This is a genomic window from Pseudomonas sp. EMN2 (assembly GCF_009650555.1).
GTDB classification, from domain to species: Bacteria; Pseudomonadota; Gammaproteobacteria; order Pseudomonadales; family Pseudomonadaceae; genus Aquipseudomonas; species Aquipseudomonas sichuanensis.
Window position 1 is genome coordinate 168313 of record NZ_VZZR01000034.1, and the last position, 48772, is coordinate 217084.

Genomic DNA, 48772 nt, shown 5'->3' on the forward strand with positions numbered 1-48772 from the left:
CACCGAATGTTCGAGCTCGTGTTTATCCACACCGCTGCCCATGGTGGCGTTGCCCTGCGGATCGAGGTCGATCAGCAGCACGCGGCGCTTGGTCGCGGCCAGCGATGCGGCGAGATTGATACAGGTGGTGGTCTTGCCCACACCACCTTTCTGGTTCGCGATTGCGAATACCTTAGCCATTGTTGCGTGTGTTCCCAGTCATGCCTTGCGGCGCAGTATCAGCAGATGGCGCTGGCCCTGGCAACCTGGAACGGTCAGGGCCTGCTCGCTTTCCACTGTGAAGTCTGCGGGCAATGCTACCAGTTCATCGGCAGGATGCAGCCCTTTCATTGCAAGCCATTGCGTGCGGGCGTCACCCAGGTGGCGGGTCCAGTTGGTGAAATTTTCCATGCTGCTGAAAGCGCGCGAGATGATCCCGCAGAACGGCTGCTCGGGCTGAACCTCTTCGACCCGGCTGTGGATAACCGTGAGGTTGTCCAGCTTCAGCTCCATTTTCACCTGGGTCAGGAAGCGGGTCTTCTTGCCGTTGCTGTCGAGCACCGTCACTTGCTTGTGCGGATGCAGGATAGCCAACGGGATGCCGGGCATGCCGCCACCGCTGCCGACATCCAGCCAACGCTGGGTGTCATTGTGGATAAACGGCATGACGCTGAGGCTGTCGAGCAGGTGGCGCGACACCATCTCGTCCGGGTTACGCACAGCGGTGAGGTTGTAGGCCTTGTTCCATTTGATCAACAGGGCCAGGTAACCCAGCAGCAGTTCGTGCTGCTGCGCGTTCAGCTCGACACCGAGCTGGCGCGCACCTGTGGACAACTCTTCGGCGTGTTGCGGGGTGACCAGGGAACTCAAGCGCTTTGCTCCAATTCGCGGCCTGCGCCGCGTTTTTTCAAGTGAATCAGCAACAGGGAAATCGCCGCAGGCGTGACACCCGGGATACGCGAAGCCTGGCCAAGCGTCTCTGGACGGGTTTCGCCGAGCTTGCCCTGGATCTCCTTGGACAGGCCGGAAATCGAGGTGTAGTCGATATCCACAGGCAGGCGGGTGTCTTCGCTGGCACGTAGCCGGGCGATCTCGTCCTGCTGACGGTCGATGTAGCCGGCGTACTTGGTCTTGATCTCGACCTGCTCGGCGACCTGCGGATCGATCACGTCGCCACCGGTGGCTTCGATCAGGCCAGCGTAGTCGACTTCCGGGCGAGCCAGCAGGTTGAGCAGGCTGTATTCATGGTTCAGCGGGGTCGCGAACTTATCCACAATGGCCTGGCCTTGTGGCGTGCCCGGGCGTACCCAGGTGCTTTTCAGCCGCTGCTCCTCGCGCTCGATGCCTTCGCGCTTGGCGCTGAAAGCGGCCCAGCGCTCGTCGTCGATCAACCCCAGCTCGCGGCCTTTTTCGGTCAGGCGCAGGTCGGCGTTGTCTTCGCGCAGGATCAGCCGGTATTCGGCGCGCGAGGTGAACATGCGGTAGGGCTCTTGCGTACCCAGGGTGATCAGGTCGTCTACCAGCACACCGATGTAGGCCTCGTCACGGCGCGGGCACCAGCTTTCGCGGCCCTGCGCGCGCAGCGCGGCGTTGGTCCCAGCCAGCAGGCCCTGGGCGCCGGCCTCTTCGTAACCGGTGGTGCCGTTGATCTGGCCGGCGAAGAACAGGCCGCCGATGACCTTGGTCTCGAGGCTGTACTTGAGGTCGCGCGGGTCGAAGTAGTCGTACTCGATGGCGTAACCCGGGCGAACGATGTGGGCGTTTTCCATGCCGCGGATCGAGCGAACCAGCTCCAGCTGCACGTCGAACGGCAGCGAAGTCGAGATACCGTTGGGGTACAGCTCATGGGTGGTCAGGCCTTCCGGCTCGATGAACACCTGGTGGCTTTCCTTGTCGGCAAAGCGGTGGATCTTGTCTTCGATCGACGGGCAATAGCGCGGACCGATGCCTTCGATCACACCCGAGTACATCGGCGAACGGTCAAGGTTCGAGGCAATGATCTCGTGGGTGCGCGCATTGGTGTGGGTAATCCAGCAGCTGACCTGGCGCGGGTGCATCTGGGCATTGCCCATGAACGACATCACCGGGATCGGCGTGTCGCCGGGCTGCTCGGTCATTACCGAGAAATCCACGGAGCGGCCATCGATGCGCGGCGGTGTGCCGGTTTTCAGCCGGCCGACGCGCAGCGGCAGTTCACGCATGCGGTGGGCCAGGGCAATCGAAGGCGGGTCGCCGGCGCGACCGCCGGAGTGGTTCTGCAGGCCGATGTGGATAAGTCCACCGAGGAAGGTGCCAGTGGTCAGTACCACGCTCTCGGCGAAGAAACGCAGGCCCATCTGCGTGACCACCCCTTTCACCTGGTCCTGCTCGACGATCAGGTCATCGCAGGACTGCTGGAATATCCACAGGTTCGGCTGGTTTTCCAGGATTTCGCGCACCACCGCCTTGTAGATGGCGCGGTCGGCCTGTGCCCGGGTTGCACGTACGGCCGGGCCCTTGCGGTTGTTCAGGATGCGGAACTGGATGCCGCTCTTGTCGGTGGCCAGCGCCATGGCGCCGCCAAGCGCATCGATCTCTTTGACCAGATGGCTTTTGCCGATGCCACCGATGGCCGGGTTGCAGCTCATGTGACCGAGGGTTTCCACGTTATGGGTCAACAGCAGGGTTTTCACACCCATGCGTGCAGACGCAAGCGCAGCCTCGGTACCGGCATGGCCGCCGCCGATGACGATCACTTCAAAACGGGAAGGGAAATCCACCACGCACCTCGTGCCTGTTTTTACGAATAGAGAAGGTAAGCGGACAAGTATAGGGACTTACCCCCCTTCAAAGAAACCGTCTGAGCAAATTTTGATCAGCCTGTGGATGAATGGCAGGCAATAGAAATCAAAGAAGAAAAATTTATAAAAGCTTTGTTTTTATGTTTATGTTTAGGGCCCTGCCTGCCTGTTGATAACTGTATTTAGGCCTTTAGCTACGGGACTTACAGCAATTCATAACCCTGGGTCTAAGTAGCCCTGTGGGGTCTGGACAAGATTGTTTAACCTGTGGATGAAAGTAGCTGTTACCCACAGGCCGCATTTTCCTCAACAAAAAAGCGTGGTTATCAACGGAGCTGAAGGCGAGTTTTCCACAGAGCACAGGCGGAGCGCTCGCCTGCCTGTTGATGAAAATATCAGGCGACGAACGGTCGTATAGCGAAGGATCAGGGGGGGGAGTTACCGCATGGTCCCCCGCAACAAGCGCCAGGCAGCGCTTGCAGGGGGAGCCGAGAAGGGATTACTTGCCGATGCAGAAGCTGGAGAAGATTCGCCCCAGCAGATCGTCCGAGCTGAATGCCCCGGTGATTTCACCCAGGGCTTGCTGAGCCTGGCGCAGGTCTTCGGCCAGCAACTCACCCGCGCCGGCAAGGGTCAGCTGAGCACGGCCATGTTCAAGATGGCTGCTGGCCTGGCGCAGCGCTTCCAGGTGGCGACGGCGCGCGCTGAAGCTGCTTTCCGCGGTCTGTTCATAGCCCATGCAGGCCTTGAGATGATCACGCAGCAAGTCCAGGCCCATGTCGCTGTCATTGGCACTCAGGGTGATGGTTGCATGCCCGTCGTCACTCAGCTCCAGGCCAACCTGCTCGCCACTGAGGTCGGCCTTGTTGCGGATCAGCGTGACCTTGGCCGGATCCGGGCGCTGATCGAGGAATTCTGGCCACAGGGCAAAAGGATCGCTGGCTTCAGGCGCCGTGGAGTCGACCACCAACAGCACCCGATCGGCCTCGTTGATGGCCTTCAACGCCCGCTCTACGCCGATCTTTTCCACATGGTCATCGGTATCGCGCAGTCCTGCGGTATCGACCACGTGCAGCGGCATGCCGTCGATGTGGATATGTTCACGCAGGATGTCCCGGGTAGTGCCGGCGATATCGGTGACGATCGCCGCTTCACGGCCTGCCAGCTGGTTGAGCAGGCTGGACTTGCCGGCATTCGGCCGGCCAGCGATGACCACGGTCATGCCATCGCGCAGCAAGGCGCCCTGCCCGGCTTCGCGCTGCACTGTGGACAACTCGGTGCGCACATCATCGAGCATGCGCAACACATGGCCATCGGCGAGAAAGTCGATTTCCTCCTCCGGGAAGTCGATGGCGGCTTCGACATAGATACGCAAGGCAATCAGCGCCTCGGTCAGCCCATGCACACGCTTGGAGAACGCCCCCTGCAGCGAGCGCAACGCATTGCGCGCGGCCTGGGTAGAGCTCGCCTCGATCAGGTCGGCAATGGCCTCGGCCTGGGCCAGGTCGAGCTTGTCATTGAGGAACGCACGCTCGCTGAACTCGCCCGGCCGCGCCAGACGGCAGCCCAGTTGCAGGCAACGCTGCAGCAGCATGTCCATCACCACGGGGCCGCCATGGCCCTGCAGCTCCAGCACATCCTCGCCGGTGAAAGAATTCGGCCCGGGGAAGAACAGCGCGATGCCCTCGTCCAGCACCAGGCCATCGGCATCGCGGAACGGGCCATAGTGGGCGTGGCGCGGGGTCAGGCTGCGGCCGGTGATGGTCTGCCCGGCCTGGCTGGCCAGTGGGCCGGACAAGCGGACGATACCGACACCGCCGCGGCCCTGGGCAGTGGCAATGGCGGCGATGGTTTCACGCACAGTATTCATGCTCGAAGCCTCTACAACGAATTCGAAAGACAGATAGCAAAAACGCCCCACGAGGGGGCGTTTTTATTCACAGGCTAGCGTAGCGGCCTGTCAAGCGGCTGCGCTTTTGGTCGCGGCCTCGATACGGCGAGTGATGTACCACTGCTGGCTGATCGACAGGCAGTTGTTCACAACCCAGTACAGCACCAGGCCAGCCGGGAACCACAGGAAGAAGAAGGTGAAGATGATCGGCATCATTTTCATCACCTTGGCCTGCATCGGATCCGGCGGCGTCGGGTTCAGGCGCTGCTGGATGAACATGGTCGCGCCCATGATGATCGGCAGGATGAAGAACGGATCCTTGATCGACAGGTCGGTGATCCACAGCAGCCATGGGGCCTGGCGCATCTCGACGCTTTCCAGCAGTACCCAGTACAGGGCCAGGAACACCGGCATCTGCACCAGGATCGGCAGGCAGCCGCCCAGCGGGTTGATCTTCTCTTTCTTGTACAGCTCCATCATCGCCTGGGACATCTTCTGGCGATCGTCACCGAAGCGTTCCTTCAGTGCAGCAAGCTTCGGCGCCACGGCACGCATGCGCGCCATCGAGCGATAGCTGGCAGCCGACAGCGGGAAGAACAGGCCCTTGATGAGCATGGTCAGGACGATGATCGACCAGCCCCAGTTACCCAGCAGGCTGTGGATATGTTGCAGCAGCCAGAAAATCGGCTGGGCAATGAACCACAGGAAGCCATAGTCGACGGTCAGTTCCAGGCCTGGGGACAACTCTTTGAGCTTGGACTGGATCTTCGGGCCGGCGTACAGCATGGCGCTGGTTTCGACCTTGCCGCCAGCAGGAACGCTGAGTGCCGGGCCGGTGTAACCGATGATGTAGTTGCCCTGGCTGTCCTTGCGGGTCTGGACGGCGTTGTTGTCGCCCTTGGCCGGGATCCAGGCGGTCACGAAGTAGTGCTGCAGCCAGGCTACCCAGCCGCCGGTCACATTTTCTTTCAAACTGCCCTTGTCGATGTCTTTCATCGACACTTTCTTGTACGGCTCGGCAGCTGTCCACAGGGCAGCGCCCAGGTAGGTAGCGGTGCCGGTGGCAGTGCTCGACGACGGGTCGCCGCTGGCGTCGCGCTTGAGCTGGGCAAACAGGTTGCCGTTCCACGCCTGGCCGCTCTGGTTGTCGATCAGGTAGCTGACGGTCAGGTCGTACTCACCGCGCTTGAGGCTGAAGCGCTTGATGTAGTTGACGCCGTTCTCGCTGAACTTCAGGTCGACGACCAGTTGATCCTGGCCGTCGGCCAGCTGGAAGCTCTTCTGCTCCGCGGCATACAGCGGGCGACCAGTGGAACGGGCATCCGGGCCATTGACACCGGTCAGGCCGCTTTGTGCCAGGTAGACACGCTCGCCACCGTTGTCGAACAGCTGGAACGGAATGTCCGGATGGTCCTGACGGCGTGGGTATTTCGGCAGGGTCAGCTGGACGATGTCACCACCGACCGGGTCGATAGCCAGGTCCAGGACGTCGGTCTTGACCCGGATCAGGTCCTTGCTGACGGCAACCGGAGCAAGTTCCGCAGGGCTGGATTCAGCATTGGCGCTCGGCACATCGGCGCTGGCGCCGGCGGTTCCGGCCGGGACGGTATCCGGCAAGGCCGGGGCAGCAGTGCTGGCAGCAGTATTCTGAGTCGGCAGGGCAGCCTGGCCGTAGTCCTGGTTCCACTTGAGGACCATGACGTAGGACACGATTGCCAGGGCGACGATCAGGATCGTGCGTTTAATATCCATGATTACTCGGCTATCGAAGAAGTTCGGGAGGAAGGAGCTGGTGGAACGGGATCGAAACCGCCGTCGTTCCACGGATTACAACGCCCCAGGCGACGAACGGCCAGCCACCCACCACGCAAGAGGCCATGGTTTTCGATGGCTTCGTATGCGTAACAGGAACAGCTGGGATAGAAACGACAGTGACTGGCCATCAGGGGGCTGATGGCGTAACGGTAGAACTGGATCGGAACGAGGGCCAGTTTACGCATTGTGACTGTCTACCCCTGCGGGATTGGCGTTGACCGCTGGAGAGGGCCGACTGCGAGCCAGTCGCTTCCAGAGCTTGCCAAAGTGTTGGTGCAATTCTGGGTTTTCCACTTCGCCCAACCCCTTGCGCGCGACGATCACGATATCCAAACCCGCCAACAGCTGCTGGTTCAGGCGGAACGAATCGCGCATCAGGCGTTTCAGGCGATTGCGTTGAACGGCGAGCTTGACGCTCTTTTTGCCGATCACCAGGCCGAGGCGTGGGTGATCGAGGCCGTTCTCGCGGGCAAGGATAAGCAGGTTTTTCCCTGGAACCTTGCCGGTTGGGGAGTCGAAGACCGCTTTGAAGTGCCGGGGTGTAAGCAGTCGCTTTTCCCGACTGAAGTCCTGACTCACCACCTGTGCCGAAAAATCAAATGGCCAGACGCTTACGGCCTTTGGCACGACGACGCGACAGAACGGCGCGGCCGTTCTTGGTGGCCATACGGGCACGGAAACCGTGGGTGCGTGCGCGCTTGATGGTGCTTGGTTGGAAAGTACGTTTCATGGCGTGTTACCTGGGTTGGTCGACAACGGGCCGGAAGGGCCCCCTTTTTAAGAGATCGGCGATTCTAGAGAAAGCAAGCCCATAGGTCAATTTCCAACCAGCCATTCCTTATGAAGGGTGCCCAGTGGTCAGCGGTCAGGCTTGGCCAAGGAAGGGGCTGCATACCAACGCTCAAAATGAAAAAAATAAGAAAGGCATATAAAAAGCTTTTCTGAAGAACTTATAGATCTTAAGTGGATAACCTTCTGTGGATAACACGACGCAGCCCAATATCTGCAAGCTGTACAGAGATTTGAAACCTTGTCGGTAACAGGTGCCTTCTCTGTGCCGGGCCTGCGTAAAACCTGTGCAGCAAAACGCCATTTATCCACAGGTGAATTATCCACAGGTCGGGGCTCAGGGTTGTGCATAGCCCTCATGTAGCGTTATCCACAGGGCTTATTCACACCGCAAGGTGATGTTTTGGTCGGATTTTGGCTTGTTCACCGGGTCTGCATACGGCCTCATATGTGGATAACTGACCGCCCGCCCGGTACAATGGCGGTTTGTTTTGCCTCATCCGGCTTTCAACTCAGGGGATATCCGTGTCAGTGGAACTTTGGCAGCAGTGCGTGGAGCTTCTGCGCGATGAACTGCCTGCCCAGCAATTCAACACCTGGATCCGTCCGCTACAGGTCGAAGCCGAAGGCGACGAGTTGCGCGTCTACGCGCCCAACCGCTTCGTGCTCGATTGGGTCAATGAAAAGTACCTGGGTCGTCTGCTCGAGCTGTTGGGCGAAAACGGCAACGGCATTGCGCCGGCGCTTTCCTTATTAATAGGTAGCCGTCGCAGTTCTGCTGCGCGGGCTGCCCCGAATGCGCCGGTAAGCGCCGCCGTCGCCGCAACCTTGGCGCAGCAGGCTCAGGTTCAGCCTGCCGCACCGATGGTGCTGCCGAGCGAGCCGGTCATGGCGCCGGTGGCCGAGCCGGTTACCAGCGACATCGAAGAGTCCGCTTCGCGCAACAGCTTCGACAGCATGGCCGAGCCCAGCTCGGCACCCGCTGCAACCGGTCGCACCGAGCAACGTACGGTGCAGGTCGAAGGCGCGCTCAAGCACACCAGCTACCTGAACCGCACCTTCACCTTCGAAACCTTCGTGGAAGGTAAGTCTAACCAGTTGGCCCGTGCGGCTGCCTGGCAGGTCGCGGACAACCCCAAGCACGGCTACAACCCACTGTTCCTGTATGGCGGTGTCGGCCTGGGTAAAACGCACTTGATGCATGCTGTGGGTAACCACCTGCTGAAGAAGAACCCGAATGCCAAGGTCGTCTACCTGCATTCCGAGCGCTTCGTCGCCGACATGGTCAAGGCCCTGCAACTGAATGCGATCAACGAATTCAAGCGCTTCTACCGCTCGGTCGATGCGCTGCTGATCGACGATATCCAGTTCTTTGCCCGCAAGGAGCGTTCGCAGGAAGAGTTTTTCCACACCTTCAACGCCCTGCTCGAGGGCGGTCAGCAGGTGATTCTCACCAGCGACCGCTACCCGAAAGAGATCGAAGGCCTGGAAGAGCGCCTGAAGTCGCGCTTCGGTTGGGGCCTGACGGTGGCTGTCGAGCCACCGGAGCTGGAAACCCGCGTGGCGATCCTGATGAAGAAGGCCGACCAGGCCAAGGTCGAGCTGCCGCACGATGCCGCGTTCTTCATCGCCCAACGCATCCGTTCCAACGTACGTGAACTCGAAGGTGCCTTGAAGCGGGTGATCGCTCACTCGCACTTCATGGGCCGCGATATCACCATCGAGCTGATTCGTGAATCGCTCAAGGATCTGCTGGCGCTGCAGGACAAACTGGTGAGTGTGGATAACATCCAACGCACCGTGGCCGAGTACTACAAGATCAAAATCTCCGATCTGCTGTCCAAGCGCCGTTCGCGCTCGGTAGCGCGCCCGCGCCAGGTGGCCATGGCCCTGTCGAAGGAGCTGACCAACCACAGCTTGCCGGAAATCGGCGACATGTTTGGCGGCCGCGACCATACCACCGTGCTGCACGCCTGCCGCAAGATCAACGAATTGAAGGAATCCGACGCGGACATCCGCGAGGACTACAAGAACCTGCTGCGCACACTGACGACCTGATGGCCGTCTGCGTAGCTAATTGAAGGCAAGGGACTAGACCATGCATTTCACCATTCAACGCGAAGCCCTGTTGAAACCCCTGCAACTGGTCGCAGGCGTCGTCGAGCGCCGCCAGACCTTGCCGGTCCTGTCCAACGTCCTGCTGGTGGTACAAGGCCAGCAGCTGTCGTTGACCGGTACCGACCTGGAAGTCGAACTGGTTGGCCGCGTTCAGCTGGAAGAGCCTGCCGAGCCGGGCGAGATCACTGTCCCGGCGCGCAAGCTGATGGACATCTGCAAGAGCTTGCCCAGCGATGCGCTGATCGACATCAAGGTCGACGAGCAGAAACTGCTGGTCAAGGCCGGCCGCAGCCGCTTCACCCTGTCCACCCTGCCCGCCAATGACTTCCCGACCGTGGAAGAAGGCCCGGGTTCGCTGACCTGCAACCTGGAACAGAGCAAGCTGCGCCGCCTCATCGAGCGCACCAGCTTCGCCATGGCCCAGCAGGATGTGCGCTATTACCTCAACGGCATGCTGCTGGAAGTGTCGACCGACACCCTGCGCGCGGTAGCTACCGATGGCCACCGCCTGGCCTTGTGCGCCATGCAGGCACCGATCGGCCAGGCCGAACGTCACCAGGTCATCGTGCCGCGCAAAGGTATCCTTGAGCTGGCGCGCCTGCTCACCGACCCGGAAGGCATGGTCAGCATCGTCCTTGGCCAGCACCATATCCGCGCTACCACCGGTGAGTTCACCTTCACCTCCAAGCTGGTCGACGGCAAGTTCCCGGACTACGAGCGCGTGCTGCCAAAAGGCGGCGACAAGCTGGTGGTCGGCGATCGTCAGGCGCTGCGTGAAGCGTTCAGCCGTACCGCGATCCTGTCGAACGAGAAGTACCGTGGTATTCGCCTGCAACTGGCGGCTGGCCAGTTGAAGATCCAGGCCAACAACCCTGAGCAGGAAGAAGCGGAAGAAGAGATCAGCGTCGACTACAACGGCAGCTCGTTGGAGATCGGTTTCAACGTCAGCTACCTGCTGGACGTGCTGGGTGTCATGACCACTGAGCAGGTGCGCCTGATTCTGTCGGACTCCAACAGCAGCGCCCTGGTACAGGAAGCCGGCAATGATGACTCGTCCTACGTTGTCATGCCGATGCGTCTGTAACCCGTAGCAGGCGAAATGTCCCTTCTACGGCTTTCGGTCACCGCGGTGCGCAACCTGCACCCGGTGACCCTCTCACCCTCCCCCCGCATCAACATCCTGTACGGCGACAATGGCAGCGGCAAAACCAGCGTGCTCGAAGCCGTGCACTTGCTTGGGCTGGCGCGCTCGTTCCGCAGCACGCGGTTGAACCCGGTCATTCAATACGAACAGCCCACCTGCACGGTCTTTGGCCAGGTAGAACTGGCTGAAGGTGGCACAAGCAACCTGGGCGTTTCGCGTGAACGCCAAGGTGATTTCACCATCCGTATTGACGGGCAGAACGCACGCAGTGCTGCGCAGCTCGCCGAAATGCTGCCCCTGCAGTTGATCAACCCCGACAGTTTCAGGTTGCTCGAAGGGGCGCCCAAGGTACGCCGGCAGTTCCTCGATTGGGGCGTGTTCCACGTGGAACCACGCTTCATGGCCACCTGGCAACGCCTGCAGAAGGCCCTGCGGCAGCGGAACTCATGGCTGCGGCATGGTACACTTGACGCCGTTTCGCAAGCCGCCTGGGATCGGGAGTTGTGTCTCGCCAGTGCGGAGATAGATGAATACCGTCGCAACTATATCAAGGCCTTGAAGCCCGTCTTCGAGCGAACCCTGAGCGAACTGGTCGAGCTGGAAGGGTTGACCCTGAGCTACTACCGAGGCTGGGACAAGGACCGGGAACTCAACGAAGTCCTCGCTACCTCTCTCCTTCGTGATCAGCAGATGGGCCATACCCAGGCCGGGCCACAGCGTGCTGATCTGCGCCTGCGATTGGGTGCAAACAACGCGGCCGACATCCTTTCGCGCGGGCAGCAGAAGCTGGTTGTCTGTGCCCTGCGAATTGCCCAGGGCCATCTGGTCAGCCAGGTTCGTCGTGGTCAGTGTATTTATCTGGTGGATGACTTGCCGTCCGAACTGGACGAGCAGCACCGCCGCGCCCTGTGCCGCTTGCTTGAAGAATTGAACTGCCAGGTGTTCATCACCTGTGTAGACCACGAATTTCTGAGGGAAGGCTGGCAAACGGAAACGCCAGTCGCTTTGTTCCACGTGGAACAGGGCCGTATCACCCAGACCCACGACCATCGGGAGTGAAGGCATGAGCGAAAATCAAACGTACGACTCCTCCAGCATTAAAGTGCTGAAAGGGCTGGATGCCGTACGCAAGCGTCCCGGCATGTACATTGGCGACACCGATGACGGCAGCGGCCTGCACCACATGGTGTTCGAGGTGGTCGACAACTCCATCGACGAAGCCCTGGCCGGGCACTGCGATGACATCACCGTCATCATTCACACCGACGAATCCATCAGTGTCCGCGACAACGGCCGTGGTATCCCGGTCGACGTGCATAAAGAAGAAGGCGTGTCGGCAGCCGAAGTCATCATGACCGTGCTGCACGCCGGCGGTAAGTTCGACGACAACTCCTACAAAGTTTCCGGTGGTCTGCACGGTGTCGGTGTTTCGGTGGTGAACGCGCTGTCCGAGAAGCTGGTGCTCACCGTTCGCCGTAGCGGCAAGATCTGGGAGCAGACCTACGTCCATGGCGTGCCACAGGCACCGATGGCCATTGTCGGTGAAAGCGAAACCACCGGTACCCACATCCACTTCAAGCCTTCGGCTGAAACTTTCAAGAACATCCACTTCAGCTGGGACATCCTCGCCAAGCGTATCCGCGAACTGTCCTTCCTGAACTCCGGCGTTGGCATCCTGCTCAAGGATGAACGCAGCGGCAAGGAAGAGTTCTTCAAGTACGAAGGTGGCCTGCGCGCATTCGTCGAGTACCTCAACACCAACAAGACCCCGGTCAACTCCCAGGTCTTCCACTTCAACGTCCAGCGTGACGATGGTGTCGGTGTCGAAGTCGCCCTGCAGTGGAACGACAGCTTCAACGAAAACCTGCTGTGCTTCACCAACAACATCCCGCAGCGCGATGGTGGTACCCACCTGGTCGGCTTCCGTTCCTCGCTTACCCGTAGCCTCAACAGCTACATCGAGCAGGAAGGCCTGGCCAAGAAGAACAAGGTCGCCACCACCGGTGACGACGCCCGCGAAGGCCTGACCGCAATCATCTCGGTCAAGGTGCCGGACCCTAAGTTCAGCTCGCAGACCAAGGACAAGCTGGTTTCCTCGGAGGTGAAAACCGCCGTGGAACAGGAGATGAACAAGTACTTCGCCGACTTCCTGTTGGAAAACCCCAACGAAGCCAAGGCCGTTGTCGGCAAGATGATCGACGCTGCCCGTGCCCGTGAAGCTGCGCGCAAGGCTCGTGAGATGACTCGCCGCAAAGGCGCGCTGGACATCGCCGGCCTGCCGGGCAAACTGGCCGACTGCCAGGAGAAGGACCCTGCCCTCTCCGAACTGTACCTGGTGGAGGGTGATTCCGCAGGTGGTTCGGCCAAGCAAGGCCGCAACCGTCGCACCCAGGCGATCCTGCCGCTGAAGGGCAAGATCCTCAACGTCGAGAAAGCCCGCTTCGACAAGATGATCTCGTCGCAGGAAGTCGGTACCTTGATCACCGCCCTGGGCTGTGGCATCGGCCGCGAAGAGTACAACATCGACAAGTTGCGCTATCACAACATCATCATCATGACCGATGCTGACGTCGACGGTTCGCACATCCGTACCCTGCTGCTGACCTTCTTCTTCCGTCAGCTGCCGGAGCTGGTCGAGCGCGGCTACATCTATATCGCCCAGCCGCCGCTGTACAAGGTCAAGAAGGGCAAGCAGGAGCAGTACATCAAGGACGACGAGGCCATGGAAGAGTACATGACCCAGTCGGCCCTGGAAGATGCCAGCCTGCACCTGGACGAGTCGGCACCTGCCGTTTCGGGCGTACAGCTCGAAGCGCTGGTGAACGAATTCCGCGCCGTGATGAAGACACTCAAGCGCCTGTCGCGTCTGTACCCGGAAGAGCTGACCGAGCACTTCATCTACCTGCCGAAAGTCACCCTCGAGCAACTGGCTGACAAGGCACAGATGGACGAGTGGCTGAAAGCATTCCAACTGCGCCTGGACAACAGCCAGCGTTCCGGTCTGGTGTACAAGGCTGCCTTGCACGAAGACAAGGAACGTAATATCTGGCTGCCCGTGGTGGAAACCACCTCCCACGGCCTCGCCAGCTACGTGACCTTCAACCGTGATTTCTTCGGCAGCAATGACTACCGCAGCGTCGTCGCTCTCGGCGAAAACCTCGGTACCTTGTTGGGTGAGGGTGCCTACGTCAAGCGTGGCGAACGTCGCAAGTCGGTCACCGAGTTCAAGGAAGCGCTCGACTGGCTGATGAACGAAAGCACCAAGCGCCACACCATCCAGCGATACAAAGGGCTGGGTGAGATGAACCCGGACCAGCTGTGGGAAACCACTATGGACCCGACCGTGCGCCGCATGCTGAAGGTCACCATTGAAGATGCGATCGCCGCAGACCAGCTGTTCAACACCTTGATGGGTGATGCGGTCGAACCGCGCCGTGAGTTCATTGAGAGCAACGCGCTGTCGGTGTCCAACCTGGACTTCTAACCCAGCCCGACTGCGCTATATCCGCAAAGGCCAACCCATTTGGGTTGGCCTTTTTCGTTCCACGTGGAACAGATCCTACGGCTCTGATCCCTCTCAGCTTCCCTGCTGCTTGCTTCCTCCTACATCCTGCGCCCGCCAGTTCATACATTCTGCACAAGAGTCAGGGCGTCAGCCTGGACGCAAATATTAGCGAATGAGGACTAAGCAAGATGGATAGCACCTGTGTATACCCACTGACCGATAGTGAACGCAATCAACTGGCCAGCGGTCTTGGCAAGGTCAATTATGATCCCCAGGGCGGGCAGAACTACATCACCGATCTGCGCATCATGGCGGCTTCACACCTGCCCCGCAGGGTGATTGATGTGCTGGCCAACCAACGTGCTTCGCTGCGACCGAAACCCTATCTGATATTCGAAAACCTGCCGACCGACGAGGCGGTTTTCACGACCCCAGACCCCGGGGTATTCACTCCCGCGGCCAAGAGCGGCACGCTGAGTGAAAATCTGATCATGGCGTTTGCTTCTCTGATCGGTGAGCCCTACTCGATTCAGTTTGAAGGGGCTGACATCGTCAATAACCTTATCCCCAGCCCTTCAGCCAAACGCGAGTACACGGGCTTGGGGTCTGAGGTCGAGCTCAATTTTCATATTGAGAACGCAGCGCTGAAGTACATGGACAACGCCAGTTTCTCTCCGCTTGGATTGCTATTGGCCGGTGTTCGCCACGACCCGGCCGGGCCGCTGACGCGTCTTGCCGATGCACGTGATGCGCTCGGATTGCTCGAAGAGTCCGAGGTAGAGTGCTTGCGTCAGCCGTTGTATCGAATCAAGGTACCCCATCGCTGGCGAACCCAAGGCGAATTGGCTACCGAGCCGGTTCCGATGCTAAGTGGCGATCTGGACTTCCCCGAGATCAGCGCAGTGTTTTACCCAGACATGGTCGAGGTCTTAAGCAAACCGGCAGCTGATGCGATGGCGCGGTTCTGTGAGGCGATCAGGCAGGTATCGGTGGGATTGGACATCATGCCAGGGCGGCTACTGTACATCGACAACCGTTTCACACTACATGCGCGCGATAGCTTCGAACCGACTTTGGATGCCTTGTCCAACCCGTTACGTTGGGTACAGCGGGTCTTTGTCAGCAAAAGTCTCTGGAGCCACCGTCGGCTGGAAATGGTCAAGTCTCGAGTATTCATGCCACGAGCCCAAGCACTATGATCAACAGCCTCTTCGCGATACTGCCAATCTTCCTGCTCATTGTGGTCGGCCATGCCAGCAAGCGCTGGGTCCTGACTGACGATGGCTGGTGGAAGTATGTGGACAAGTTGGTCTATTACCTGTTCTTCCCTGCCTTGTTGATACTGGATGTCAGCAGGGCAGATTTTGCCGGTGGTGAAACCTCAGTGGCCATTGCCGCCACCATGATGGCGACGCTGGCTGTTGGCACTCTGATCTTCCTCGGGCGGGTTTTCGTCAAAACCAGGAACGATCTGTTCACCTCGATCTTCCAGGGAGGGGTTCGCTACAACTCCTACGTGTTCATTGCCTTGGCTCATTCCCTCTATGGGGTGGAAGGCGTAGCACTCTCTGGAGTGTTTGTCGCTTACCTGATTGTGCTGACCAATGTCATGAGTGTGCTGGTCCTGAACCACTTCGGAGATACCGGCAGGAAATCACTGGCCGGCATGTTTGGCGCGTTGGCAAAGAATCCGCTGATCATCGCAGCAATACTTGGATTGCTAATGAACGGCCTGGGCCTAAGTTTCGGCGGCGCTATCGAGCAGTTCATGACCTACCTCGCCGGCGCTGCGACGCCGTTGAGTCTCATGTCGGTAGGCGCTGGGTTGATGTTCAATCTGCAGGCTAACCGTGTGCTGGCCACTGTTTATGTGGTCGGTCTAAAGTTGATGCTGATGCCAATCATCACGTTCGGGCTATTGCTGGCAATGGGCGCTTCGGGTGTGGCTGCCAATGTGGCGCTGCTTTATGCCTGTGTTCCCTGTGCCGGTAACGCTTACATCTTGGCAAGGCAGATGGGCGGAGACGCGCCGGCCATGGCATCCATGATCACTTGGACCACGCTGGTTTCCACCCTGAGCATCACCTTGATCGTAGGCACGCTGACGCTTTAATTCAGTTTCGCCGGCGAGGCGTCTTTAACCTTTTACAGGAGTTGCACTCGCTCGGGCCAAACTGCCGAGCGAGTGCGCTGAGGCGCAGTCTGATGAGTGTTCCACGTGGAACGCTTCAAAGTCCCAAGGCTTTGAGACGCCGATAAAGCGTACGTTCGCTCATGCCCAGATACGCGGCTAGTTCGCTTCGAGACCCCCTGAAGGTTTCCAGCGCATGGGCCAACTGCGGCATTTCATGTTCTTTGCGACCACGCAAAGCCTTGTGATCAACCACCGGATGGATGCCCTCGGGAAGATGCTCGGGGCGGATCAGGCCGTCATCGGCAAACAGGCGAGCCCGTTCCAGAATATTTCGCAGCTCGCGAATATTACCGGGGAAGCTATGCAGGCTGAGTCGTTCGAGTGCTTCATCGGTCACCTTGGGAGACTGCTTGCCCGCCATCCTTTGCAACAGGCTTTCACAGAGCAAAGGCAAGTCTTCAGCCCGCTCACGCAAGGCCGGTAACCGTATCGGGAAACCACTGATGCGGTAGTACAGGTCTTCCCGGAATGTGCCATCAGCAGCCATTTCCTTGAGTGGCTTGTGGGTTGCCGAGACCAAACGAAAATCCGAATGAACCGTGCGCGTGCTGCCGACTGGACGGAAACTGCCGGACTCGATCAACCGCAACAGCTTCACCTGCATGGCCAGCGGCACTTCGCCTATTTCGTCAAGGAACAGGGTGCCGCCATGGGCCACCTCAGCCAGGCCGATCTTGCGCTGAGTCGCGCCTGTGAAGGCGCCCTTCTCATAGCCGAACAACTCGCTCTCGAACAAAGGCTCGGTCAAACCCGTACAGTCCACCACTACCAGCGGCCCGTTGGCTCGGGGGCTTCCCAGGTGCAACGCGCGGGCGAACAGCTCCTTGCCGGTACCGGACTCACCCTGCAGCAATACCGGAATCTGCGCCGGTGCCGCCCGTTGCAGGCTGGCGACGGCCGCTTTGAACGCCGCTGCACGCCCCACCAAACCCTGCTCCTGAGGTTGCGCCGATGCCAGGGTGACGCTGGTCAGTCGCTCGACGAAGGCCACCACCCTTCCCTGCTCATCGAGGATTGGCCGCAGTTCCACATCTACATGCTCGGGGCCGCGAGGTGTGTGATGAATATGCAGCACACGCTCGGGGACTTTGCTGTCCAGCGATTTGCGCAGCGGACAGTGCTCGCCGGCCTGGTCGCAAGGCACTGCATAGTGGTGCGAGACCCGGTGGCATTTCTCGCCCACAGGCGCATGACCGTCGCTGCCGAACTGACGGCGGTAAGCAGCATTGGCGGCAAGGATGTTGTAGTCGGTGTCCAGGATGATGCTGGGGAGCACATCGTGTTCGAGGTAGGACACCAGCGCGAGAATCGCGGGATGGGAAGCGGCAAGCATGACAGCACCAGATGAAAGACCCGCCGAGCGTAGCAAGGACTGCCAATCACTGCCATTGGCTGACAGTCGACTGCCAGCAACTGTCACCTTTGGCGGTGCGGCAGCGCGCTGACCTGCAGGCTACCCTGACGCAATGCCACATTTACGGGGCGCCGTGCCCATCAGAAAGGCATGGCATGCATCTTGATAAAGCATCGTTCACTGCCTAAGCCTTCAAGGAGGCACGGTGGATAACTGGAGAGCGCAATGATCATCGGCAACAACCTTCATGTTGAAGCATTCTTCGACAAGACCACCTCGACCATCAGTTACCTGGTGATGGACGCTGAGACGCGTCAGTGCGCCTTGATCGACAGCGTGCTCGACTACGACCCCAAGTCCGGACGTACCTGCACGGCATCCGCGGACCAACTGATTGCCCGCGTGAATGAGTTGGGCGCCAAGGTTCAGTGGATCCTGGAAACCCATGTGCATGCCGACCACCTGTCCGCAGCGGCCTACCTCAAGGAAAAACTCGGCGGCCATACCGGCATCGGCGCACTGATCACCCAGGTGCAGAAAGTGTTCGGCACCCTGTTCAACGCCGAGCCCGGGTTCGCCCGCGACGGCAGCCAGTTCGATGTACTGTTCGTCGATGAGGAAGGCTTCCGTATCGGCAACCTGCATGCCCGCGCCCTGCACACCCCCGGGCATACGCCGGCCTGCATGAGCTACATGGTCCAGGATGCCGGCGAGACCGCTGTGTTCGTTGGCGACACTCTGTTCACGCCCGACTACGGTACTGCCCGTTGCGACTTCCCCGGCGCCAGCGCGACAACCTTGTACCAGTCGATCCGTCGGCTGCTGGCCTTCCCCGACCAGACGCAGTTGTTCATGTGCCACGACTACCTGCCGGGCGGCCGTGAGCTGCGCTACGTCACCACGGTGGCCGAGCAACGTGCCGACAACATTCATATTCATGAAGGCGTCAGCCAGGACAGCTTCGTGGCGATGCGCGAAGCCCGCGACAAGACCCTCGACATGCCCGTGCTGATCCTGCCATCGGTACAGATCAACATGCGCAGCGGCCAGTATCCCGAGCCCGAGGAGAACGGCGTGAGCTACCTGAAGATCCCGCTGAACAAACTGTAAAGCGCAGCACCTACATAACGAGATTCAAAGGAACACCGCCATGCCTGCCTTGCTGTCCCCTGCCGATTCATCCCCTGCCGACCACCATAAAGTGGTGATCGTCGGTGCCGGCGCCGCCGGAATCGCCACCGCCTCGAGCTTGCTCGCCCGCGACCCGTCACTGGATATCGGCCTGATCGACCCCGCCGATGTGCACTACTACCAGCCTGGCTGGACCATGGTCGGCGCCGGTGTGTTCAAGGCCCCGAGCACCGCCCAGACCATGGCCGCCACCCTGCCCCGTGGGGTGCGCTGGATCAAGGCGCGGGTCGAAGGCTTCGACCCCCATGGGCAACTGGTCCTGCTCGAAGGTGGTCGAGCCGTCAGCTACGAACAGCTGGTGGTATGCCCGGGCCTCAAGCTCGACTGGAGCGACATCGAAGGCTTGAGCGACACACTCGGGCGCAACGGTGTCACGTCCAACTACCGCTACGACCTGGCGCCCTACACCTGGGAACTGGTGCAGACGCTCAAGCAAGGCCGCGCCCTGTTCACCCAGCCGCCGATGCCGATCAAATGCGCGGGTGCGCCGCAGAAGGCCCTGTACCTGTCGTGCGATCACTGGTTGCGCAATGGCCAGCTCGGCAATGTCAGGGCCAGCTTCTTCAACGCCGGCGCCGTGCTGTTCGGCGTGCCGGACTACGTGCCGGCCTTGATGAGCTACATCGACAAGTACGGCGTCGACCTCAACTATCAGCATCGCCTGACGGCGGTAGATGGCCCGAACAAGCGCGCCACCTTCGTTCGCACCCTGCCCGATGGCAGCAGCGAAACCCGCGTCGAAGCCTTCGATATGCTGCACGTGGTGCCGCCGCAAGTGGCGCCGGACTTCATCCGCCAGAGCCCGCTGGCCGATGCCGCTGGCTGGGTGGATGTCGACCCGCACACCCTGCGCCACCGCCAGTTCGGCAATATCCACGCCTTGGGCGACGTGGCCAACACCACCAACGCCAAGACCGCCGCCGCCGCCCGCAAGCAGGCACCGGTGGTGGCCAACAACGTGCTGGTGGCCCTTGGGCGCCTGCCGACCCTGGCGCAATACGACGGCTATGGTTCCTGCCCGCTGACGGTGGAGCGCGGCAAGATCGTGCTTGCCGAGTTCACCTATGGCGGCAAGCTGGCGCCGAGCTTCCCGCGCTGGTTGCTCGACGGGCGCAAGCCGACCCGACTGGCCTGGCTGTTGAAAGCGCAGATCCTGCCGCCGCTGTACTGGAAGGCCATGCTCAAGGGTCGTGAATGGTTGGCGCGGCCACAGCCGCTGGTGGTCGAGGCGCAGCAGTGATCGAACATCAGCTGCTGGGCGCCGGGCTCGGTGCAATCATTGGCGCGGTGCTGGCACTGACCGGCGCTGGTGGCGGCATCCTCGCGGTACCGCTGCTGGTCTTCGGCCTGGGCCTGAGCATGGTCGAGGCGGCGCCGATCGGGCTGCTCGCCGTTGGCCTGGCGGCGGCGGTGGGCGCCCTGCTCGGCTTGCGCGAAGGCCTGGTACGTTATCGCGCCGCCCTGTTCATCGCCCTGATCGGCATCGTCGCCGCGCCCTTTGGTTTGATGCTCGCCCATCAATTGCCCAATACACCCTTGGCACTGGTGTTCGCCGGGGTGCTGGTTTACGCCTGCCTGCGCATCTGGCGCAAGGCGGCCAGGCAACTGCGCGGCGAGGCCAATGACGCCCATCGTTTCATCGAGCCCTGCGTGCTCAACCCCTTGCAGGGCCGCTTGCGCTGGACCCTGCCCTGCGCCCGGGCCCTGGCCTTTACCGGGCTGATGTCGGGGTTGCTGTCCGGCCTGCTGGGCGTGGGCGGTGGTTTTGTGATCATCCCGGCATTGAACCGCTACACCAACCTGCGCATGACCAGCATCGTCGCCACCTCGCTGGCGGTGATCGCCCTGGTGTCCACCGGTAGCGTGGTCAGCGCCAGCGTGGCCGGTGTGATGCATTGGCAGGTGGGTGTGCCCTTCGCCATCGGTGCGGTCATCGGCCTGCTGCTGGCGCGGCCGCTCGCCGCCCGCATCGCCGGCCCACGCCTGCAGCAGCTGTTCGCCGTGGCGGGCTGGGTGGCCGCGCTGCTGCTGGCCGGCAAGGCGCTACTCGGCTAGCAGCTCATCCTGCTCGGCGGCGCACAGCGCCAGCAGGTAATCCCACACCACCCGCAGGCGCACCGACTTGTGCAGTTCGCGGCGGGTGCAGATCCAGTAGCTGCGCTGGATGGTTTCGCTGGGCAGCACCCGCACCAGCTTCGGGTCGTGGCGGGCCATGTAGTTGGGCAGCACGGCAATGCCCAGCCCGGCCTGGGCGGCGTGCTGCTGGGCAATCACGCTGGTGCTGCGAAACGCCACGCTGGGTGTGCGGCAGAAGCTGTTGAGGAACAGCAGCTCCTGACTGAACAGCAGGTCGTCGACGTAACCGATCCAGCTGTGCCGGGCCAGGTCTTCGCGGTTGCGTAATGGCGGAGCGCGGTCCAGGTAGGCTTGGCTGGCGTACAGCGCCAGGCGGTAGTCGGTGAGCTTGCGGGTGATCAGCAGGTCGGCGTTGGGGCGCTCCAGGTGGATGCTGATCTCGGCCTCGCGGTTGAGGATGCTGACGAAGCGCGGCACCGCCACCAGCTCCACTTCCAGCCCTGGGTAGCGCTCGAACAACGCGTTCATCCGCGGGGTGAAGAACATGATGCCGATGCCTTCGGTGACCCCCAGGCGAATCTTGCCCAGGGGCGTGATGGCCTGGGTGATTTCCTCCTGCGCCAGCAGGGCGACGTTCTCCATGGCCTCGGCGTGCTTGAGCAGTGCCTGGCCGGAGGGGGTGAGGTCGTAGCCTTGGGCGTGCTGGACGAACAACGCCGTGCCCAGGCTTTTCTCGATGCTCTCGATATGCCGGGCCACGGTGCTGTGGGTGGTGTTGAGGCGCTTGGCGGCGGTCAGCAGCCGGCCGCTGCGCTGCAACTCGAGGAAAAACCGCAGATCGTTCCAGTCGAACATCGAGCATCCTTGTACATGCATTCTGAGGCCTCATCGCGGGGCAAGCCCGCTCCCACGCCGATCTCACAGGGCGGGCGTGGGAGCGGGCTTGCCCCGCGATGGGCCGAAACGCTGTGCTAAAACGCACAACGGCTGCGCAAAATCTCGTGTTTCCTCGGCGAAATTAATCAATAAGATGGACCGGGACAAGAATAATAATCAGGCGCGAGGTTGCACATGCCATCAGCCGATTCTGTCTACGACTACGTGGTCGTGGGTGCCGGGCCCGCCGGTTGCCTGCTGGCCAACCGTCTGTCCGCCGACCCTGCCTGCCGCGTCCTGCTGCTGGAAGCCGGTGGCCGCGACAACTATCCCTGGATTCATATCCCTGTCGGTTACCTCTACTGCATCGGCAACCCCCGCACCGACTGGTGCTTCAAGACCGAGGCCCAACCCGGCCTGAACGGCCGCGCCCTGGGTTATCCACGGGGCAAGGTGCTCGGCGGCTGTTCCTCGATCAACGGCATGATCTACATGCGCGGCCAGGCCGCCGACTACGACCGTTGGGCCGAGCAAGGCAACGACGGCTGGGCCTGGAAGGACGTGCTGCCGCTGTTCAAGCAAAGCGAAAACCACTTCGCTGGCGCCAGCGACAGCCATGGCGGCGATGGTGAATGGCGGGTTGAGCAACAGCGCTACAGCTGGCCGATCCTCGACGCTTTCCGCGATGCCGCCGAACAGAGTGGCATCGCCAAGGTCGACGACTTCAACACCGGCGACAACGCCGGCTGTGGATACTTTCAGGTCAACCAACGCCGCGGTGTGCGCTGGAATTCGGCCAAAGCCTTCCTCAAACCCATCCTCAAACGGCCTAACCTGACCGTCCTGACCGGTGTCGAGGTCGATCAGGTGCTGCTCAACAACACCCGTGCGCGGGCGGTGAAGGCGCGTTGGCAAGATGCGTGGCATGAGTTCGGCGCACGGCGCGAGATCATTCTTTGCGCAGGCTCCGTAGGTTCCCCCGGCATTCTGCAGCGCTCGGGCATCGGCCCGCGCAAGCTGCTCGAAGGGTTGGGCATCGGCGTGCGGCACGACATGCCCGGCGTCGGCGGCAACCTGCAGGACCACCTGCAACTGCGGCTGATCTACCAGATCGACAACACCCGTACCCTCAACCAGATGGCCAACAGCCTGTGGGGCAAGCTGGGCATGGGCCTGCGCTACGCCTACGACCGCAGCGGCCCGTTGGCCATGGCGCCGAGCCAACTGGGGGCATTCGTGCGTTCGGGCCCGGAGCAGGCCACCGCCAACCTGCAATATCACGTGCAGCCCCTGTCGCTGGAGCGCTTCGGTGAGCCGCTGCATCGCTTCCCCGCCTTCACCGCCTCGGTGTGCAACCTGCGCCCGGTCAGCCGTGGGCGTATCGATATCCGCTCGGCGGACATGAACGCCACACCCTTGATCGACCCCAACTATCTCAGTGCGCCCGAAGACCTGCAGGTGGCGGCAGACGCCATTCGCATGACCCGGCGCATCGTCCAGGCCCCTGCCCTGGCCGCCTTTGCCCCCCGCGAATACCTGCCCGGCCCCGCCCTGCAGAGTGAAGAAGACCTGCACCAGGCCGCCGGCCAGATCGGCACCACCATCTTCCACCCGGTGGGCACCTGCCGCATGGGCAATGGCGCGCTGGACGTTGTGGATAACCAGCTGCGCGTGCACGGCATTCCCGGCCTGCGCGTGGCCGACGCTTCGATCATGCCGCAGATCGTCTCCGGCAATACCTGTTCACCTACGTTGATGATCGCCGAGAAGGCGGCGCAACTGATCCTCAAGGGGGCCCGTACCCAGACCAACCTCAGCGACTCCAGCGCGATACCGACGCCCTGACCCGGGTGTTTGCAACAGCGACGGCGCGTGGTCGGAGGCCGTCGGCAGTGGAACAACAAGAATAATCACTGTGGCCCTCGGGCCGAGGACAGCAACGATGTCGGATTACATCCAGGAACAGGGGGCGGCGGCGAGCAGCTCCAGCGGTCGTGAAGAACGCAAGATCATCTTCGCGTCATCCCTCGGGACGGTGTTCGAGTGGTATGACTTTTTTCTCTATGGCGCACTGGCCGCGGTCATCAGCAAGCAGTTCTTCGCTGGGGTCAACGACACCACCGCCTTCATCTTCGCCCTGATGGCCTTCGCCGCCGGCTTCCTGGTGCGCCCGTTCGGCGCCCTGGTGTTCGGCCGCCTCGGTGACATGATCGGGCGCAAGTACACCTTCCTGGTGACCATCGTGCTGATGGGCCTGTCGACCTTCGCGGTCGGCCTGCTGCCCACCTACGCCAGCATCGGCATTGCCGCACCGATCATCCTGGTGATACTGCGCATGCTCCAGGGCCTGGCCCTGGGCGGTGAATACGGCGGCGCCGCCACCTATGTGGCCGAGCACGCACCGCATGGCAAGCGTGGTTTCCACACCGGCTTCATCCAGTCCACCGCCACCCTCGGCCTGCTGCTGTCGCTGACCGTGGTGCTGGCCAGCCGCTACATCAGCGGCGATCAGTTCGAGACCTGGGGCTGGCGCCTGCCGTTCCTGCTGTCGATCTTCCTGCTGGCGATCTCCACCTGGATCCGCATGAGCATGCACGAGTCGCCGGCCTTCGTGAAAATGAAGGCCCAGGGCAAGGTGAGCAAGTCGCCGATCCGTGAGTCGTTCACCTCGTGGCCCAACCTCAAGGTGGTGCTGACCGCGCTTTTCAGCATCAACGCCGGGCAAGCAGTGACCTTCTATACCGCACAGTTCTACGTGCTGTTCTTCATGACCCAGATGCTCAAGATGGACCCGGCACAAGCCAACACCCTGTTGATCATCAGCGTGATCATCGGCGCGCCGTTCTTCGTGTTCTTCGGCTGGCTGTCGGACCGCGTCGGGCGCAAGCCGATCCTGATGCTCGGCCTGCTGCTGGCTACCTTGTGCTACTTCCCGATGTTCAAGGCCCTGAGCCATTACGCCAACCCGCAGATCGACGCCGCCAGCCGCCAGGCACCGATCGTGGTGAATGCCAACCCGCAGGGCTGCACCTTCCAGTTCGACCCGGTGGGCAAGGCACGTTTCGACAGCCCGTGCGACAAGGTCAAGACCTTCCTGGTCAAGCAAGGCCTGCCCTACAGCTCGGTTGACGCGACCGGTAGTGACGTGTCGGTGAGCATCGGCGACAAGACCATCAACGGCTTCGACGAAGCCGCCATGCGCAGCGCCATCGAGGCGGCCGGCTACCCGGCCAAGGCCGATCCTGCCCAGGTGAACCAGGTGATGGTGGTGGTGCTGATCGTCGCCATGATCCTGATCGCCACCATGACCTACGGGCCACTGGCGGCGGTGATGGTCGAGCTGTTCCCTACACGCATCCGCTACACCTCGATGTCCCTGCCCTACCACATCGGCAATGGCTGGTTCGGTGGTTTCCTGCCGACGGTGTCGTTCGCGTTGGTGGTGTATACCGGGGATATCTTCTACGGGCTGTGGTACCCGGTATTGATCACCGGGGTGAGCCTGGTGGTGGGGATCTTCTGCCTGAAAGAAACCAAGGATGTGGATATCGACAAGGTTTAGGAATGCCAAGAACGTAGCGTGGGAGCGGGCTTGCCCCGCGATGGCGTTATCAGGCTGATCCCCATCGCGGGGCAAGCCCGCTCCCACGACTCTGCAAACAGGCACAAAAAAACCGGCGTAAAAGCCGGTTTTTTTATAGCGCGAAAAAACTTATGCACGATTTTCGCAAAAACGTCATACAGAGAAATAAATAGCTAATTCAATGACTTAGCATCTATTTCAGACGACTCATGCAAAACTTGCTAACAAGTTATCCACAGATCGTCAGGCCGGCTGCTGCTCCGGATTTTCGGCCACCGGAGGCAGCGAACCCATGGCCCGCTGAGCCGCTTCGTTCCAGGCCTGGGCACGGTCGTTGAGCTCGGCAATGGCGCGTGGACCGGTGCCCACTGCATACATCGGCTCGCCGATCACCACCTCGATGGTGCCCGAGCGCTTGCCCCAGCCTTCACGCGGCCAGAACTTGCCGGCGTTGTGGGCAATCGGCAGCACCGGCAGGCCGGCGTTCACCGCCAGGGCGGTGCCGCCGCGGGAGAACTTGCCGATCTGGCCGTGAGGCACGCGGGTGCCTTCGGGGAAGATCAGCACCCAGGTGCCCTGCTTGAGCAGCTCGTCGCCTTGGCTGGCGACCTGGCGCAGGGCCTCTTTGGGGTTTTTGCGGTCGATGGCGATCGGCCGCAGCATGGCCATGGCCCAGCCGAAGAACGGCACGTACAGCAGCTCGCGCTTGAGCACCTGGCTCAGCGGCGAGAAATAGGCCGACAGGAAGAACGTCTCCCAGGTGCTCTGGTGGTTCGACAGGATCACGCAAGGCACCTTCGGTACGTTCTCGGCACCGGTGATCTTGTAATCGATGCCCAGGATCGTACGCACCAGGAACAGCGCGCAGCGGCACCAGTACACGTTGATGAACCGGTAGCGCTTGGCGAACGGCAAGAACGGTGCAACGAAGAAGCTCAGCGAGCACCAAAGCAGCGAACTGGTGCCCAACAGCAGGTAAAAAAGAAAGATTCTGATCGCCTGCAGGATCGACATAGTGGCATGTACCGTTGCGGGGCGGGCCCGCCTAAGTAACAACGCGCCGCCGGGGCGCGCTGTTTAAATGAGTTGTCTGGCGATGGCTGCCAGATCGTCAAAAATCAGGGTGTTCTGCGGGATGCCTTTTTCCAGCGTCCGCTCACCCTTGCCGGTTTTCACCAACACCGGTTGTGCATCGACGGCCAGCGCTGCCTCCAGGTCACCTTTGCTGTCACCGACGAACCACACGCCGGTCAGCGGCACCTGGTAGTGCTCGGCAATCGCCCGCAGCATGCCGGGTTTGGGCTTGCGGCATTCGCAGCCCTCGTCCGGCCCATGCGGGCAATGCACGATGCAGCCCACCTCGCCGCCCTGCTCGGCCACCAGTGCGCGCAGGCGCGCATGCATGGCCTCGAGGGTCGCCAGCGAGTAATAGCCGCGGGCAATGCCGGACTGGTTGGTGGCCACGGCCACCGTCCAGCCGGCCTTGCTCAACTGCGCGATGGCCTCGATCGAGCCGGGAATGGGGATCCACTCGTCCAGCGACTTGATGTAGGCGTCGGAGTCGTGATTGATCACCCCGTCACGATCGAGAATCAGCAGTTTCAAGGCTTACCCCAGCAGCGAAATGTCGGCCACGCCCAGGAACAGGCCGCGCAGGCGGCTGAGCAGGGCATAACGGTTGGCGCGCACCTTGGCGTCCTCGGCGTTGACCAGCACCGCCTCGAAGAAGGCGTCTACCGGATCGCGCAGGGCGGCCAGGCGGGCCAGCGCTTCGTTGTACTGACGCGCGGCCGCCATCGGTTGCACGGCCTGGTCGGCCTGCTGGATGGCCGAGTACAGCGAGAACTCGTTGGCGTTGTCGAAATACTTCGGCTCGACCTGGTCGGCGATGGCGCCTTCGGCCTTGCTCAGCAGGTTCGACACACGCTTGTTCGCCGCAGCCAGGGCACCGGCTTCCGGCAGCTTGCGGAACGCCTGCACGGCCTGCACGCGCTGGTCGAAGTCCAGGGCAGAGCCCGGCTTCAGGGCACGCACCGACAGGTAGGTGGCAACGTCGATGCCTTCGTCTTCATAGCGCGCGCGCAGGCGGTCGAAGATGAACTCCAGCACCTGCTCGGACAGGCCAGCGGCCTTGACCTTGGCACCGAACTGCTTGACCGCGAACTCGACCGCATTGGTCAGGTCCAGGTCCAGCTGTTTCTCGATCAGGATGCGCAGCACGCCGAGGGCGGCACGGCGCAGGGCGTACGGGTCCTTGCTGCCGGTGGGCAGCATGCCGATGCCGAAGATGCCGACCAGGGTGTCGAGCTTGTCGGCAATGGCCACGGCAGCACCGGTGAGGGTCTGCGGCAGCTCGGCGCCAGCACCGCGCGGCATGTACTGCTCGTTCAGCGCCAGGGCGACGTCTTCTGGCTCGCCATCGTTGAGGGCGTAGTAGTAGCCGGCGATGCCCTGCATCTCAGGGAACTCGCCGACCATTTCCGAGGCCAGGTCGCACTTGGACAGCAGGCCGGCGCGGCCGGCGTTGGCGGCGCTGCCGCCGAGGTACGGGGCAATGAAGGCGGCCAGCTTGGAGACGCGTTCGGCTTTTTCGAACACGGTGCCCAGTTGAGCCTGGAACACCACGTTCTTCAGGCGCTCGTTGAAGCTTTCCAGCGGCTGCTTCTTGTCCTGCTTGAAGAAGAACTCGGCGTCGGTCAGGCGCGGGCGCACGACCTTTTCGTTGCCTTGCACGATCTGCTTCGGATCGCGGCTCTCGACGTTGGCCACGGTGATGAAGCGCGGCAGCAGCTTGCCTTCGTTGTCCAGCAGGCAGAAGTACTTCTGGTTGTCCTGCATGGTAGTGATCAGGGCTTCCTGCGGCACCTCGAGGAAACGCTCCTCGAACGAGCACACCAGCGGCACCGGCCACTCGACCAGCGCGGTCACTTCGTCCAGCAGCGCCGGCGGCACGATCGCGGTGCCTTCCTGCTGCATGGCCAGTTCTGCGGTGCGCTTGCTGATCAGCTCGCGACGCTCGGCGAAGTCGGCCAGCACGTAGGCTTTGCGCAGGTCTTCGACGTAGTTGGCCGGGGTGGTCAGACCGACGTTCTCCGGGTGGTGGAAGCGGTGGCCACGGGACTCACGGCCGGCTTTTTGCGCGAGGATTGTGCAGTCGACGACCTGGTCGCCCAGCAGCATCACCAACCACTGGGTCGGGCGCACGAACTCTTCACGGCTGGCGCCCCAGCGCATGCGCTTGGGGATCGGCAGGTCGTTGAGCGAGTCTTCGATGATGGTCGGCAACAGGCTGGCGGTCGCCTTGCCCGGGATGTGCTGGGAGAAGCGCAGCTTCGGGCCGCTCTGGTCGATGTCCGACAGCTCCACACCGCACTTCTTGGCAAAGCCCAGGGCGGCCTGGGTTGGCTCGCCGTCCTTGAACGCAGCCTGCATGGGCGGGCCATCGATATTGATGCTGCGGTCCGGCTGCTGCACGTCGAGCTGGCGAATCAGCACGGCCAGGCGGCGCGGCGCGGCGTAGACCTGCTTGGCGGTGTAGTTCAGGCCGGCGGCCTGCAGGCCTTTTTCGATACCGGCGAGGAAGGCGTCACCCAGCGAGGCGAGGGCCTTGGGTGGCAGCTCTTCGGTGCCCAGTTCAACCAGGAAATCTTGAGCACTCATTGTGCAGCCTCCAGCTTAGCCAACACTTCATCACGCAGTTCAGGGGTGGCCATCGGGAAGCCCAGGCGCGCGCGGGCTTGCAGATAGCTTTGCGCCACGTCACGGGCGAGCGTGCGTACACGCAGGATGTAGCGCTGGCGCTCGGTCACCGAGATGGCGCGGCGGGCGTCCAGCAGGTTGAAGGTGTGCGAGGCCTTCAGGACCATTTCATAGGTCGGCAGCGGCAGTTCCAGCTTGATCAGGCGGTTCGCTTCGCTTTCATAGAAGTCGAACAGTTCGAACAGCTTCTCGACGTTGGCGTGCTCGAAGTTGTAGGTCGACTGCTCCACTTCGTTCTGGTGGAACACGTCGCCATAGGTGACCTTGCCGAACGGGCCGTCGGCCCACACCAGGTCGTAGACCGAGTCCACGCCCTGGATGTACATGGCCAGGCGCTCCAGGCCGTAGGTGATCTCACCGGTGACCGGGTAGCACTCGATGCCGCCGACTTGCTGGAAGTAGGTGAACTGGGTCACCTCCATGCCGTTGAGCCAGATTTCCCAGCCCAGGCCCCAGGCGCCGAGGGTTGGCGATTCCCAGTTGTCTTCGACGAAGCGAATGTCGTGAACCAGTGGGTCCAGGCCGATGGCTTTCAGCGAGCCCAGATACAGCTCCTGGAAGTTCGCCGGGTTCGGCTTGAGTACCACCTGGAACTGGTAGTAGTGCTGCAGGCGGTTGGGGTTTTCGCCATACCGTCCGTCGGCAGGGCGACGGCTAGGCTGCACGTAGGCGGCGTTCCAGGTTTCCGGGCCGACGGCGCGCAGGAACGTGGCGGTATGGAAAGTGCCGGCGCCTACTTCCATATCGTAGGGCTGAAGCACCACACAACCTTGAGCTGCCCAGTAGTTCTGCAGGGCGAGGATCAGGTCTTGGAAGGTACGCACGGCTGGCGTAGGCTGGCTCACGAAATTCACCTGTATCTGGGGATGCGGATGTAAAGAGCGGGAGTATAACCCGTTTCGCCTCGCCCTCTACTCATTGGAGCCTTATGCCACGCTGCTTTTGGTGTTCCGACGACCCGTTGTACCAGGCCTACCACGATCAGGAGTGGGGAACGCCGCAGCGTGATCCGGCGTTGCTGTTCGAGATGCTTTTGCTCGAAGGGTTCCAGGCGGGCTTGTCGTGGATCACGGTATTGAAGAAGCGCGAGCGCTATCGCGAGGTGTTGCACGGCTTCGACCCGTTGAAACTGTCGCAGCTCAGCGATGAGCGCATCGAGGAGTTGATGCTCGATGCCGGCATCATCCGCAACCGCCTCAAGCTCAAGGCCGTGCGCCGCAATGCGCTGGCCTGGCTGGCTGTGGATAACCCGGCCGAGTGGCTGTGGTCGTTCGTGGGCGGTGAGCCGAAGATCAACCATTTCACCGGCCGCAGCGACGTACCGGCGGTCACCGAGGAGGCCAAGGCCATGAGCAAAGCCCTGCAGAAAGCCGGCTTCACCTTCGTCGGCCCGACCATCTGCTACGCCTTCATGCAGGCCACCGGCATGGTCATGGATCACACCACCGACTGCGATCGCTACGCCGCGCTGGTGCGCTGACGGGGTACAATGCGCGCCTTGCTGAAATAAGGAATTCGCCTGTGGAAAAGTTCAAGGGCGCCCTGATGGTCGGGGTGCTGCGACTGTTCGCCAAGTTGCCCTGGGGCGCGGTGCAGCGCGTTGGCGCCGGTATCGGCTGGCTGATGTGGAAGATCCCCAACGGCTCGCGCAACGTGGTGCGCATCAACCTGGCCAAGTGCTTCCCGGAGATGGACCCGGCCGAGCGTGAGCAGCTGGTGGGCCGTGCGCTGAAGGATATCGGCAAGTCGTTCGTCGAAAGCGCCTGCGCCTGGATCTGGCCACCGCAACGCTCGCTGGAGCTGGTCAAGGAAGTGCACGGCCTGGAAGTGCTGGAGCAGGCCCTGGCCTCGGGCAAGGGCGTGGTCGGCATCACCAGCCACCTGGGCAACTGGGAAGTGCTCAACCACTTCTATTGCAACCAGTGCAAACCGATCATCTTCTACCGCCCGCCCAAGTTGAAAGCCGTGGATGACCTGCTGCGCGAGCAGCGCGTGCAGATGGGCAACCGCGTGGCGCCTTCGACCAAGGAAGGCATTCTCAGCGTCATCAAGGAAGTGCGCCGCGGTGGCCAGGTGGGTATTCCGGCCGACCCGGAGCCGGCCGAGTCCGCCGGGGTGTTCGTGCCGTTCCTGGGGACCCAGGCGCTGACCAGCAAGTTCGTGCCGAACATGCTCGCCGGTGGCAAGGCAGTGGGGGTGTTCCTGCATGCGCTGCGCCTGCCGGACGGTTCGGGCTTCAAGGTGTTCCTGGAAGCGGCGCCGGAGGCCATGTACAGCACCGATGTGAATGAATCGGCGGCGGCCATGAGCAAGGTGGTCGAGCGTTATGTGCGCGAGTACCCGAGCCAGTACATGTGGAGCATGAAGCGCTTCAAGAAGCGCCCGGCGGGTGAGGCGCGCTGGTATTGAGTTATCCACTGCCCCTGCATTAGCAGGGACACTGTGGGAGCGGGTTTACCCGCGAAGCAGGCGCTGCGGTGTATGGCACCGGCTTCGCCGGTGTTCGCGGGTAAACCCGCTCCCACAGAGACTGCATCAAGTCGATGTTTTGTTCAGCTTCTTGAGAAAAACAGCCATCTCCTTCTCGGCCTGCTTGTCCCCATGGGCCTGCGCCGCCTCGATCCCCTCCTCCCAAGCCTTGCGCGCCCCAGCCAGGTCACCCTGCAGCTGATACGCCTTGCCCAGCAGCTTCCATGCCGCCGAATACTTGGGGTCCTGCTGCACGCAACTGGCCAGGTGTACCGCCGCCTCAGCGCCATTGCCTTCATCCAGCCAGGCCTTGCCCAGGCCGAAGCGCAGCAGCGGGTTATCCACACCCTTGGCCAGCATCTTCTCCAGCGATTCGCGCATGCCCTGCTCCTTTAGAAGAAACTCAAGCCCACGTGGAACAGCTTCTCCACGTCCCGGATATGCTTTTTATCCACAACGAACAGAATCACATGGTCGCCCGACTCGATCACCGTGTCGTCATGGGCGATCAGCACTTCCTCGTCGCGGATGATCGCGCCGATGGTGGTGCCTGGCGGCAGGGCGATGTCCTCGATGGCCTTGCCCACCACCTTGCTCGACTTTGCATCGCCATGGGCCACGGCCTCGATGGCCTCGGCCGCGCCACGGCGCAGCGAGTGCACGCTGACGATATCGCCGCGGCGCACGTGGGCCAGCAGCGTGCCAATGGTGGCCAGCTGCGGGCTGATGGCGATGTCGATGTCGCCGCCTTGCACCAGGTCGACATAGGCCGGGTTGTTGATGATGGTCATCACCTTGCGCGCGCCCAGGCGCTTGGCCAGCAGCGACGCCATGATGTTGGCCTCGTCGTCGTTGGTCAGGGCAAGGAAGATGTCGGCGTCGGCGATGTTCTCCTCGAGCATCAGGTCCTTGTCCGAGGCGCTGCCCTGCAGCACCACGGTGCTTTCCAGGGTGTCGGAAAGGTGCCGGCAGCGCGCCGGGTTCATCTCGATGATCTTCACCTGGTAGCGGCTTTCGATGGCCTCGGCCAGGCGCTCGCCGATCTGCCCGCCACCGGCGATCACCACGCGCTTGTTGGTTTCGTCGATGCGTCGCAGCTCGCCCATCACCGCACGGATGTCCTTCTTCGCGGCAATGAAGAACACTTCGTCGTCGGCTTCGATCACCGTGTCGCCCCGGGGCGTGATCGGCCGGTCGCGGCGGAAGATCGCCGCCACGCGGGTGTCGACGTTGGGCATGTGGGCGCGTATCTGGCGCAGTTGCTGGCCCACCAGCGGCCCGCCGTAATAGGCCCTGACCGCCACCAACTGGGCCTTGCCCTCGGCGAAGTCGATCACCTGCAGCGAACCGGGGTGTTCGATCAGGCGCTTGATGTAGTTGGTCACCACCTGCTCGGGGCTGATCAGCACGTCCACCGGGATGTGGTCGTTGTCGAACAGCTCTTCGCGGGTGAGGTAGGCCGATTCGCGCACCCGGGCGATCTTGGTCGGGGTGTGGAACAGCGAGTAGGCCACCTGGCAGGCGACCATGTTGGTCTCGTCGCTATTGGTCACCGCCACCAGCATGTCGGCGTCGTCGGCGCCGGCCTGGCGCAGCACCGTCGGCAGCGATGCGCGGCCTTGCACGGTACGGATGTCCAGGCGGTCGCCCAGATCGCGCAGGCGCTCGCTGTCGGTGTCGACCACGGTGATGTCGTTGGCTTCGCTGGCCAGGTGTTCCGCCAGCGTACCGCCTACCTGCCCCGCGCCGAGGATGATGATCTTCATCCACTACTCCCTAGTTCTTGTGCTTACCGCGAGGCGGCGATCTTGATCAGCTTGGCATAGTAGAAACCGTCGTGGCCGCCCTCCTGGGCCAGCAGCTGGCGCCCGTGGGGCTGACGCAGGCCGGCCTCGGTCGCCAGGTCCAGCTCGCGGGCACCGGGGGTGCGGGCAAGGAAGGCGTCGATCACCTCGGTGTTCTCGGTGGGCAGGCTGGAGCAGGTGGCGTACAGCAGCATGCCGCCCACTTCCAGGGTCGGCCACAGGGCATCGAGCAGCTCGCCTTGCAGCGCGGCCAGGGCCGGGATGTCGTCGGCCTGGCGGGTCAGCTTGATGTCCGGGTGGCGGCGGATCACGCCGGTGGCCGAGCAGGGGGCGTCGAGCAGGATGCGCTGGAACGGTTTGCCGTCCCACCAGCTGGCAGTGTCGCGGGCGTCGCAGGCGATCAGCTCGGCATCGAGCTTGAGGCGGTCGAGGTTCTCGCGCACGCGGGTCAGGCGCTTGGCCTCGAGGTCGATGGCGACCATGTGCGCAAGCTTCGGCTCGGCTTCGAGCAGGTGGCAGGTCTTGCCGCCCGGGGCGCAGCAGGCGTCGAGCACGCGTTGGCCGGGGGCCAGTTCCAGCAGGTCGGCGGACAACTGCGCGGCTTCGTCCTGCACGCTGACCCAACCTTCGGCGAAGCCCGGCAGGCCGCGCACGTCGCAAGCTTCGGCCAGCACGATGCCGTCACGGCTGTACTGGCAGGCGCTGGCGCTGATACCGGCCTCGGCCAGCAACGCGAGGTAAGCGTCGCGGCTGTGGTGGCGGCGGTTGATGCGCAAGATCATCGGCGGGTGGGCGTTGTTGGCGGCGCAGATGGTTTCCCACTGCTCCGGCCAGAAGGCCTTGAGCGACTTCTGCAGCCAGCGCGGGTGGGCGGTGCGCACCACCGGGTCGCGCTCCATGTCGGCAAGCAGTGCCTCACCCTCGCGCTGGGCGCGGCGCAGCACGGCATTGAGCAGGGCCTTGGCCCACGGCTTCTTCAGCTTGTCGGCGCAGCCTACGGTTTCGCCGATGGCGGCGTGGGCCGGGATGCGGGTGTAGAACAGCTGGTACAGGCCGACCAGCAGCAGCGCCTGCACATCGGCGTCGGCGGCCTTGAACGGCTTCTGCAACAGTTGCGCCGCCAGCAGGTCCAGGCGCGGCTGCCAGCGAGCGGTGCCGAAGGCCAGGTCCTGGGTGAGGCCACGGTCGCGATCATCGACCTTGTCCAGTTGCGCCGGCAGCGAGCTGTTCAGCGAAGCCTTGCCGCTGAGCACGGCGGCCAAGGCACGGGCGGCAGCCAGGCGTGGATTCATTGGCCGAGCACCTTGCCGCTGGCGAATTTCTCGCGGCGGCTGTTGAACAGGTCGGCGAAGTTGAGCGCCTTGCCGCCCGGCAGTTGCAGGCGGGTCAGGCTCAGGGCCTGCTCACCGCAGGCGACCACCAGGCCGTCCTTGCTGGCCGACAGGATTTCGCCCGGGGCGCCCTGGGCTGTGGACAGGTTGGCGGCCAGGACCTTCACGCTTTCGCCGTCCAGGGTGCTGTGGCACACAGGCCAAGGGTTGAAGGCGCGGATCAGGCGCTCAAGCTCGACGGCCGGACGGCTCCAGTCGATGCGCGCTTCGTCTTTGTTCAGCTTGTGTGCGTAGGTGGCCAGGGCATCGTCCTGCACTTCACCTTGCAGGCTGCCATCGGCCAGGCCGGCGATGGCCTGGATCACCGCGGGCGGGCCCATTTCGGCGAGGCGGTCGTGCAAGGTGCCGCCGGTGTCGTCGGCGCTGATCGGCGTGACCACTTTGAGCAGCATCGGGCCGGTATCCAGGCCAGCCTCCATGCGCATCACGGTCACGCCGCTCTCGGCGTCACCCGCCTCCACGGCCCGCTGGATCGGCGCCGCACCGCGCCAGCGCGGCAGCAGCGAGGCATGGCTGTTGATGCAACCCAGGCGCGGGATATCCAGCACCGCCTGCGGCAGGATCAGGCCGTAGGCGACCACCACCATCAGGTCCGGCTGCAACGCGGCGAGCTCGGCCTGCGCATCGGCATTGCGCAGGGTCTGTGGCTGGTACACCGGGATGTCATGGGCCACGGCCAGGGCCTTGACCGCGCTCGGCATGAGCTTCTGGCCACGGCCGGCGGGGCGGTCCGGCTGGGTGTAGACGGCCACGATCTCGTACGGGCTGTCGAGCAGGGCCTTGAGGTGTTCGGCGGCAAACTCTGGGGTGCCAGCAAAGACGATGCGCATGGAGTTCTCGCTGCAAAAAAGAAAAAGGCTTGCCGGAGCAAGCCTTCTGGAAGGGAGGGATCAGGCTTGCTGGCGGTGCTGCTTTTCCAGCTTCTTCTTGATCCGGTCACGTTTGAGCTGCGACAGGTAGTCGACGAACAGCTTGCCGTTGAGGTGATCGAATTCGTGCTGCACGCACACCGCCAGCAGGCCTTCGGCCTCGAGCTCGTAGGGCTTGCCGTCGCGGTCCTGGGCCTTGACCCGTACGCGCAGCGGGCGGTCGACGTTTTCGTAGAAGCCCGGCACCGACAGGCAGCCTTCCTGGTACTGGCCCATGTCGTGGGTCAGCTCTTCGACGCTGGGGTTGATGAAGACGCGCGGCTCGCTGCGATCTTCGCTCAGGTCCATCACCACGACTTGCTGGTGCACGTTGACCTGGGTCGCCGCCAGGCCGATGCCCGGGGCCTCGTACATGGTTTCGAACATGTCGTCGATCAGCTGACGCAGGGCGTCGTCGAACACCGTTACCGGTTTGGCAATGGTACGCAGGCGCGGATCGGGGAATTCGAGAATGTTCAAAATGGCCATAGGGGTCAGGCAGTCACTGTGCGGTCGGTTGAAAACTGAGCACACATAATAAAGGGAAAAGGTGGCCAAGGCACCTGTGAAAGCTCGGCTAGGGTGTGAAAGGGCGGCTTATTGCCGATTTGATGGACAGCTTTTCAAAGCGTTATCAACACAGTTATCCACAGCTTGTGCCACGCCGATGGCCCCTTTTCGATCAAGGATGATCCCCTATGCCTACACCCCGTTCGTCGCCTTGCTCGCCTGCCGAACTGGAGGCGCGGCTGCGTCTGCATCGCCTCCCCGACATCGGCCTGCGGCGTTTCCATACCCTCATCGAAGCCTTTGGCAATGCCTCGTCGGCACTCAGTGCGCCGGCCAGTGCCTGGCGTGCGCTGGGGCTGCCGGCTGCCAGTATCGATGCCCGGCGCAGCCCCGAGGTGCGCGACGGTGCATTGGCTGCAATGGCCTGGATAGAGCGTCCGGGCCAGCATTTGCTGATGTGGGACGGGCCTGGCTATCCCGCGTTGCTCGGTGAAATCGACGACCCGCCGCCGCTGCTATTCGTCGCCGGCGACCCGGCGTTGCTGGAGCGCCCGCAGCTGGCGATAGTGGGCAGCAGGCGTGCTTCACCGCCGGCGCTGGATACCGCAGGTGCGTTTTCGCGTTGCCTGGCGCAAGCCGGTTTCACCATCACCAGCGGGCTGGCGCTGGGCGTTGACGGTGCCGCTCATCGGGCGGCATTGCAGGCCGGCGGGCACACCATCGGGGTGCTCGGCACGGGGTTGCAAAAACTTTATCCACAGCGCCACCGCGACCTCGCCCGAGCGATGCTCGACAGCGGTAGCGCGCTGGTTTCCGAGTACCCCCTGGATGCCGGGCCGTTGGCGGGCAACTTTCCCCGACGCAACCGGATCATCAGCGGGCTGTCGCTGGGCGTGCTGGTGGTCGAGGCGAGCATTGCCAGTGGCTCGTTGATCACCGCCCGGCTTGCCGCCGAACAAGGGCGTGAGGTGTATGCCATCCCCGGCTCCATTCACCACCCCGGCGCCAAGGGCTGTCACCAGCTGATCCGCGACGGTGCGTTGCTGGTGGAGAGCGTGGAACAGATCCTCGACAGCCTGGGCGGCTGGCAGAACTTGCCGCCCGCGCCTGTGGACAAACCCGACCATCCCCTGCTCGCCTTGCTGCATGCTGCACCCCACACTGCCGAGGGCCTGGCGCACAGCAGCGGCCAGCCGTTGGCCCAGGTGCTGGCCAGCCTGACCGAGCTGGAGCTCGAGGGCCGGGTCAGTAATGAAGCCGGGCGTTGGTTTGCAAGGTCCGGCTAAGTAAACTGCGCGCAAGGCTTATATGTGGAGTGACAGCAAATGGTGAGCAGTTGGCGTGTGCAACAAGCCGCGCGTGAGATCAAGGCGGGTGCGGTGATCGCCTATCCAACGGAAGCGGTCTGGGGCCTGGGCTGCGACCCGTGGAACGAAGACGCGGTGTATCGTCTGCTGGCGCTCAAGTCGCGGCCTGTGGATAAAGGCCTGATCCTGGTCGCTGACAGCATCCACCAGTTCGACTTCCTGTTCGAGGACTTCCCCCAGGACTGGATCGACCGCATGGCCGCCACCTGGCCGGGGCCGAACACCTGGTTGGTACCGCACCAGGACCTGCTGCCCGAGTGGGTGACCGGGCAGCATGACAGCGTGGCGCTGCGGGTCAGCGATCATCCACAGGTGCGTGAGCTGTGCGCGTTGGTCGGGCCGTTGATTTCCACCTCCTGCAACCCGGCCGGGCGCCCGGCGGCCAAGAGCCGGTTGCGGGTGGAGCAGTATTTCCACAAGCAGCTGGACATGGTGCTGGGTGGGGCGTTGGGAGGGCGGAAGAACCCGAGCCTGATTCGGGATCTGGCGACCGGCGAGGTTGTGCGCCCGGGCTGATACCGCTGGCGAGGGCTTTGCCCTCGTTTCGCGGCACAAGGCCGCTCCTACAGGCAACCGCGACCCCCTGTGGGAGCGGCCTTGTGTCGCAAAACGGCCCCAAAAAAACGCCCGGACTCTCCTGACTTTCTCTCAAATGGTTGCCAGGACAACCAATTGGGAAACTTCCCACTGTCTCCGTCCTAAGTCACTAACTTCTCTTCAGGAACCCCTGCCTCTAGCTTGCTCTCCGTGCGTCGCAAATCGGCGGGAGCATCCGGAGCAATGCCGCTATTCGAGAATGCCGAGTACCTGATAAGGGCGAATCTGCAGCAGCTAGCGTCCAGTCATCGGGTCAGGGCGGTGGAAATAGGCAGATTTACCGCAGATCAGTTCGAGGCGATCAACAGACAGAAAGCCGGGTTGGGTTTACCCCTGCTTGAGGATCCGGGCATCGTATTTATTGGCAGTCATGCCTACAGAAGCCGGGTGATACGAGACGGATACACCATTGATGACATGGTTGTGCAAATCAGGGCAGCGCTGGCTGCGACATCGATTTTGAAGAGTGCCACGCACCTGACTGCTCTTCGCAGCACGATTGGCCGAAACGATGGCTATGGCAATGAAATCTATGATGAGGCGATTTTTGAACTGACGGCCCGCAAGCCCAAGGCGGAGCTCTATTCCATCGTGCCTAAAGGGGATAGAAACAAGCCCAAAAAATAATGGCCGCTTAAGCGGCCAAAGGGAAAGGATGCACTCGCCCGGATAACTTGAAACTCAACCGGCGCACCAGCACAACCTCAGAGAGAAAGGCTACGCCTCAGAGTCGGCACGGTCAAGCGAGGCCCGTTCTCTCGCGTGGAGCAGCGCCTCATTCAAGGTTCTGGTTGATTTCAGGATTTTTCTGATTTTGCCGAACAGGCTGTCCAGCTTGCGAATAGAGAAATATCCTACGATCCGCGTCCGCTGCCATCACCTTCTCACAGGGAACTCCTACTTCTAGGCTCCAGACCGTCGCCGAATAACTTGGCGATCGGGTGTGGTAACCCGGTAACAGGAAGGTATCAGAGTCGTCTATGGCGGCTGTGCACGGGAGGCTCTCGAGCCTGCCGGGTCTGGTACCTCCCCGGTTTACCACCCCGTGTACAGCTGCCACCCATTCGTGTGGTAACGGACGAGGTGTCAGCCCTACTCTGTTAGAGGTTGCCATGACTAAGAAGATTGTCCCCGATCCACCCCTCCCCAACACCTCCACCCATCCCTTCGGCCGCTGCGATGCAGGCCATCCGCCCCTCTTTTCCGTGAACCCTGATGTCCAAGCACACGACGCCCTGGTGCATGTAGCGCTCTACCTGCGCTGCGCCTACGACACCGGCATCAAGGCGCTCGACCACCTGCGGGACGAGGGGCGGGGGATGTTCTGGTCCAGCCTGCATTCGCTGGAAATGGCGGAGGGGTTGGTGGAGGCGATGCTTGAGGGCATCGAGTCGGCGCCACCGGCCAAGAATTCCACCGGCTGAGCTGACGCAATCGCGGGGCAAGCCCGCTCCCACATGGGCCACGCATTACCTGTGGGAGCGGGTTCACCCGCGAACACCGGCGAAGCCGGTGCCATACACCGCAGCGCCTGCTTCGCGGGTAAACCCGCTCCCACAGGGGGCGCACTGTCAGGGAGAAAAGATTAAATGCAAGAAACTCAATATCTGTTGAGTTCACATAGCAATGCGAAGCGATTGCGCTCGTCAGCGGAACAGATGCGTGCCGGTACGATTGTTTTGCATGAGCTGTGGCTTGATGAAAGTATCTGTGAATCCAGTATTCGCGGGGCAGGCCGCAACGGCGAACTACCCCGCGATAGGGCCTTCAAGGCAGCAGAACAGTCGACCCGACAGTCCGCCGCGCCGACAACTCGCTCTGCGCCTTGGCCGCCTCACTCAACGGATACCGCTGCTGGATATCCACCACCAGCTTGCCGCTGGCAATCATCGCGAACAGGTCATCAGCCATGGCCTGGGTGTTCTCGGCGTTGTTGGCATAGCTCGCCAGCGTCGGCCGGGTGACATACAGCGAACCCTTCTGCGACAAGATCCCCAGGTTCACCCCGGTCACCGCGCCAGAGGCATTGCCGAAGCTCACCATCAGCCCACGCGGCTTCAGGCAGTCCAGCGAAGTCAGCCAGGTATCGGCCCCCACGCCGTCATACACCACCGGGCATTTCTGACCGTCGGTCAGTTCCAGCACCCGCTGGGCCACGTCTTCACGGCTGTAGTCGATGGTCGCCCAGGCCCCGAGCGCCTTCGCCCGTTCGGCCTTCTCGGCGGAGCTGACCGTACCGATCAGCTTGGCGCCCAGTGCTTTGGCCCACTGGCAAGCCAGCGAACCCACACCACCGGCAGCAGCATGGAACAGCACGAAATCACCCGGCTGCACGGCATAGGTCTGCTTGAGCAGGTACTGCGTGGTCAGCCCCTTGAGCATCACCGCCGCCGCCTGCTCGAAGCTGATCGCCTCCGGCAGTTTGACCAGGTTGGCCTCCGGCAGCGTGTGCACCTCGCTGTAGGCCCCCAGCGGGCCGCCGGCATAGGCCACGCGGTCACCGACCTTGATCCGGCTGACGCCCTCGCCCACCGCATCGACCACACCTGCCGCTTCGGTACCCAGCCCGGAAGGCAGCGACGGCGGCGCATACAGCCCGCCACGGAAATAGGTGTCGATGAAGTTCAGGCCGATCGCATGGTTGCGCACGCGCACCTGCTGCGGGCCGGGCGGGGCCGGGTCGAACTCCACCAGCTGCAACACTTCCGGACCGCCATGCTGGCTGAACTGGATACGCTTGGCCATCACACACTCCTGTCGTTCGGTCGCAAAGGCCTTCTATCGGACGCCTTTGCTTGATCGCCGTCAACTGCGGCGCGGGGTTTGCCGGTGGTATGCTACGCGGCGAATTTTCCCCGCTCCTTCCAGGTGACCCGATGACCAGCCGCACCGAGGCCGTGAAAGCCTACCTGCTCGACCTGCAAGACCGCATCTGCACTGCCCTCGAGAACGAAGACGGCGGCGCCCGCTTCGTCGAGGATGCCTGGGTGCGCGATGCCGGCGGCGGCGGTCGCACGCGGGTGATCGGCGACGGCAAGGTGATCGAGAAAGGCGGCGTCAACTTCTCCCACGTGTTCGGCAGCGGCCTGCCGCCGTCGGCCAGTGCCCACCGCCCGGAGCTGGCGGGCCGTGGTTTCGAGGCGCTGGGCGTGTCGCTGGTGATCCACCCGCACAACCCGCATGTGCCGACTTCCCACGCCAACGTGCGCTTCTTCATCGCCGAAAAAGAAGGCGAAGAGGCCGTGTGGTGGTTCGGCGGCGGCTTCGACCTGACCCCGTACTACGGCAATGAAGAAGACTGCGTGCACTGGCACCGCGTGGCCGAGCAGGCCTGCGCGCCGTTCGGCGCCGACGTGTACCCGCGCTACAAGGCCTGGTGCGACCGCTACTTCCACCTCAAGCACCGTGGCGAGCCGCGCGGCATTGGCGGGCTGTTCTTCGATGACCTGAACGAGTGGGACTTCGACACCTGCTTCGCCTTCATCCGCGCCATCGGCGACGCCTATGTCGAGGCTTACCTGCCGATCGTCCAGCGCCGCAAGGACACGCCGTACACCCCCGCCCAGCGCGAATTCCAGGAATACCGCCGTGGCCGCTACGTCGAGTTCAACCTGGTCTACGACCGTGGCACCCTGTTCGGCCTGCAGTCCGGTGGCCGTACCGAGTCGATCCTGATGTCGCTGCCGCCGCAAGTGCGCTGGGGCTACGACTGGAAAGCGCAGCCGGGCAGCGAAGAAGCGCGCCTGACCGAGTACTTCCTGCAAGACCGCGACTGGCTCGCCCAGTAAGCCTGTGGACAACCAAGGATCAGCCATGGACCAGTACGTCGTTTTCGGTAACCCCATCGGCCACAGCAAGTCGCCGTTGATCCACCGCCTGTTCGCCGACCAGACCGGCGAGGACCTGGAGTACGCCACCCTGCTGGCGCCGCTGGACGAGTTCAGTGACTGCGCCCGTGGCTTCTTCAAGCAAGGCAGCGGCGCCAACGTCACCGTGCCGTTCAAGGAAGAGGCCTACCGCCTGTGCGACAGCCTCACCCCACGCGCCAAGCGTGCCGGCGCGGTGAACACGCTGAGCAAGCTGGCTGACGGTACCTTGCAAGGCGACAACACCGACGGCGCCGGGCTGGTGCGTGACCTCACCGTCAACGCCGGGGTCGAGCTGGCCGGCAAGCGCATCCTTATCCTTGGCGCCGGCGGTGCTGTTCGGGGTGTGCTGGAGCCGATCCTGGCGCACAAGCCGCAGTCGCTGGTGATCGCCAACCGCACGGTGGAGAAGGCCGAGCAACTGGCCCGTGAGTTCGATGAGCTGGGGCCGGTGGTGGCCAGCGGTTTTGCCTGGTTGCAGGAGCCGGTGGACGTGATCATCAACGCCACTTCGGCGAGCCTGGCTGGCGAGCTGCCGCCGATTGCCGAGAGCCTGGTCGAGGCGGGGCGTACCGTTTGCTACGACATGATGTATGGCAAGGAGCCGACGCCGTTCTGCCAGTGGGCGAGCAAGCTGGGTGCGGCGAAGGTGCTGGATGGGTTGGGGATGCTGGCGGAGCAGGCGGCCGAGGCGTTCTTTATCTGGCGAGGGGTTCGGCCTGAGACCGGGCCGGTGCTGGATGAGCTGCGCAGGCAGTTGGCTCGCGGCTGAGCCTGCTACCCAATCGCGGGGCAAGTCGCAGCGGCGAACCGCCGCTCCCACGCCATTACCGTATCCTGGCGTGGGAGCGGCGGTTCGCCGCTGCGACTTGCCCCGCGATTACTCTTCGAACCTGATCGGACAATCCTGAGCCCCTTCCAGCTTCTGTAGCTCATCAATCACCTGCGGCCTCGCCCGCTGCAACGTCAGGCTCCCGCCATTGCGCATCAACCGCCGCGCCTCGCGGTGCAACATATCCACACCCGAATAATCGATGAAGTTGACCTGCCGCGCATCGATCACCACATGCGGCCCCTGGCAGCGCTGCAGGCGCACCTGCAGGTAGTGCGCCGCGCCGAAGAAGATCGACCCGCCCACCCGCAGGATGTCCGCCTCCCCTTCCCGGCTCTGCTGCACTCGCGGCCGCGACGTGCGCTTGAGGTAGAAGAACAACGACGCCAGCACCCCGGCATAGATCGCCGTCTGCAGCTCCAGCAGCAGCGTCGCAGCCGCCGTCAGCGCCATCACCAGGAACTCCGAGCGGCTGACCCGGAACAGCGCGCGAATGCCGCGATGGTCCACCAGCCCCCAGCAGATCAGCAGGATGCTCCCCGCCATCGCCGGGATAGGCAGATGGGCGATCAGCCCGGCGCCGGTCACGGCGAACAGCGCCACCCACAACGCCGAAAACACCCCGGCCAGCGGCGAACGCGCACCTGCGTCGTAACTGAGGCCCGAGCGAGTGAAGGAACCGGCGGACAGGTAACCGGAGAAAAACGCGCCTGCGATGTTCGACAGGCCTTGTGCACGGATTTCCTGGTCTGGGTCGATCAGTTGCTCCGAACGTGCCGACAACGAGCGGGCAATCGACAGGCTGGTGACCAGCCCCAGCATGCCCACCGCCACGGCGCTGGGCAGCAGGCGCAGCATCAGTTCCACATCCAGCAGAGGCAGCGGGCTGAAGGGCGGGAGCTGCCCGGTGAACGCAGCTACCCTGGGTACGTGGGCGAAGTAGCCTGGCAGCAGCCAGGCCACCAGGCTGACCAGCAGCAGGCTTATCAACAGGCTTGGCCAGCGCGGGCGCCACAGTTTCAGGGCAATGCCAATCACCAGCGTGGCCAGGCCCAGCGCCAGCGAGGGCACATCCACTTCGCCCATGTGCCCGGCCAGGTCCTGCACGGTCTTAAACGCGGTGGCCTGGCTCGGCAGGTCCATCCCCAGCAGGTTCGGCAGTTGGCCAAGGGCGATGACGATGGCGGCGCCGAGGGTGAAGCCCAGTACCACCGAGTGAGAGACGAAATTGACCAGCGCACCGAAGCGCAAAAGCCCCAGCAGCAACTGGAAGAGGCCGCCGAGGAAGGTCAGCAGCAGTACCAGGGTCACATAGTCGGCGCTGCCGGCCACGGCCAGCGGGCTGATGCTGGCATAGAGAACGATGGAAATGGCGGCGGTGGGGCCGCAGATCAGGTGCCAGGACGAGCCCCACAGGCAGGCGATCAGTACCGGGACGATGGCCGCATACAGGCCGTATTCGGCGGGCAGGCCGGCGATCAGGGCGTAGGCGATGGATTGCGGCAGGGCGAGGATGGCGCCGCTCAGGCCCACCAGCAGGTCCTGGCGCAGGCTGCGGCCAGATTGGCGGGGCAGCCAGGTGAGGAAGGGCAGCAGGTGGGTAAGGCTGGGCATGGTTATCCAAGGTCCTCGGTAAGCGTGGGAGCGGGCTTGCCCCGCGATGCGATGGTGGGTTCACTGATGCCATCGCGGGGCAAGTCGCAGCGGCGAACCGCCGCTCCCACGTTACAGTTTCGCCTCTAAGGCTTTACGGGCATCGGCGCCCGCTTTGGTAGTCACTCCTGCGAGCCAGGCATCCAACAGCTCTGGATGGGTCTTCACCCAAGCCTTGGCCGCTTCATCGAAGCTCACTTTCTTATCCACAACCTCAGCCATGATGCTGTTCTCCATCTCCAGCGAGAACTTCAGGTTGCCCAGCAGCTTCGCCGCATTCGGGCAGGCTTGTGGATAACCCTTGCGGGTCAGGGTGTAAACATCGCCCTTGCTGCCGAACCATTTCTCCCCACCCGTGAGGTAATGCATTTTCAGCTTCACGTTCATCGGGTGCGGGGTCCAGCCCAGGAAGGTGATGAACTGCTGCTTCTTCACCGCCCGGTCGACCTGCGCCAGCATTGCCTGCTCGCTGGATTCGACCAGTTTCCACTGCCCCAGGTCGAACTCGTTCTTGTCGATGATCTCTTTCAGCGACAGGTTCGCCGGCGCGCCCGATCCAATACCGTAGAGCTTCTTGTCGAACTGCTCGGCATGCTGTTGCAGGTCGGCGAAGTCCTTCACGCCCGCGTTCCATACGTAGTCGGGCACCGCCAGGGTGAATTCGGTGCCTTCCAGGTTCTTCGCCAGTTGCTGCACATCGCCATTGGCGATGAACTTGTCGTGAAAGCCCTGCTGCGCCGGCATCCAGTTGCCGAGGAAGGCATCCACCCGGCCATCCTTGAGGCCGCCGTAGATGATCGGCACGGCCAGGCTGTCGATCTTCACCTGGTAACCCAGGCTTTCCAGCAGCAGCCGGGCCAGGGCGTTGGTGCTGGCGATATCGCTCCAGCCGGGGTCGGCCAGCTTCACGGTGCTGCATTGCGCGTCGCTGTCGGCGGCGTGGGCCGTGCCCAGGCTCAGGGCCAGGGCGAGCACGGCGGTGGAGAACTTCTGCATGGCGGCCTCTCTTCTCAATCCAGGGGTGCGGGCTGTGGGTAACGTGCCTTGCGCTCGAGGTCGTCGAGATCGATGTGGTTGCGCATGTACTGTTGGCTGGCGTCCACCAGCGGTTGGTGGTCCCAGCTTTTCAGCGTGCCGATGGCCAGCGCCTCGGCCACCAGGCGGCGGCGGCGCTGGCTGGCCACCACCTGCTGGCGCAGCGCGGGGATGTCCCAGCGTTGCCTGGCTTCATCGACAAATGCCTGCAGCAGCGCCTGGTGGTCCGGGCTGCCGGTGAGGTTCTCCCGCTCGTGCGGGTCGCGGCTCAGGTCGTAGAGTAGCCATGGGTCGTCTTCGCTGTACACGAACTTGTAGGCGCCACGGCGGATCATCATCAGCGGGCCGACCGTGCCTTCGGCCATGTATTCGCCGATCACCTCGTCATGCCCGCCCTGCCCTTGCAGATGGCCGAGCAGCGAGCGGCCGTCCAGGTGCAACTGGTTATCCACAGCGCCGCCGGCCAGTTCCACCAGGGTTGGCAGCAGGTCGCAGGTGGATACGCTGGCGCTGACGCGGCGGGCGGCGAACTGCCTGGGGGCATGGATCAGCAGCGGCACCCGCGCCGACATCTCGAACCAGTGCATCTTGTACCAGAGCCCACGCTCGCCAAGCATGTCGCCGTGGTCGCCCGAAAACACGATCAGGGTGTCGTCGGCCAGGCCACAGTCCTCGAGGGTCTGCAGCAGCTTGCCGATGTTGTCGTCGATGTAGCTGCAGGCGCCGAAGTAGGCGCGGCGGGCGTCGCGGACCTTGTCCACGGGCAGCGGCTTGTTCCACAGGTCGTAGACCTTGAGCAGGCGTTGCGAGTGCGGGTCCTGCTCGGCCTGGGCAATTTCGTCCTGCGGCAGTGGGATATCCACATCCTTGTACAGATCCCAGTAGTGCCTGGGGATGGTGTACGGGTCGTGGGGGTGGGTCATGGAGACGGTCAGGCAGAACGGCCGGCCGTCATCCTCGCGCACATGGTCGTAGAGGTACTGGCGCGCCTTGAACACCACTTCTTCGTCGAAATCCAGCTGGTTGGTGCGCACGCAGGGCCCGGCTTGCAGCACCGAAGACATGTTGTGGTACCAGCTCGGGCGCTGGTCGGGGGCGTCCCAGTTCACCGCCCAGCCGTAGTCGGCCGGGTAGATGTCGCTGGTCAGCCGCTGTTCATAGCCGTGCAACTGGTCCGGGCCACAGAAGTGCATCTTGCCCGACAGCGCGGTGCGGTAGCCGAGGCGGCGCAGGTAGTGGGCGTAGGTGGGTATGTCGGCGGGGAAGTCGGCGGCGTTGTCGTAGGCGCCGATGCGGCTGGGCAACTGGCCGCTGACCAGGGTGAAGCGCGACGGCGCACACAGCGGGCTGTTGCAGTAGGCACTGTCGAACACCACGGCCTGCTCGGCGAGGCGGGCCAGGTGGGGCATCTTGATCGGCGACGGGTTGTAGATCGGCAGCAAGGGTGCGGCCATCTGATCGGCCATGATGAACAGGATGTTGGGTCGCTTCATGGGGGCCTTCCATCGTCGAGGGTTATGGGTACCACTTGCAATCCAGCATGCGGCTGTGGATAACAGGGGTAAAGCCCATGCCGGGCAATGACTGGGATTAGCCTAGCTTATGTTTGAGCACCTTGCCGATCTGCCTCTCGACACCCTGCGCGTGTTCGAGGCCGCCGCCCGCCTGCGCAGCTTCACCGCTGCCGCCGTGGAACTGGGCACTACCCAGCCGGCGGTAAGCCAGCAGATGAAGCGCCTGGAGGCGCAGCTGGGCACGCGCTTGTTCGACCGGATCTACCGGGGCATCGAGCTGACCGAGGCAGGTTTGCTGTTGTTCGAGCAGGTGCACCAGGGCTTGCAGGCGATGGACGATGGCGTTGCCCAAGCCAGCGGGCGCGGCCAGCGCGAGGTGCTGCAGGTGGCTACCGACTTCGCCTTTGCGGCGTTCTGGCTGATGCCGCGCTTGCAGCGTTTTCATGAGGCTTATCCACAGGTGGACGTGAGCCTGGTGACCGGCGAGCGCAGCCAGGGGATGCTGCGCCCGGACATCGATGTGGCGGTGCTGTTCGGCGACGGGCGCTTTCATCAGGGCGAGAGCCGCTGGCTGTTCGATGAGGAAGTTTTCCCGGTGTGCAGCCCTCGGCTGATTCATGGCAAGCCCTTGTCAGCCGTGGCTTTGCAACGATTGCCCCTGCTCCATTTGCGGGGTGAGCAGGCCAGTCGCTGGTTTGATTGGGCGGGGGTGTTTCGTGGGTTTGGCGTGGACAGCCCGCCACCGGCCGGGCAGTTGCGGTTCGACAATTACACCCTGTTGATTCAGGCGGCGATTGCCGGGCAGGGGGTGGCGATTGGGTGGGCGCACCTGGTTGATGGGCTGGTGGAGCAAGGGCTGTTGTGCCGGCCGTTGGAAGGGAGTTTGTGTTCGAAGCGGGGGTATTACGTGGTGCTGCCGCCGCGCAAGCGGCGTGGGGCGTTGATCGAGAGGTTTGTGGATTGGCTGGAGCAGGAGCGTGGTTAGCCTGACCTGTCGCGCAATTTGTAGGAGCGGCTTCAGCCGCGAACACCGGCGCAGCCGGTGCCATCTACCGCGTTGCCTGCTTCGCGGCTGAAGCCGCTCCCACAGGGATGGCGTAGACTTCGACGCATGCTTTCAGTGCAATCAGGAGCCATCGTGCAAAGGATCAAGGGTTATCACGCCCACGTGTACTACGACGCATCGACCATGGAGCAGGCCCGTGAGCTGTGCGAAGAGGCGACGCGGTTGTTTGGCGTGACCATGGGGCGCATGCACCAGAAGCCGGTCGGGCCGCATCCGGACTGGAGCTGCCAGCTGGCCTTTGGGCCGGAAATGGTGGGGGTGGTGCTGCCGTGGCTGGCGCTGTATCGCAAGGGGCTGGTGGTGTTCCTGCACCCGGAAACCGGGGATGAGCTGGCGGATCACCGCGATCATGCGATCTGGATGGGGGCGATCAGGCCGTTGGACCTTTCCATTTTCAACGACTGACAGTAATTGGGTGGGAGCGGGCTTGCCCCGCGATTGCGGCGGTGAGTCCACCATCGTCATCGCGGGGCAAGCCCGCTCCCACAAATGCATCTACACCGCGAATCAGGCGCGTGCCGCGCGCACCCCTTCAGCCAGCGCCGAGCACAGGCTCAGCACGTCATTCACCGCCTGGTCGGCATCCTTGGCCTGGGCGATCTTGTCGACCAGCGCCGACCCCACCACCACGCCATCGGCCAGGCGGGCGATGGCCGCAGCCTGCTCCGGCGTGCGAATGCCGAAACCAACACTGATCGGCAGGTC

Annotated in this window: 45 protein-coding genes (1 of these 45 cut by a window edge); 21 read left to right on the forward strand and 24 right to left on the reverse strand. The window is 62.7% G+C overall.

Annotated features, from left to right (window positions below; all coding sequences use genetic code 11):
* The 8 genes from F6X61_RS11945 to rpmH all read right to left on the reverse strand — a co-directional run.
* On the reverse strand, positions 1 to 180 hold the beginning of the coding sequence (locus F6X61_RS11945; RefSeq protein WP_110994053.1) for a ParA family protein. It extends 612 nt beyond the left edge of the window; only the first 180 of its 792 coding nucleotides appear in the window; its start codon is at positions 178 to 180; the stop codon falls past the left edge of the window.
* Between the two features lie 18 nt (positions 181 to 198).
* Positions 199 to 849, reverse strand: a complete 651-nt coding sequence (gene rsmG, locus F6X61_RS11950; protein ID WP_153786804.1) for a 16S rRNA (guanine(527)-N(7))-methyltransferase RsmG — start codon at positions 847 to 849, stop codon at positions 199 to 201.
* Positions 846 to 2738 (reverse strand): tRNA uridine-5-carboxymethylaminomethyl(34) synthesis enzyme MnmG, encoded by a 1893-nt coding sequence (mnmG, locus tag F6X61_RS11955; RefSeq protein ID WP_153786805.1) that lies wholly within the window; start codon positions 2736 to 2738, stop codon positions 846 to 848. The genes rsmG and mnmG overlap by 4 nt, the downstream gene beginning before the upstream one ends.
* Positions 2739 to 3258: 520 nt before the next feature.
* Positions 3259 to 4629 (reverse strand): tRNA uridine-5-carboxymethylaminomethyl(34) synthesis GTPase MnmE, encoded by a 1371-nt coding sequence (gene mnmE / locus F6X61_RS11960; protein ID WP_153786806.1) that lies wholly within the window; start codon positions 4627 to 4629, stop codon positions 3259 to 3261.
* Positions 4630 to 4719: 90 nt separating this feature from the next.
* Entirely contained in the window at positions 4720 to 6402 is a 1683-nt protein-coding gene (gene yidC / locus F6X61_RS11965; RefSeq protein ID WP_153786807.1) for a membrane protein insertase YidC, read from the reverse strand.
* A 2-nt stretch (positions 6403 to 6404) separates the two neighbouring features.
* Positions 6405 to 6650, reverse strand: coding sequence for a membrane protein insertion efficiency factor YidD (yidD, locus tag F6X61_RS11970; RefSeq protein WP_101322785.1), 246 nt, complete (start codon positions 6648 to 6650; stop codon positions 6405 to 6407).
* On the reverse strand, positions 6643 to 7047 hold the full coding sequence (rnpA, locus tag F6X61_RS11975) for a ribonuclease P protein component (RefSeq protein ID WP_110994058.1): 405 nt from the start codon (positions 7045 to 7047) through the stop codon (positions 6643 to 6645). The genes yidD and rnpA overlap by 8 nt, the downstream gene beginning before the upstream one ends.
* 13 nt (positions 7048 to 7060) lie before the next feature.
* On the reverse strand, positions 7061 to 7195 hold the full coding sequence (rpmH, locus tag F6X61_RS11980) for a 50S ribosomal protein L34 (RefSeq protein ID WP_003253163.1): 135 nt from the start codon (positions 7193 to 7195) through the stop codon (positions 7061 to 7063).
* Between the two features lie 584 nt (positions 7196 to 7779).
* On the opposite strand from rpmH, the gene dnaA reads away from it, so the two are divergent.
* The 6 genes from dnaA (at position 7780) to F6X61_RS12010 (ending at position 16134) form a co-directional block, all read left to right on the forward strand.
* Positions 7780 to 9312, forward strand: a complete 1533-nt coding sequence (gene dnaA / locus F6X61_RS11985) for a chromosomal replication initiator protein DnaA (RefSeq protein WP_153786808.1) — start codon at positions 7780 to 7782, stop codon at positions 9310 to 9312.
* Positions 9313 to 9352: 40 nt separating this feature from the next.
* Positions 9353 to 10456, forward strand: a complete 1104-nt coding sequence (gene dnaN / locus F6X61_RS11990) for a DNA polymerase III subunit beta (protein ID WP_153786809.1) — start codon at positions 9353 to 9355, stop codon at positions 10454 to 10456.
* 15 nt (positions 10457 to 10471) lie between these two features.
* The gene (gene recF / locus F6X61_RS11995) at positions 10472 to 11575 is read left to right on the forward strand and encodes a DNA replication/repair protein RecF (protein WP_125462020.1); all 1104 of its coding nucleotides are present in this window, start codon (positions 10472 to 10474) and stop codon (positions 11573 to 11575) included.
* A gap of 4 nt (positions 11576 to 11579) precedes the next feature.
* Positions 11580 to 14000, forward strand: a complete 2421-nt coding sequence (gyrB, locus tag F6X61_RS12000; RefSeq protein ID WP_153786810.1) for a DNA topoisomerase (ATP-hydrolyzing) subunit B — start codon at positions 11580 to 11582, stop codon at positions 13998 to 14000.
* 209 nt (positions 14001 to 14209) lie between these two features.
* Entirely contained in the window at positions 14210 to 15220 is a 1011-nt protein-coding gene (locus F6X61_RS12005) for a TauD/TfdA family dioxygenase (protein WP_153786811.1), read from the forward strand.
* Positions 15217 to 16134, forward strand: coding sequence for an AEC family transporter (locus tag F6X61_RS12010; RefSeq protein WP_153786812.1), 918 nt, complete (start codon positions 15217 to 15219; stop codon positions 16132 to 16134). Before F6X61_RS12005 ends, F6X61_RS12010 begins: the two co-directional genes overlap by 4 nt.
* Before the next feature lie 115 nt (positions 16135 to 16249).
* Here F6X61_RS12010 and F6X61_RS12015 read toward each other — a convergent pair whose 3' ends face one another.
* A complete protein-coding gene (locus F6X61_RS12015; protein WP_153786813.1) occupies positions 16250 to 17548 on the reverse strand; it encodes a sigma-54-dependent Fis family transcriptional regulator in 1299 nt (432 codons plus the stop codon).
* Between the two features lie 246 nt (positions 17549 to 17794).
* Between F6X61_RS12015 and F6X61_RS12020 the strand changes: the two genes are divergently transcribed.
* From F6X61_RS12020 to F6X61_RS12030, 3 genes are read left to right on the forward strand one after another with little or no spacing between them, the layout of a single operon-like run.
* Complete coding sequence (locus F6X61_RS12020; RefSeq protein WP_153786814.1) at positions 17795 to 18679, forward strand: MBL fold metallo-hydrolase; 885 nt, start codon at positions 17795 to 17797, stop codon at positions 18677 to 18679.
* A 40-nt stretch (positions 18680 to 18719) separates the two neighbouring features.
* Positions 18720 to 20000, forward strand: a complete 1281-nt coding sequence (locus F6X61_RS12025; RefSeq protein WP_153786815.1) for an FAD/NAD(P)-binding oxidoreductase — start codon at positions 18720 to 18722, stop codon at positions 19998 to 20000.
* Positions 19997 to 20815, forward strand: coding sequence for a sulfite exporter TauE/SafE family protein (locus tag F6X61_RS12030; RefSeq protein ID WP_153786816.1), 819 nt, complete (start codon positions 19997 to 19999; stop codon positions 20813 to 20815). Before F6X61_RS12025 ends, F6X61_RS12030 begins: the two co-directional genes overlap by 4 nt.
* Here F6X61_RS12030 and F6X61_RS12035 read toward each other — a convergent pair.
* The gene (locus F6X61_RS12035; RefSeq protein ID WP_153786817.1) at positions 20804 to 21691 is read right to left on the reverse strand and encodes a LysR family transcriptional regulator; all 888 of its coding nucleotides are present in this window, start codon (positions 21689 to 21691) and stop codon (positions 20804 to 20806) included. The genes F6X61_RS12030 and F6X61_RS12035 overlap by 12 nt on opposite strands.
* A gap of 216 nt (positions 21692 to 21907) precedes the next feature.
* Here F6X61_RS12035 and F6X61_RS12040 point away from each other — a divergent pair, with 216 nt between their 5' ends.
* Both F6X61_RS12040 and F6X61_RS12045 read left to right on the forward strand, forming a co-directional pair.
* On the forward strand, positions 21908 to 23557 hold the full coding sequence (locus tag F6X61_RS12040) for a GMC family oxidoreductase (RefSeq protein WP_153786818.1): 1650 nt from the start codon (positions 21908 to 21910) through the stop codon (positions 23555 to 23557).
* Between the two features lie 97 nt (positions 23558 to 23654).
* The gene (locus tag F6X61_RS12045) at positions 23655 to 25274 is read left to right on the forward strand and encodes an MFS transporter (protein WP_110994070.1); all 1620 of its coding nucleotides are present in this window, start codon (positions 23655 to 23657) and stop codon (positions 25272 to 25274) included.
* 264 nt (positions 25275 to 25538) lie between these two features.
* Here F6X61_RS12045 and F6X61_RS12050 read toward each other — a convergent pair whose 3' ends face one another.
* From F6X61_RS12050 to glyQ, 4 genes are all read right to left on the reverse strand, one after another.
* Complete coding sequence (locus tag F6X61_RS12050) at positions 25539 to 26309, reverse strand: 1-acyl-sn-glycerol-3-phosphate acyltransferase (RefSeq protein WP_110994071.1); 771 nt, start codon at positions 26307 to 26309, stop codon at positions 25539 to 25541.
* A 63-nt stretch (positions 26310 to 26372) separates the two neighbouring features.
* On the reverse strand, positions 26373 to 26900 hold the full coding sequence (gene gmhB, locus F6X61_RS12055; protein ID WP_153786819.1) for a D-glycero-beta-D-manno-heptose 1,7-bisphosphate 7-phosphatase: 528 nt from the start codon (positions 26898 to 26900) through the stop codon (positions 26373 to 26375).
* A gap of 3 nt (positions 26901 to 26903) precedes the next feature.
* Positions 26904 to 28955, reverse strand: coding sequence for a glycine--tRNA ligase subunit beta (gene glyS / locus F6X61_RS12060; protein WP_153786820.1), 2052 nt, complete (start codon positions 28953 to 28955; stop codon positions 26904 to 26906).
* Positions 28952 to 29899: a glycine--tRNA ligase subunit alpha gene (gene glyQ, locus F6X61_RS12065; protein ID WP_027592054.1), complete on the reverse strand. Its 948-nt coding sequence runs from the start codon at positions 29897 to 29899 to the stop codon at positions 28952 to 28954. The genes glyS and glyQ overlap by 4 nt, the downstream gene beginning before the upstream one ends.
* Positions 29900 to 29982: 83 nt before the next feature.
* Between glyQ and F6X61_RS12070 the strand changes: the two genes are divergently transcribed.
* A complete protein-coding gene (locus F6X61_RS12070; protein ID WP_153786821.1) occupies positions 29983 to 30534 on the forward strand; it encodes a DNA-3-methyladenine glycosylase I in 552 nt (183 codons plus the stop codon).
* 41 nt (positions 30535 to 30575) lie between these two features.
* Positions 30576 to 31463 carry a lysophospholipid acyltransferase gene (locus tag F6X61_RS12075; protein WP_153786822.1) on the forward strand — a complete coding sequence of 296 codons (888 nt, stop codon included), beginning with the start codon at positions 30576 to 30578 and terminating at the stop codon, positions 31461 to 31463.
* A 126-nt stretch (positions 31464 to 31589) separates the two neighbouring features.
* Here F6X61_RS12075 and F6X61_RS12080 read toward each other — a convergent pair whose 3' ends face one another.
* From F6X61_RS12080 to def, 5 genes are read right to left on the reverse strand one after another with little or no spacing between them, the layout of a single operon-like run.
* Positions 31590 to 31904: a tetratricopeptide repeat protein gene (locus F6X61_RS12080; RefSeq protein WP_153786823.1), complete on the reverse strand. Its 315-nt coding sequence runs from the start codon at positions 31902 to 31904 to the stop codon at positions 31590 to 31592.
* Positions 31905 to 31915: 11 nt separating this feature from the next.
* The gene (gene trkA, locus F6X61_RS12085; protein WP_110994077.1) at positions 31916 to 33289 is read right to left on the reverse strand and encodes a Trk system potassium transporter TrkA; all 1374 of its coding nucleotides are present in this window, start codon (positions 33287 to 33289) and stop codon (positions 31916 to 31918) included.
* A 23-nt stretch (positions 33290 to 33312) separates the two neighbouring features.
* Positions 33313 to 34620, reverse strand: a complete 1308-nt coding sequence (gene rsmB, locus F6X61_RS12090; RefSeq protein ID WP_153786824.1) for a 16S rRNA (cytosine(967)-C(5))-methyltransferase RsmB — start codon at positions 34618 to 34620, stop codon at positions 33313 to 33315.
* Positions 34617 to 35549, reverse strand: a complete 933-nt coding sequence (gene fmt / locus F6X61_RS12095; RefSeq protein ID WP_153786825.1) for a methionyl-tRNA formyltransferase — start codon at positions 35547 to 35549, stop codon at positions 34617 to 34619. Before fmt ends, rsmB begins: the two co-directional genes overlap by 4 nt.
* Positions 35550 to 35609: 60 nt before the next feature.
* Positions 35610 to 36116, reverse strand: coding sequence for a peptide deformylase (gene def / locus F6X61_RS12100; RefSeq protein WP_110994080.1), 507 nt, complete (start codon positions 36114 to 36116; stop codon positions 35610 to 35612).
* A 209-nt stretch (positions 36117 to 36325) separates the two neighbouring features.
* On the opposite strand from def, the gene dprA reads away from it, so the two are divergent.
* The 4 genes from dprA (at position 36326) to F6X61_RS12120 (ending at position 39525) form a co-directional block, all read left to right on the forward strand.
* Positions 36326 to 37423 (forward strand): DNA-processing protein DprA, encoded by a 1098-nt coding sequence (gene dprA, locus F6X61_RS12105; protein WP_153786826.1) that lies wholly within the window; start codon positions 36326 to 36328, stop codon positions 37421 to 37423.
* 39 nt (positions 37424 to 37462) lie between these two features.
* Positions 37463 to 38020, forward strand: coding sequence for an L-threonylcarbamoyladenylate synthase (locus F6X61_RS12110; RefSeq protein WP_153786827.1), 558 nt, complete (start codon positions 37463 to 37465; stop codon positions 38018 to 38020).
* Between the two features lie 264 nt (positions 38021 to 38284).
* Positions 38285 to 38728, forward strand: a complete 444-nt coding sequence (locus F6X61_RS12115) for a hypothetical protein (RefSeq protein WP_153786828.1) — start codon at positions 38285 to 38287, stop codon at positions 38726 to 38728.
* A 485-nt stretch (positions 38729 to 39213) separates the two neighbouring features.
* Positions 39214 to 39525: a DUF3077 domain-containing protein gene (locus F6X61_RS12120; protein ID WP_153786829.1), complete on the forward strand. Its 312-nt coding sequence runs from the start codon at positions 39214 to 39216 to the stop codon at positions 39523 to 39525.
* A 343-nt stretch (positions 39526 to 39868) separates the two neighbouring features.
* On the opposite strand, the gene F6X61_RS12125 is transcribed toward F6X61_RS12120, so the two are convergent.
* Positions 39869 to 40846, reverse strand: coding sequence for an NADPH:quinone reductase (locus F6X61_RS12125; protein ID WP_153786830.1), 978 nt, complete (start codon positions 40844 to 40846; stop codon positions 39869 to 39871).
* A gap of 131 nt (positions 40847 to 40977) precedes the next feature.
* On the opposite strand from F6X61_RS12125, the gene hemF reads away from it, so the two are divergent.
* On the forward strand, positions 40978 to 41889 hold the full coding sequence (hemF, locus tag F6X61_RS12130) for an oxygen-dependent coproporphyrinogen oxidase (protein WP_153786831.1): 912 nt from the start codon (positions 40978 to 40980) through the stop codon (positions 41887 to 41889).
* Positions 41890 to 41914: 25 nt separating this feature from the next.
* Complete coding sequence (gene aroE, locus F6X61_RS12135; protein WP_153786832.1) at positions 41915 to 42739, forward strand: shikimate dehydrogenase; 825 nt, start codon at positions 41915 to 41917, stop codon at positions 42737 to 42739.
* A gap of 108 nt (positions 42740 to 42847) precedes the next feature.
* Here aroE and F6X61_RS12140 read toward each other — a convergent pair whose 3' ends face one another.
* The 3 genes from F6X61_RS12140 to betC all read right to left on the reverse strand — a co-directional run bounded on the left by F6X61_RS12140 (position 42848) and on the right by betC (position 46980).
* The gene (locus F6X61_RS12140) at positions 42848 to 44413 is read right to left on the reverse strand and encodes a SulP family inorganic anion transporter (RefSeq protein ID WP_153786833.1); all 1566 of its coding nucleotides are present in this window, start codon (positions 44411 to 44413) and stop codon (positions 42848 to 42850) included.
* A 111-nt stretch (positions 44414 to 44524) separates the two neighbouring features.
* Positions 44525 to 45448, reverse strand: coding sequence for a choline ABC transporter substrate-binding protein (choX, locus tag F6X61_RS12145; RefSeq protein WP_153786834.1), 924 nt, complete (start codon positions 45446 to 45448; stop codon positions 44525 to 44527).
* Between the two features lie 14 nt (positions 45449 to 45462).
* Complete coding sequence (gene betC, locus F6X61_RS12150; RefSeq protein ID WP_153786835.1) at positions 45463 to 46980, reverse strand: choline-sulfatase; 1518 nt, start codon at positions 46978 to 46980, stop codon at positions 45463 to 45465.
* A 109-nt stretch (positions 46981 to 47089) separates the two neighbouring features.
* Between betC and F6X61_RS12155 the strand changes: the two genes are divergently transcribed.
* Positions 47090 to 47986, forward strand: a complete 897-nt coding sequence (locus tag F6X61_RS12155; RefSeq protein ID WP_153786836.1) for a LysR family transcriptional regulator — start codon at positions 47090 to 47092, stop codon at positions 47984 to 47986.
* Positions 47987 to 48139: 153 nt separating this feature from the next.
* Positions 48140 to 48472 (forward strand): DOPA 4,5-dioxygenase family protein, encoded by a 333-nt coding sequence (locus tag F6X61_RS12160; protein WP_153786837.1) that lies wholly within the window; start codon positions 48140 to 48142, stop codon positions 48470 to 48472.
* A gap of 102 nt (positions 48473 to 48574) precedes the next feature.
* On the opposite strand, the gene F6X61_RS12165 is transcribed toward F6X61_RS12160, so the two are convergent.
* A partial coding sequence (locus F6X61_RS12165) for a tryptophan synthase subunit alpha (protein WP_178125807.1) occupies positions 48575 to 48772 on the reverse strand: 198 nt, incomplete at its 5' end.

Coding starts and splice junctions, on each gene's coding strand:
- mnmE (WP_153786806.1), bottom strand. CDS start 4,629: ATGAATACTGTGCGTGAAACCATCGCCGCCATTGCCACTGCCCAGGGC.
- yidC (WP_153786807.1), bottom strand. CDS start 6,402: ATGGATATTAAACGCACGATCCTGATCGTCGCCCTGGCAATCGTGTCC.
- yidD (WP_101322785.1), bottom strand. CDS start 6,650: ATGCGTAAACTGGCCCTCGTTCCGATCCAGTTCTACCGTTACGCCATC.
- rpmH (WP_003253163.1), bottom strand. CDS start 7,195: ATGAAACGTACTTTCCAACCAAGCACCATCAAGCGCGCACGCACCCAC.
- dnaN (WP_153786809.1), top strand. CDS start 9,353: ATGCATTTCACCATTCAACGCGAAGCCCTGTTGAAACCCCTGCAACTG.
- recF (WP_125462020.1), top strand. CDS start 10,472: ATGTCCCTTCTACGGCTTTCGGTCACCGCGGTGCGCAACCTGCACCCG.
- gyrB (WP_153786810.1), top strand. CDS start 11,580: ATGAGCGAAAATCAAACGTACGACTCCTCCAGCATTAAAGTGCTGAAA.
- F6X61_RS12005 (WP_153786811.1), top strand. CDS start 14,210: ATGGATAGCACCTGTGTATACCCACTGACCGATAGTGAACGCAATCAA.
- F6X61_RS12010 (WP_153786812.1), top strand. CDS start 15,217: ATGATCAACAGCCTCTTCGCGATACTGCCAATCTTCCTGCTCATTGTG.
- F6X61_RS12015 (WP_153786813.1), bottom strand. CDS start 17,548: ATGCTTGCCGCTTCCCATCCCGCGATTCTCGCGCTGGTGTCCTACCTC.
- F6X61_RS12020 (WP_153786814.1), top strand. CDS start 17,795: ATGATCATCGGCAACAACCTTCATGTTGAAGCATTCTTCGACAAGACC.
- F6X61_RS12025 (WP_153786815.1), top strand. CDS start 18,720: ATGCCTGCCTTGCTGTCCCCTGCCGATTCATCCCCTGCCGACCACCAT.
- F6X61_RS12035 (WP_153786817.1), bottom strand. CDS start 21,691: ATGTTCGACTGGAACGATCTGCGGTTTTTCCTCGAGTTGCAGCGCAGC.
- F6X61_RS12040 (WP_153786818.1), top strand. CDS start 21,908: ATGCCATCAGCCGATTCTGTCTACGACTACGTGGTCGTGGGTGCCGGG.
- F6X61_RS12045 (WP_110994070.1), top strand. CDS start 23,655: ATGTCGGATTACATCCAGGAACAGGGGGCGGCGGCGAGCAGCTCCAGC.
- F6X61_RS12050 (WP_110994071.1), bottom strand. CDS start 26,309: ATGTCGATCCTGCAGGCGATCAGAATCTTTCTTTTTTACCTGCTGTTG.
- glyS (WP_153786820.1), bottom strand. CDS start 28,955: ATGAGTGCTCAAGATTTCCTGGTTGAACTGGGCACCGAAGAGCTGCCA.
- F6X61_RS12070 (WP_153786821.1), top strand. CDS start 29,983: ATGCCACGCTGCTTTTGGTGTTCCGACGACCCGTTGTACCAGGCCTAC.
- F6X61_RS12080 (WP_153786823.1), bottom strand. CDS start 31,904: ATGCGCGAATCGCTGGAGAAGATGCTGGCCAAGGGTGTGGATAACCCG.
- trkA (WP_110994077.1), bottom strand. CDS start 33,289: ATGAAGATCATCATCCTCGGCGCGGGGCAGGTAGGCGGTACGCTGGCG.
- rsmB (WP_153786824.1), bottom strand. CDS start 34,620: ATGAATCCACGCCTGGCTGCCGCCCGTGCCTTGGCCGCCGTGCTCAGC.
- fmt (WP_153786825.1), bottom strand. CDS start 35,549: ATGCGCATCGTCTTTGCTGGCACCCCAGAGTTTGCCGCCGAACACCTC.
- def (WP_110994080.1), bottom strand. CDS start 36,116: ATGGCCATTTTGAACATTCTCGAATTCCCCGATCCGCGCCTGCGTACC.
- dprA (WP_153786826.1), top strand. CDS start 36,326: ATGCCTACACCCCGTTCGTCGCCTTGCTCGCCTGCCGAACTGGAGGCG.
- F6X61_RS12110 (WP_153786827.1), top strand. CDS start 37,463: ATGGTGAGCAGTTGGCGTGTGCAACAAGCCGCGCGTGAGATCAAGGCG.
- F6X61_RS12115 (WP_153786828.1), top strand. CDS start 38,285: ATGCCGCTATTCGAGAATGCCGAGTACCTGATAAGGGCGAATCTGCAG.
- F6X61_RS12120 (WP_153786829.1), top strand. CDS start 39,214: ATGACTAAGAAGATTGTCCCCGATCCACCCCTCCCCAACACCTCCACC.
- F6X61_RS12125 (WP_153786830.1), bottom strand. CDS start 40,846: ATGGCCAAGCGTATCCAGTTCAGCCAGCATGGCGGTCCGGAAGTGTTG.
- hemF (WP_153786831.1), top strand. CDS start 40,978: ATGACCAGCCGCACCGAGGCCGTGAAAGCCTACCTGCTCGACCTGCAA.
- aroE (WP_153786832.1), top strand. CDS start 41,915: ATGGACCAGTACGTCGTTTTCGGTAACCCCATCGGCCACAGCAAGTCG.
- F6X61_RS12140 (WP_153786833.1), bottom strand. CDS start 44,413: ATGCCCAGCCTTACCCACCTGCTGCCCTTCCTCACCTGGCTGCCCCGC.
- choX (WP_153786834.1), bottom strand. CDS start 45,448: ATGCAGAAGTTCTCCACCGCCGTGCTCGCCCTGGCCCTGAGCCTGGGC.
- betC (WP_153786835.1), bottom strand. CDS start 46,980: ATGAAGCGACCCAACATCCTGTTCATCATGGCCGATCAGATGGCCGCA.
- F6X61_RS12155 (WP_153786836.1), top strand. CDS start 47,090: ATGTTTGAGCACCTTGCCGATCTGCCTCTCGACACCCTGCGCGTGTTC.